The organism is Vibrio sp. 10N.247.310.17, from assembly GCF_041466605.1.
GTDB lineage: Bacteria > Pseudomonadota > Gammaproteobacteria > Enterobacterales > Vibrionaceae > Vibrio > Vibrio tasmaniensis_A.
In genome coordinates this window covers 1-50,719 of the sequence record NZ_JBFSTC010000032.1, presented here as the reverse complement: position 1 = coordinate 50,719, position 50,719 = coordinate 1, and the positions used below count along the sequence as shown (strand labels likewise).

General features: G+C 43.4%; 42 protein-coding genes and 2 pseudogenes. 20 read left to right on the top strand and 24 right to left on the bottom strand.

Annotated elements, in window-relative coordinates; all coding sequences use genetic code 11:
* Nucleotides 1-292, top strand: a pseudogene (locus AB6D80_RS11315) (hypothetical protein); the annotation flags it as partial.
* Between the two features lie 53 nt (nt 293-345).
* Here the strand turns inward: AB6D80_RS11315 and AB6D80_RS11310 are convergent.
* The 4 genes from AB6D80_RS11310 to AB6D80_RS11295 all read right to left on the bottom strand — a co-directional run bounded on the left by AB6D80_RS11310 (nt 346) and on the right by AB6D80_RS11295 (nt 2,716).
* Nucleotides 346-1,077, bottom strand: a complete 732-nt coding sequence (locus AB6D80_RS11310; protein WP_017102028.1) for a hypothetical protein — start codon at nt 1,075-1,077, stop codon at nt 346-348.
* A 62-nt stretch (nt 1,078-1,139) separates the two neighbouring features.
* Nucleotides 1,140-1,562: a phage protein gene (locus AB6D80_RS11305; protein WP_017102132.1), complete on the bottom strand. Its 423-nt coding sequence runs from the start codon at nt 1,560-1,562 to the stop codon at nt 1,140-1,142.
* Nucleotides 1,563-2,028: 466 nt separating this feature from the next.
* On the bottom strand, nt 2,029-2,340 hold the full coding sequence (yciH, locus tag AB6D80_RS11300; protein ID WP_009845368.1) for a stress response translation initiation inhibitor YciH: 312 nt from the start codon (nt 2,338-2,340) through the stop codon (nt 2,029-2,031).
* A 4-nt stretch (nt 2,341-2,344) separates the two neighbouring features.
* Nucleotides 2,345-2,716, bottom strand: a complete 372-nt coding sequence (locus AB6D80_RS11295; RefSeq protein WP_029222765.1) for a DUF3319 domain-containing protein — start codon at nt 2,714-2,716, stop codon at nt 2,345-2,347.
* Between the two features lie 100 nt (nt 2,717-2,816).
* Between AB6D80_RS11295 and AB6D80_RS11290 the strand changes: the two genes are divergently transcribed.
* Nucleotides 2,817-3,785, top strand: coding sequence for a tyrosine-type recombinase/integrase (locus AB6D80_RS11290; RefSeq protein ID WP_372188531.1), 969 nt, complete (start codon nt 2,817-2,819; stop codon nt 3,783-3,785).
* A gap of 199 nt (nt 3,786-3,984) precedes the next feature.
* Here AB6D80_RS11290 and AB6D80_RS11285 read toward each other — a convergent pair whose 3' ends face one another.
* Both AB6D80_RS11285 and AB6D80_RS11280 read right to left on the bottom strand, forming a co-directional pair.
* On the bottom strand, nt 3,985-4,980 hold the full coding sequence (locus tag AB6D80_RS11285; RefSeq protein ID WP_102250453.1) for a D-alanine--D-alanine ligase: 996 nt from the start codon (nt 4,978-4,980) through the stop codon (nt 3,985-3,987).
* A 179-nt stretch (nt 4,981-5,159) separates the two neighbouring features.
* Nucleotides 5,160-5,723, bottom strand: coding sequence for an SPOR domain-containing protein (locus AB6D80_RS11280; RefSeq protein ID WP_009845372.1), 564 nt, complete (start codon nt 5,721-5,723; stop codon nt 5,160-5,162).
* Between the two features lie 216 nt (nt 5,724-5,939).
* Between AB6D80_RS11280 and AB6D80_RS11275 the strand changes: the two genes are divergently transcribed.
* A complete protein-coding gene (locus AB6D80_RS11275) occupies nt 5,940-8,621 on the top strand; it encodes a GNAT family N-acetyltransferase (protein WP_371701827.1) in 2,682 nt (893 codons plus the stop codon).
* Here AB6D80_RS11275 and AB6D80_RS11270 read toward each other — a convergent pair.
* Nucleotides 8,613-9,500, bottom strand: coding sequence for a LysR family transcriptional regulator (locus AB6D80_RS11270; protein WP_065679020.1), 888 nt, complete (start codon nt 9,498-9,500; stop codon nt 8,613-8,615). The genes AB6D80_RS11275 and AB6D80_RS11270 overlap by 9 nt on opposite strands.
* Before the next feature lie 224 nt (nt 9,501-9,724).
* On the opposite strand from AB6D80_RS11270, the gene AB6D80_RS11265 reads away from it, so the two are divergent.
* Nucleotides 9,725-11,863, top strand: coding sequence for a TonB-dependent hemoglobin/transferrin/lactoferrin family receptor (locus AB6D80_RS11265; protein WP_017100553.1), 2,139 nt, complete (start codon nt 9,725-9,727; stop codon nt 11,861-11,863).
* A gap of 423 nt (nt 11,864-12,286) precedes the next feature.
* On the opposite strand, the gene galE is transcribed toward AB6D80_RS11265, so the two are convergent.
* Entirely contained in the window at nt 12,287-13,300 is a 1,014-nt protein-coding gene (gene galE / locus AB6D80_RS11260) for a UDP-glucose 4-epimerase GalE (RefSeq protein WP_017100552.1), read from the bottom strand.
* 460 nt (nt 13,301-13,760) lie between these two features.
* On the opposite strand from galE, the gene AB6D80_RS11255 reads away from it, so the two are divergent.
* From AB6D80_RS11255 to AB6D80_RS11245, 3 genes are all read left to right on the top strand, one after another.
* Nucleotides 13,761-14,504 carry a 5-oxoprolinase subunit PxpA gene (locus tag AB6D80_RS11255; RefSeq protein ID WP_029223943.1) on the top strand — a complete coding sequence of 248 codons (744 nt, stop codon included), beginning with the start codon at nt 13,761-13,763 and terminating at the stop codon, nt 14,502-14,504.
* A gap of 152 nt (nt 14,505-14,656) precedes the next feature.
* Nucleotides 14,657-15,433: an allophanate hydrolase subunit 1 gene (locus AB6D80_RS11250; protein WP_017100551.1), complete on the top strand. Its 777-nt coding sequence runs from the start codon at nt 14,657-14,659 to the stop codon at nt 15,431-15,433.
* A complete protein-coding gene (locus AB6D80_RS11245; RefSeq protein ID WP_029222767.1) occupies nt 15,426-16,376 on the top strand; it encodes a biotin-dependent carboxyltransferase family protein in 951 nt (316 codons plus the stop codon). Before AB6D80_RS11250 ends, AB6D80_RS11245 begins: the two co-directional genes overlap by 8 nt.
* A gap of 146 nt (nt 16,377-16,522) precedes the next feature.
* Here the strand turns inward: AB6D80_RS11245 and AB6D80_RS11240 are convergent, their stop codons facing one another.
* From AB6D80_RS11240 to AB6D80_RS11230, 3 genes are all read right to left on the bottom strand, one after another.
* Entirely contained in the window at nt 16,523-17,977 is a 1,455-nt protein-coding gene (locus tag AB6D80_RS11240; RefSeq protein WP_017100549.1) for an FAD-dependent oxidoreductase, read from the bottom strand.
* 531 nt (nt 17,978-18,508) lie between these two features.
* Nucleotides 18,509-20,947, bottom strand: coding sequence for an ABC transporter permease (locus tag AB6D80_RS11235; RefSeq protein ID WP_371707553.1), 2,439 nt, complete (start codon nt 20,945-20,947; stop codon nt 18,509-18,511).
* Between the two features lies 1 nt (nt 20,948).
* On the bottom strand, nt 20,949-21,623 hold the full coding sequence (locus AB6D80_RS11230) for an ABC transporter ATP-binding protein (protein ID WP_009845334.1): 675 nt from the start codon (nt 21,621-21,623) through the stop codon (nt 20,949-20,951).
* Between AB6D80_RS11230 and AB6D80_RS11225 the strand changes: the two genes are divergently transcribed.
* From AB6D80_RS11225 to mrdA, 5 genes are all read left to right on the top strand, one after another.
* Nucleotides 21,622-22,239 (top strand): arylesterase, encoded by a 618-nt coding sequence (locus tag AB6D80_RS11225; protein WP_009845333.1) that lies wholly within the window; start codon nt 21,622-21,624, stop codon nt 22,237-22,239. The two genes, AB6D80_RS11230 and AB6D80_RS11225, sit on opposite strands and share 2 nt — an antisense overlap.
* Before the next feature lie 81 nt (nt 22,240-22,320).
* Nucleotides 22,321-23,520: an enoyl-ACP reductase FabV gene (gene fabV, locus AB6D80_RS11220; protein WP_372188529.1), complete on the top strand. Its 1,200-nt coding sequence runs from the start codon at nt 22,321-22,323 to the stop codon at nt 23,518-23,520.
* 178 nt (nt 23,521-23,698) lie between these two features.
* Nucleotides 23,699-25,606, top strand: a complete 1,908-nt coding sequence (locus AB6D80_RS11215; protein ID WP_017100546.1) for a GGDEF and EAL domain-containing protein — start codon at nt 23,699-23,701, stop codon at nt 25,604-25,606.
* Between the two features lie 118 nt (nt 25,607-25,724).
* On the top strand, nt 25,725-27,398 hold the full coding sequence (locus AB6D80_RS11210; RefSeq protein ID WP_371707555.1) for a P-loop domain-containing protein: 1,674 nt from the start codon (nt 25,725-25,727) through the stop codon (nt 27,396-27,398).
* A 243-nt stretch (nt 27,399-27,641) separates the two neighbouring features.
* Nucleotides 27,642-29,540, top strand: coding sequence for a penicillin-binding protein 2 (gene mrdA, locus AB6D80_RS11205; protein ID WP_371701810.1), 1,899 nt, complete (start codon nt 27,642-27,644; stop codon nt 29,538-29,540).
* 183 nt (nt 29,541-29,723) lie between these two features.
* Here mrdA and AB6D80_RS11200 read toward each other — a convergent pair whose 3' ends face one another.
* Entirely contained in the window at nt 29,724-30,344 is a 621-nt protein-coding gene (locus AB6D80_RS11200; RefSeq protein ID WP_017100543.1) for a DNA-J related domain-containing protein, read from the bottom strand.
* Between the two features lie 305 nt (nt 30,345-30,649).
* A complete protein-coding gene (locus AB6D80_RS11195; RefSeq protein WP_009845327.1) occupies nt 30,650-31,489 on the bottom strand; it encodes an isopenicillin N synthase family oxygenase in 840 nt (279 codons plus the stop codon).
* 200 nt (nt 31,490-31,689) lie between these two features.
* On the opposite strand from AB6D80_RS11195, the gene AB6D80_RS11190 reads away from it, so the two are divergent.
* Nucleotides 31,690-32,298, top strand: coding sequence for a DUF2238 domain-containing protein (locus tag AB6D80_RS11190; protein WP_122047331.1), 609 nt, complete (start codon nt 31,690-31,692; stop codon nt 32,296-32,298).
* A 79-nt stretch (nt 32,299-32,377) separates the two neighbouring features.
* Here the strand turns inward: AB6D80_RS11190 and AB6D80_RS11185 are convergent, their stop codons facing one another.
* The 5 genes from AB6D80_RS11185 to AB6D80_RS11165 all read right to left on the bottom strand — a co-directional run bounded on the left by AB6D80_RS11185 (nt 32,378) and on the right by AB6D80_RS11165 (nt 36,168).
* Nucleotides 32,378-32,629, bottom strand: a complete 252-nt coding sequence (locus AB6D80_RS11185; protein WP_009845325.1) for a hypothetical protein — start codon at nt 32,627-32,629, stop codon at nt 32,378-32,380.
* A 21-nt stretch (nt 32,630-32,650) separates the two neighbouring features.
* Nucleotides 32,651-33,559 carry a DMT family transporter gene (locus AB6D80_RS11180; protein ID WP_372188526.1) on the bottom strand — a complete coding sequence of 303 codons (909 nt, stop codon included), beginning with the start codon at nt 33,557-33,559 and terminating at the stop codon, nt 32,651-32,653.
* Between the two features lie 30 nt (nt 33,560-33,589).
* Entirely contained in the window at nt 33,590-35,281 is a 1,692-nt protein-coding gene (locus tag AB6D80_RS11175; RefSeq protein WP_012600656.1) for an SgrR family transcriptional regulator, read from the bottom strand.
* A 154-nt stretch (nt 35,282-35,435) separates the two neighbouring features.
* Nucleotides 35,436-35,669 (bottom strand): DUF3389 domain-containing protein, encoded by a 234-nt coding sequence (locus AB6D80_RS11170; RefSeq protein ID WP_009845322.1) that lies wholly within the window; start codon nt 35,667-35,669, stop codon nt 35,436-35,438.
* Between the two features lie 73 nt (nt 35,670-35,742).
* Entirely contained in the window at nt 35,743-36,168 is a 426-nt protein-coding gene (locus tag AB6D80_RS11165; protein WP_009845321.1) for a hotdog fold thioesterase, read from the bottom strand.
* Between the two features lie 184 nt (nt 36,169-36,352).
* Between AB6D80_RS11165 and AB6D80_RS11160 the strand changes: the two genes are divergently transcribed.
* Nucleotides 36,353-37,141 carry a M48 family metallopeptidase gene (locus tag AB6D80_RS11160; protein ID WP_012600658.1) on the top strand — a complete coding sequence of 263 codons (789 nt, stop codon included), beginning with the start codon at nt 36,353-36,355 and terminating at the stop codon, nt 37,139-37,141.
* A gap of 83 nt (nt 37,142-37,224) precedes the next feature.
* On the opposite strand, the gene AB6D80_RS11155 is transcribed toward AB6D80_RS11160, so the two are convergent.
* Nucleotides 37,225-38,307 (bottom strand): site-2 protease family protein, encoded by a 1,083-nt coding sequence (locus AB6D80_RS11155; protein ID WP_372188524.1) that lies wholly within the window; start codon nt 38,305-38,307, stop codon nt 37,225-37,227.
* A 357-nt stretch (nt 38,308-38,664) separates the two neighbouring features.
* On the opposite strand from AB6D80_RS11155, the gene AB6D80_RS11150 reads away from it, so the two are divergent.
* The 3 genes from AB6D80_RS11150 to AB6D80_RS11140 all read left to right on the top strand — a co-directional run bounded on the left by AB6D80_RS11150 (nt 38,665) and on the right by AB6D80_RS11140 (nt 43,153).
* Complete coding sequence (locus AB6D80_RS11150) at nt 38,665-39,924, top strand: outer membrane protein transport protein (protein WP_012600660.1); 1,260 nt, start codon at nt 38,665-38,667, stop codon at nt 39,922-39,924.
* Nucleotides 39,925-39,937: 13 nt separating this feature from the next.
* The gene (locus tag AB6D80_RS11145) at nt 39,938-42,376 is read left to right on the top strand and encodes a VolA/Pla-1 family phospholipase (RefSeq protein WP_372188522.1); all 2,439 of its coding nucleotides are present in this window, start codon (nt 39,938-39,940) and stop codon (nt 42,374-42,376) included.
* 219 nt (nt 42,377-42,595) lie between these two features.
* Nucleotides 42,596-43,153 (top strand): PhnA domain-containing protein, encoded by a 558-nt coding sequence (locus tag AB6D80_RS11140; RefSeq protein ID WP_372188521.1) that lies wholly within the window; start codon nt 42,596-42,598, stop codon nt 43,151-43,153.
* Nucleotides 43,154-43,224: 71 nt separating this feature from the next.
* Here the strand turns inward: AB6D80_RS11140 and AB6D80_RS11135 are convergent, their stop codons facing one another.
* Complete coding sequence (locus AB6D80_RS11135; protein WP_032555132.1) at nt 43,225-44,139, bottom strand: LysR family transcriptional regulator; 915 nt, start codon at nt 44,137-44,139, stop codon at nt 43,225-43,227.
* Nucleotides 44,140-44,377: 238 nt separating this feature from the next.
* Between AB6D80_RS11135 and AB6D80_RS11130 the strand changes: the two genes are divergently transcribed.
* Genes AB6D80_RS11130 through AB6D80_RS11120 form a run of 3 tightly spaced genes read left to right on the top strand, consistent with a single transcriptional unit; the run spans nt 44,378 to nt 46,830 of the window.
* Nucleotides 44,378-44,590, top strand: a complete 213-nt coding sequence (locus tag AB6D80_RS11130) for a DUF1656 domain-containing protein (protein WP_004730923.1) — start codon at nt 44,378-44,380, stop codon at nt 44,588-44,590.
* 10 nt (nt 44,591-44,600) lie between these two features.
* Nucleotides 44,601-45,461, top strand: coding sequence for an HlyD family secretion protein (locus AB6D80_RS11125; RefSeq protein WP_372188519.1), 861 nt, complete (start codon nt 44,601-44,603; stop codon nt 45,459-45,461).
* A gap of 13 nt (nt 45,462-45,474) precedes the next feature.
* On the top strand, nt 45,475-46,830 hold the full coding sequence (locus AB6D80_RS11120) for an FUSC family protein (protein ID WP_017102150.1): 1,356 nt from the start codon (nt 45,475-45,477) through the stop codon (nt 46,828-46,830).
* Between the two features lie 90 nt (nt 46,831-46,920).
* Here AB6D80_RS11120 and AB6D80_RS11115 read toward each other — a convergent pair whose 3' ends face one another.
* The 4 genes and pseudogenes from AB6D80_RS11115 to AB6D80_RS11100 all read right to left on the bottom strand — a co-directional run.
* Nucleotides 46,921-48,207, bottom strand: a complete 1,287-nt coding sequence (locus tag AB6D80_RS11115; protein ID WP_372188518.1) for a DEAD/DEAH box helicase — start codon at nt 48,205-48,207, stop codon at nt 46,921-46,923.
* Between the two features lie 142 nt (nt 48,208-48,349).
* On the bottom strand, nt 48,350-49,090 hold the full coding sequence (locus tag AB6D80_RS11110; RefSeq protein WP_372188516.1) for a DUF1223 domain-containing protein: 741 nt from the start codon (nt 49,088-49,090) through the stop codon (nt 48,350-48,352).
* 229 nt (nt 49,091-49,319) lie between these two features.
* Nucleotides 49,320-49,508, bottom strand: a complete 189-nt coding sequence (locus tag AB6D80_RS11105) for a hypothetical protein (protein WP_017079198.1) — start codon at nt 49,506-49,508, stop codon at nt 49,320-49,322.
* A gap of 313 nt (nt 49,509-49,821) precedes the next feature.
* Nucleotides 49,822-50,664, bottom strand: a pseudogene (locus tag AB6D80_RS11100) (TerC/Alx family metal homeostasis membrane protein); the annotation flags it as partial.
* Nucleotides 50,665-50,719 lie beyond the last annotated feature (55 nt).

The following is a 50,719-nucleotide window of genomic DNA, read 5'->3' as shown; positions in this document are numbered from 1 at the left end:
GAGAAGCTGCTTAATAAGCAAGCAAATGATGACAACTACCTTGAAAAACACCGGTTCCGATGATTTTGAAGAAAGAAAACAAGATGGTCATAAATATTATCGTTTTGAGATAAAAAAGAGCGAACATAAAAAAGGTCAATCACCTTCTATTTCCGCTAGCCTTCTCAATAATGATGGAAGTGAATGTAGTATATTGATGACTCCGAGGACTGATTCTGATGGAAACATATCAGTGACTCATGCAGGGGTAACACTAATAGATAAAAAGCTTAAGATAGTTGTCAAAAATTAGGTCACATAACAAGCGCCTGAACATGACCTACGTACTGTTCAGGCGCCTCTGTTTTAGGCACTTTCTTCTTGTTTCTCAGTTTGTTTCTTCTGGTTTTTTCTTATCGCGTCGAGTATTGCTTTCATGCGCTCTGGGGTCGCTTTGGGCGCGTTTGGTGCCGGCGCTGTGCGATTTGTAGAGCGGGGAAGTTGTGCTGCCATGTTGTCGCCCTCCATTAAGGCCCATTCGGCGATGAACTCGTGATATTCTTCAATTTTAGCCCCGATGTATTCTCGGTAACTGGTGTCAGTATAACACAAGTTGTCGTAGCGCTGAGGCCACACCTTCTTGTGGATCCCGTTGCCGGATTGCTCGTCGACGTGGAACGCCATCGTCATCGCTGTATCTATTCTTGTTAACAGGCAAGATAATCTGTCGAGATCTTGATAAAACGTGGCCGCATGGAAGCCCCCAGAGCCAGTAAACACCAGCTCTCCGGTGGTCGCGTTGTTGCCGATGGGCATGTCTATCAGCGCACCGGTGTTTTCCGTTACCGCAATCAAGCCAATCTCATCGCGTTCGTCGAGCGCTTGGGCTAATTGAATGTATTCCTCGTCAGAAATGAGGGCCAGAAGCACGGCTTGCGCGAGGATAATAGGGTGCTCATCACCCGAAAAAAAGATCACTTGCTCGAGACACACGATATGTTTGCGCGTCTCACAGTCGACTTCCAAACCGCTGACTTGGCTAGTCCACATGGCGTCACCCGCGATGAAAATGTTCGGGCTGGCTATTATCGTTGTCATGACGTTTTACGTTCCTAGATTAAAGAAGCTTATCTCGAGGGTTGTTGCTCTGAATGGCACCATTATTTGAATTTGGCCGGGATCCAGGGCTTAGGCGGCATGCAACGACCGCCACGAAATGGCAAGGGATGCTCTTTAGCCGGATAGTATTTCGGGGACTCAATTTTGCCGTGGCGCTCAACCAGTTGCCGGTGCTCGTCACGCCAGTACGCAAAACTGAGCAATTCCTTGGGATTGAATTCCCGATCTTCGGGGGTAATGAGGATCGCACGGTCAACGTTGATTCGAAATCCGTTCCAGCGATGATCCAACGGTAAGTAGCCACGGGCGTGAATGTTCATCAATTTTTCGGCCAGTGGATTGACCGGGACCGCGCCAGACAGCCAACGCTTGATCGTGATCGGTTGAACGTAAAAATACGCGGCGGCTTCATGAATGTCGTCGAAGTAGCGATTCAATAGATCGGCAAAACGGGGAGTGAGCATGTGATCTCCTTCAAGTTATCAAACATCCGTCGAATTCTTTTTTCGATGACAAAACACGATGTCCATCGGTGAATTCGATGAAACTTGTCGTCAAACCGGAAAAAAGAACAGTGACGAAAACTAGGTATAACGCAAAATTGAAGGACGAAAACTAATTAATGATCGTATTTATGTGGAAACATTTTGAATTTCAAGCGTCTATAGCACGCGTGTACGCAAAATCTGCAATTGCTAAGGTACTGAATACTCTCAGATTTTACGCACAGCCTTAGTGCGTATTATATACGTTATGTTAAATTGGTTTCGGTGTTTATAAGGCAGGTATCTTTATGCGATGCCCTGCCTTTATGTTGTATCGGTACTCTCTGAATTCTACTGTGTATTTAACCAGAGTGGCTATTTACCATAAAATACCTAATAACCAGTGATAATAATCTTCGATTTTACCCCTGGCATTAGTCAGAGCTTAACCGCCAGCAAATTTAACTTTGTAGCCTTTCTTTTCAAGATGCGCTTTGAGTTTGTCACGAGCGTCGCCTTGAATCTCGATGTTGCCATCTTTTACTGAGCCGCCACAGCCACATACTTTTTTGAGTTCCGCAGCCATGAGTTTTAATGGTGCGTCATCTAGGTCTAAGCCTGTTACGATAGAAACGCCTTTGCCTTTACGGCCTTTGGTTTCTTTTTGGATTCGAACAATACCATCACCTTTAGGGCGCTGGACTTTCTCTTCTTCAGGTTTAATACGACCTGTTTCAGTTGAATATACTAGGCTCATAATTTTACTTCTTTTGCTGTGCTGCTTTTTGTTTTGCGAGTAAGAAAGCCTCTATATGACGCTGGATTGCAATCTTGCCACCTTTAATTAGGCGCCCGTTAAACATGCAATACCAAGCGTTAGGCTCACCGCTATCATTTTTAATTTGGTAACCATGGAAGTTTTCAGCTAAGCCACCACCAGACGCTCTCGACTTGTTTAACGCTGTGAATTCTTTCGGGTCAATAAGGGTCGCAGTATCAATCCACCAATCAATACTCTTTTTCACAGCAGGTAAATTGCCTTGAATAATGTTGTTTTTTAGCTTGGCACGCCAAACGGTGTTGTTTGCATCCGCTGATTGTAGAGGAACGCCTCGGTAAACTGAATTTGCCATATCCATTGATCATCGTTTTGTTTTCATTACGTTAATCATAAGTATACTTCTAATGATATCAAGCATAATATGGCAAAAACACCTGTTGAGGTACGGTAATTTGAGAAAAAAAGTCCCTATTTTATCGGACTCTGTGATAATTAATTCATTTGTTGAAAAATTAAACAGCCACGCGACAATTGAAATTATAGATGAGTTAACAGGATATCAGTACTCTCGAAACTCCTTGTTGGGTATCTACAGTGATTGGAATCGCTACCATGCGTTCTGTACTAAAAATCGTATCAACACACTCCCAGCATCCATCACTGCTGTTCGGCGTTTTCTTGAGACTGAATCCAGTGAAAGAAAATTCTCGTCTTTGAAACGTTACACTGCAACACTCAACTTATTGCATACTGTGTTGAGCTTTGCTAACCCAATCAAGCATAGGCAAGTTCGTTTTACCCTGCTCCACTTGCAATCTCGAATGGCTGGCGACTCTAAACAAACCAATGCCATGACATCCGCACACCTTACTGAGTTAAACACGTTACTTTCCCATGAGAAATCGAGCTTAAAAGAGATCAGAGATATCGCGATTTATAATGTGATGTTCGAGTGTGCTTTAAAGCGATCTGAACTAAGGGCGTTGTCGATGGATAATGTGGAGAGCGTTGAGAATGAGTACCAGATTACAATAAAAAATTCAGTTTATAGGCTATCGCGAGTAGCAAGCGCCGCACTTGAGCGTTGGTTTTCGTTTACTGGAACACAAGACGAGTTGCCTGTATTTCGTGCGATAGACAAACATGAAAATATCAGTCTGCAACCTTTAGATGATTCGTCGATCTACAGAATATTGAGAAGAGCAAGTGACTTACTTCAATTGGCTGACAACCACCATTTCTCCGCGAACTCTATTCGTGTAGGTGCCGCACAAGAACTGTCGAAACAAGGCCTTAAGGTGAGAGAAATCCAAGATTTTGGTCGTTGGCTCAGCCCTGCAATGCCTGCACAATATGTGGGTTATTCGGGTACCTCTGAGAGTGAGAAGATGAAGTTTAAAGCACTAATCCCTTGGCAATGAGCTGATGGCTTTGTTAAGAGGCGGCTTGTTTATCTACGGTTTTTTATAGGCAGATTGTTAATAAACTGCTTAGTCAATCAACTGACTTTGCAAACCAAAAACTTCCGACTTAAAAACAAATAGCGCCTTGGCTGGTAAGCTCAAGGCGCTATTTGTTATCTAATGAGTTATATAAAACGGCTAAGATATTTTGGGTGAACTAAGAAATGCTTGTTCTCACGCAGTTCTCTAAGAACTGGCTGAATTTGTGGCCGTCATGTTCAACCATTTTTGGGAACATGGAAATTGGCGTCATACCTGGGAAGGTATTCACTTCGTTCAGGTAGATCTCATTGTCTTGTGTTAAGAAGAAATCGATACGAGACAAGTGACGAAGCTTCATCTGCGTGAATACCTTGCGGGCGCTATCTGCAATCAATTCACGCTGTTCATCGGTTAAGTTAGTTGCTTCAACTTCAGTAATTGAGTGGCTGTCTGCACTGTACTTCTCTTCGTAAGAGTAAAATGCGCCATTAGGTGCAATCACCTCGCCTGGCTTGCTTATCTGTAGCTCGCCATCGATTTCATAAGCGGCAACTTCTAGTTCTCTTGGCACCACGGATTTCTCAATAAGCACTTGATCAGAGAAGGTAAATGCTTTGTTGATTGCTTCACTTAATTCTTCTACTTGATTGACTTGGTAACAGCCAACGGAAGATCCCTGACGAGCCGCTTTGACGAACACTTCCCCCCAACTTTCAAAGGCTTGTGTCGCCTGTGCATGAGCTTGTTCAGTGTTGTCGGATAAGAACAGATAAGGCGTATTTGGGATACCCAGAGCGTCGTACCAAAGTTTTGATGTGATTTTATTGAAGCTGTTGTTGCTTGCTTCAGAACCACAACCTAGGTACGGAATCTTAGCCATTTCAAACAGTGATTGAATATCACCTGTTTCGCCAGGGAAACCATGAATACATGGAACAATGAAATCGACTTTAGATTCTAAGTTGTCGCCACGTAAGGTTTGATCGTTAATATCAAGATAAACCAACTCACCCGAATCAAGACACCAGCCTTCGTTTTTAATTTCAACTCTCACAACGTTAAAATCTGCAACGCTATTAAGTTGTTCAAAAAGGTAATTGGCTGAAACGATTGACACTTCATGCTCTGAAGATCCACCGCCGCAAAGTAGAAGGATGTTTGTGGTGTTCATGGGTAAATTCGGTCCTTGAAACTAGGAATACTGACTTCAATGATAAACAAAAGTCGAAATAGGTACAGTGTTTTGAATGCTAAAATTGTCATCTAAGGAGTGAGCGATTAACTATTAAACAAAACTAACCGTCATAAAACAAAAGAAGGAGCATTTGCTCCTTCTTTATGATTTAAAACTTAGTTTAACTTGTTAAGCGTTGGGTATTCAGAGTTCTTGATATCATCAATGCTCTTAACGAATGGCTTTAAGTTTTGAAAACTGCTCGGCAAAGATGAAATCGCCTTTTTAGCGTCTAAGCGTGTCGCGTAGTCACCGTAAAGTACAGTGAACCACTTCGTGCCGTTAACCATTTTGTAGTTTTCCCAAATTGGCTGGGAAGTGGTTGGTAGCATTTTTACAAAAGAATCGACTTTGGCTTGGCTGCCGACAGCAACAACTTGAACTGTGTAACCAAAGCGTTGGTTCATGTCTTGTTGCTTCTTGGTTGGAGCTGTAATTGTTGCAACCGGCTTAGCTCTAGTCGTGTGAGTGATTTTTTGTTCTACAGGTGTGGTTCTGACAACGTTGACCACGTTCTCTTCAACAACGGCAGTCTGCTCAGATTGAGATACAACTGGAGCTTCAACTTTAGCCGTTTTGAACTCTTCTTGATAGCTATCTGACGTTACATTGGTAACGTAGTTGTCAGATACACATGCAGCCAAGAGCAGTGGCAAAGTCACAATTGCAAGTTTTTTCATGGAAAGCTCTATATCCTTAATAATAATTACTATAAATCATGCCGATACGTCGGTTTAGAATCAAGTTAACTTTGAGATTATACACCATTAGTGGGTGACCTATTTCACAAACTTTATGCAGTGTCTGCTTATTCATCTTAATTCGGTGAATTTGCCATCAACCCGTGAATGAAAAGTAAGTTACGATGAACTTACGTGCATTGCTAGGATATGTCTATGAATCATCTTGATCCCCTACTTAAACCCCGTTCAATCGCTGTTGTTGGTGCATCTCAACGAGAAACGCGTGCAGGATATATCGTCATGAACAATCTGTTGCACGGGGATTTTAAAGGTGCGGTGATGCCGGTAACACCAAAATACGATTCTGTCGCGGGCGTCCTCTCTTACAAAAACATCTTGTCGCTACCTATCGTTCCTGACCTTGCTATTTTGTGCACTAATGCGATACGCAATGTGGCTATTTTTGAAGAGTTGGCCGAGAAAGGCATCGCTTCCGTTATTGTGCTCTCCTCAGACATGCAACAGCAAAGTGATAACGGTGAAACGTTTGATGAGAGATGTATTGCAATCGCCAAAGCAAACAATATTCGGGTACTTGGTTCCAATAGCTTGGGAGTTATTGTTCCGTGGTTAAATTTGAATGCCTCTTTCTCTCCGGTGACGGCGCTGCCAGGTAAAATAGCCTTTGTTTCTCAATCCGCTGCAGTGTGTACAACGATTCTAGATTGGGCGAACGATAAAGAGATCGGCTTCTCGGCGTTTATCTCGATAGGTAATGGCAGTGACATAGAATTCTCAGAGCTGTTGGATTATCTGAGTACCGACTCTCACACCGAAGCAATATTGCTTTATGTTGATAGTATTAAAGATGCGAGGCGCTTTATCTCTGCTGCGCGTGCTGCGTCACGTAATAGACGAATTCTAGTGTTAAAAGGCGGACGAACAGCTAAAGGCCGGGCGGCGGCAATGCTACATACTGGCGGTGCCGATACGTTAGATATTATCTATGACTCAGCGATCCGACGCAGCGGCATGTTACGAGTTAAGAACTTACATGAACTGTTTGCAGCGGTAGAGACTCTGACTCATTCAGTGCCATTGCGTGGAGAGCGCTTGGCCATTGTGACCAACGGCGGCGGCCCTGCGATCATGGCGGTGGATACCCTTTTTGACCGTGGTGGTAAGCTTGCCGAGTTTTCTGAAGATACGCTAGAGAAACTCAATAAGGTTTTACCATTGAGTTGGTCTCAGAGTAATCCAATCGATATAGTTGGTGACGCCGGTGAGCAACGTTATATCGATACGATAAACATCTTGTTAGATGGTGATGAAGCGGACGCGATTCTTATCATGCACAGCCCTTCTGCGATCGCACATTCAGCTAAAACAGCTGAACGAATTATTGAAGCCATTAAAAAGCATCCTCGCCACAAGCGATTTAACATTCTAACGAATTGGTCTGGCGAGCTAACAGCAAAGCCAGCACGAAAGTTGTTTACCGAAGCGGGTTTTCCAACCTATCGAACACCTGAAAGTTCAGTGGTCGCATTCATGCACTTGGTCGAGTACAGGCGTAACCAGCGTCAGTTAATGGAAACGCCAACCACGGCAGAAAAAGTCCATATTGAAGATCTAGCAGATGCAAAAAATTGGATAGAACGACAACTACTGGATAAAAATACAGTTAGCCTTGATACGCATCAAAATAGCCAATTTTTCAAGCACTTCAACCTAGATGTATTACCAACTTGGATAGCTTCTGACCCAAGTGAAGCGGTACATATTGCGGAAACGATTGGTTACCCAGTCGCAGTTAAACTACGTTCGCCAGACATTGCACACAAGTCGGACGTGCAAGGTGTCATGCTTAATTTAAGAAACAGCAATGAAGTCGCCAATGCGGCTCAGGCGATTCTCGATCGATCTCAACTGTCGTTCCCTACTGCGCATATTCATGGCTTGTTAATTCAAGGAATGGCCAAACTTGCCGGCGGGCAGGAGCTACGTGTAAAAGTGACAACGGACGAAACCTTTGGTCCTATCATTTTACTTGGTCAAGGCGGTTCTGAATGGGATGAATCCATTGACGCCGCTGCAGCCTTTCCACCGCTCAATATGACACTGGCGCGTTACTTGATCATTCGGGCGATAAAAAGTGGCAAGATTCGTCTGCAAAAACTACCTAACCCGATTGATATTGAAGGTCTCTCTGAATTGTTGGTGCGTATATCTCAGATGGTAGTGGATTGCCCTGAAATACATGATTTGGATATCCATCCAGTACTGGCAAATGGTGACAAGTTCACGATATTAGATGCCGATATCATCTTGAAAGCATACCAAGGCGATCCTCAAGAACGTCTTGCGATTCGCCCTTATCCAGTCGAATTGGAAGAGAATATCGTACTTAAGGACGGCACTGAGGTGTTGTTACGCCCGATCCTTCCTGAAGACGAGCCGCTTCATGCTGATTTTATTCATCGTGTATCCAAAGAAGACCTTTACAAGCGTTTCTTTAGTGATGTGGGTGAATTCAATCATGAGGCGTTGGCTAACTTTACTCAGATTGACTTTGATAGAGAAATTGCATTTGTGGTCGTTCGAAAGGAACAAGGCGTACCCGCGATTATTGGCGTATCGAGAGCGTTGATTAACCCAGATAACACCGATGCAGAGTTCGCTATTCTGATACGTTCCGATCTGAAAGGCGTCGGATTAGGCCGTATTTTGATGACTAAGGTTATTGACTACTGTCGTACAAAGCAGACCAAGCAGATGTCGGGCATGACGATGCCGACCAACCGAGGGATGCTGACACTAGCCCAGAAGTTGGGCTTCGAGCTAGATATCAGTTTTGAAGACGGCACTGCAGATATGGTGTTGCCGTTACTTTAACGCCCATGTTTTTTTTAGGTGTTGAATACACCATGACTTGGCGTCGCCCATCTTGTTACGTCGCCAAGCCATTACGATGTCGATAGGCTGTGGTTCGGTACCCGAAATTTGTTGTAGAACGCCAGATTCAATCAAAGGTTTAGCTACACTATTCGGTAAGGTGCCGATCCCTAACCCTGCAGTTAGAGCCTCTACCTTGGCTGGGAAGCTTGTTACGGTTAAACGTGGCTGCTTTTCTAGAATATTGATGCTTAATGCAGGTTGGTCACGCGCTGTATCTGCAATTGCGATAACCCTGTAACTTTCCCTCGCCTTTTGGTCGAAATCACCAGATCGCTTATGAACATAGTGATTCGATGCTGCAACCCATACCATTTCCATCTTACCGATAATGTCACTTTTCATATCGTTTGGTATGGTGTCAACCTTTGGGCACACCAATAAATCAGCTCGGCCGTCTGAAAGAGATTCCCAACATCCAGCTAGAATCTCTTCTTGTAATCGAACCCTAGTTTTACTTATTTTTCCGAGTTCATCGACTAATGGGAAGAAATTAGCAATCGGAATAATGCCATCAAAGGCAATCGTTAAATCCAACTCCCAGCCATTAGCAAGAATACTCGCGTCATTAACGAGCTGTTCAGTGGCACCAAGAATGATCCTTCCTTGCTCTAATATTAACTGCCCCGCTTCCGTGAAATTTGCACGGTGGCCTGAGCGATCAAAAATCATAATATCTAAGTCTTGTTCTAGCTTCTGGATTTGATAACTCAATGAAGAAGGTGCTCGGTCCATTTCATTAGCCGCTGCCGCGAAGCTTCCACGACGATCAATGGCATCTAATATGTGTAAGGCTTCAAGTGTTATTGGACTATGCATAACTTTCCTACTTTGTAAGTGAGATCTTAATCACAAAAAGAGAAGCATTCACGGAGTGAATGGAACTGAAAAACTCTTTTTAATACATGTGTTTAATGACGCTAATTATGAATTAGTTGATAATATTGAAAATTATTTAAATGCAAATAATAGTAATTATCATTTAGATCCAATGTCATCTTTCGCAAATCAAGATGATATTATGGAACTAAGGTAACTATCAGATGTATAAGCAATCCCTACTCTCTGCTTCAATCGTTTTAGCGCTTTCATCAACATCAGCCTTTGCTGAAGATTATGCCCTATTTGACGAGGTTGTTGTATCAGCAACGCGTACCGAACAAAACAAAGAAGACGTTTCAAGCTCAATTGAGTCTGTCTCTGCAAAAGACATAGATAATCAAATGTCTAGCGACATAAAGCAAGCTCTTCAATACACGCCAGGAGTAGAAGCTCAAGGCGGTGGCCGTTTTGGTATTTCAGGCTTTAACATCCGCGGTGTTGAAGGTGATCGCGTTAAACTTATGGTAGATGGAGTTCAACAACCTACACCATATAACCCTGGCGCTTCTGAGCAACGTAAATATTCGAATGCGATCGAAGTCGATACATTAAGTGTCATAGAGGTGAATAAAGGCCCTGCTTCTACGCTTTACGGTTCAGATGCCATTGGTGGTGCAGTACTGCTAAGAACAAAAAATCCAGAGGATATGCTTAGAACTGACGGGGATGAAAACCGTTTTGGTATTAAATCTACCTATACATCTGCAGATGAACAGTTCAAGAACACAGTTTCTTGGGCGATGCGTAAAGATAAGTTAGAAACGATCGTTATGGCGACATACGCTCAAGGCCACGAGACAGAAACTCATTCATCAGGAAGCGAAGTTCAAGGTCCAGATCGTGGTGCAGAGAACCCAGCAGATACGGAATTAAGTAATATCCTAGCCAAAGCATTCTACAATGTATCAGATTCAAATAAGGTTGGTATTACGGTTGAGCATTACCAACGTCAATATGATGAAGATGAGCTAAACTACAATGGCTATCAGCTTATGCCGGGCTTTGTATATACTGATAATTACAACAAAGACACCAACAAACGTTTTCGTGCAACATTGGAACAACAGCTTAAGCTAAGCTCTTCAATTGCTGACTCTTTAGACTGGTCTCTAAGTTACCAAGACTCAAGTACTCTGAATAAAAACTACGATACAACTCGCTTCAACGGACGTCGACTTCGTGAGCGTGATGCTTCTGATGTAAACATGCAAGTTGATACACAGCTTTCTAAGCTAGTGAATATTGATGGTGCGGATCACGAATTCACATATGGTTTCACATACCTGAAGAATGACTTTGAGCTCGAAAACTACGACCATAAGTTTGACCGAGGCACTGTTACACCGGGTAGCACTGGTATCCCTGATGCAGAAATAACGCAATGGGGTGTGTTTGTTCAAGACCAAGCATTTTTCATGGAAGACAAGTTGATTGTAACTGGCGGTCTTCGTTATGACTCATTTGTTGCTGCCCCATCAACGGATGAAGGCTACAAGACTCAATATGAGAAGAATAAAGATGACGCCGTCACAGCTAAGCTAGGTTCAGTTTACCACATCAATGATAACCTATCGGTATTTGGTCAAGTTGGGCAAGGGTTTAAAGCACCTTCAGTTTACGACCTCTACTACTTCTATACTCGAGGTGCCATCATTGAAGCTAACCCTAACTTGAAAGCCGAAAGAAGTATCTCTTACGAGCTTGGTCTTCGTGGCAATAATGAACATGCTCGCTTTGAACTAAGCACTTTCTACACTGATTACTCTGATTTCATTAACCAGACGAAAACGGGCAAACAAGGCGGTAAAGACGTATACACCAAAGAGAACTTAGATAAAGTAACTATCTATGGTGCAGAGCTTTCTTCAACGATTAATCTAGACACTTTGTTAGACGCACCATTTGGTACCTACACTCGTTTAGCGGTCGCTTATGCTGATGGTGAAGATAAATCTACAGGTAAATCCATTGATTCAGTAGCACCACTAACGGGTACGCTAGGTCTTGGTATCGAACGCGAGACTTTCGGTTCAGCTTTAAATATTAAAATGGTTGCTGCGAAAGATGAGTGGAACTCTGATGACAACGTAAACGTGGCTGGATACACAGTTGTTGATTTGACTGCTTATTACCGCCCTGTCACGGATTTAACCTTGCGAGCGGGTCTATTCAACGCATTAGACAAAAAATATTGGCTGTACAATGACATGTCAGGCCGTGGGCACGATTCTAAGTTCAACACCGATATTAAGTCTCAGCCGGGTCGTAACTGGGGTATATCTGCAAACTACGAGTTCTAACTGGTTAGAAATCTAGTTCGTTGTAGAGCTAAGTTTATTGAGGACCTAGGTGATTAAAGATCTAGGTCGTTCCAAAATAAAGCCATACAAAAAAGACTGTAGAAATTAAAAAGCCAGCTTACGATAAGCTGGCTTTTGTTATTTCACTAAAAGTTGTATCAAAAAGGGGTAAAGTGAAATTATTTCTCTGCCATTTCTTTCTTAACCATTACTGCAGCAGCAATGATGAAAGTGATGATTAGGCCTAGTTCCATGATTAACTCCAAAGAAAATTAACATTAAACATATAATTCGCGAGCATGATAACAACAACCGATACAGAATGATACTTTTTAACCACCAAATCACTTTTTATTCGATTTAGATCAAAAAAGATGCCCTAGAGCATCTTTTTGTACGTTAACTATTCATGAAATCACTTAATTAACCAGGGAAACCATCAGGATTTGTTGATTGCCAGCGCCATGTATCTTCACTCATTTCAGCCAGTGTGCGTGTCGCATTCCACCCCAGTTCTTTCTGAGCTTTCGCTGGGTCGGCCCAACACTCTGCGATATCACCAGGACGACGCTCAACGAGTTTATAAGGTATCGCTTGGCCGCTCGCTTTCTCGAAGGCTTTAACCATATCTAATACACTTGAACCGTTGCCAGTACCTAGGTTATAGATGTGAAGACCGTTTTTACGCCCTACTTTCTCAAGTGCTGCAATGTGTCCATCAGACAGATCCATAACGTGGATGTAATCACGAACACCAGTGCCATCCTTTGTTGGGTAATCACTACCAAATACAGATAGGAATTCACGTCGGCCAACTGCAACTTGAGATACAAATGGCATTAGGTTGTTTGGAATACCACTTGGGTCTTCACCGAGTTCACCACTTGGGTGTGAACCTACGGGGTTAAAGTAACGTAATAACGTAATGCTCCAATCGGGGTTAGCCTTTTGGAAGTCAGTTAAGCACTCTTCAACCATGAGCTTGCTACGACCGTAAGGATTGGTTGCGCTTGTGGGAAAATCTTCTGTGATAGGAACACTAGCAGGATCGCCATAAACTGTTGCTGAAGAGCTGAATACTAATGTCTTTACGTCAGCGTCACGCATTGCATCGACAAGGACTAACGTGCCATTTACATTGTTGTCGTAGTATTCGAGAGGTTTGGCAACAGACTCGCCAACCGCTTTCAGGCCCGCAAAATGAATAACAGCTTCAATATTGTGTTTCTTCATAGTTTCAGTTAAAAGCGCTTTATCACGAATGTCACCTTCAATGAAATCAGGACGAACGCCAGATACTTTTTCGATACGTTCTAAAACGCTTGGTTTACTGTTGTATAAGTTATCGAAAAGCACAGGTGTCATACCTGCGTTAATCATCTGGATACTTGTGTGGCTACCAATGTAGCCCATGCCACCTGTAACTAAAACATTCATGTTTAGCGGACCTTTTAATTAAAAACACTCAACCTACCTCTTATGATACAACAGCTTAGGGTTGAGTCACAAACGCCTATGGCAGATACACCGCACGAGAGAACGAAAACTGACCTTTACCTTGAATTTCACTTAGACGTACACCTCAGCGCCAACCTTCAGAATTACATCAATGTCGCCATATGATTCATCACCTTACGTTTGCTCCCTAAACCGGAAACAAAATAGATGAAGCGCTGTTTGTCGAACACTTGTTTTTCAATTATCTTTAACCATAGTTTCTATACGTCATTGATGAAAGGAAGCATTTTTCACAATCCATTCTTTAGCGGGTTTGATACATACCGTGACCTCATAGTAAATGCAGTTCTTGGTGTCGAAAATTTGAGTTAGGTCACTGTTTATTTATGGTATTTATAAGACCGTCATTACTCACCTCAACGTAAAGGGTTAGCACCACGTGACAACGAAGATTTTGCTTAATTGCGACATGGGAGAAAGTTTCGGCAATTGGAAGATGGGCGATGACGAGTCGGTCATGGAATGGGTCGATATGGCAAACATCGCTTGTGGCTTTCACGCGTCTGATCCGCACGTTATGTCTAAGACCATAAAACTGGCGCAGTACTATCACACCCAAATTGGTGCCCACCCTGGTTATCAAGATTTAGTTGGGTTTGGTCGCCGTTCTATTCCTCATACCATGGACGAGATCAGTGAGCTGGTTTGCTATCAAGTTGGCGCACTACAGGCTCTTTGCCGCTATCACCACACCTCTGTTGGTTATGTGAAACCTCATGGTGCCCTTTACAACGATATGATGGCGAACATTGATGTGTTTAATGCCGTTGCCCAAGCCGTTGCTGAATTTAACATCCCCCTAATGATCCTCTCTTCGTCAGACAATCAGCAGTATTTAGATATTGCTGACGATCATGACTTACCCCTCTTGTTTGAAGCGTTTGCTGACCGTGCATACTTGAATAATGGGCAGTTATCGCCGCGAACTCAAAAAGGCTCGGTTTACGTCAACCAAGACGACATCTACAACCAAGTCATGCAAATCATTAACTACGGTTCGGTTACGACCATTGAAGGTGAAAGACTGCCTATTGAAGCCGATACCATCTGTGTTCATGGTGATAACCCCCAATCCATCGCATTAATTAGAAAAATCAGACAAGACCTTAACGCTTTTAATTAGTATTGCGAAAGCTAGAAAGCGGTTAGCTAAAAGAAAGCGATAAGATAAGACCACAAAACAAGAAACCATGGCCAATTACCAAAGCTCATTACGCTGTGATTGGCACGAATGGTACTTTAAAGCGTATTTCTTCGTATCAGTATGGAAGCGAAATGAAGATGAACAAGATTGAATTCAATATCGACCCTGTCGCAGAGTGCAGTGTTCTCGTTACATTAACTTCAAGCGTGACGCAAAGTGTAGAGCACAGTTCAAGTGCAGATGATTCTCGATACATGGCCCACTTTTCTGAGGCCATTCGACAACATTTCGCGTCAGTATTAATGAACGTGACACCGGCTTATCACACAATATTGGTCGATTACCTACCTTATCGAATTTCAGAACATCAGCTCATTGAACAACTCAACTCTTTGTTGAGTCATGCTATTTCGTCCTTCTCTAGTGTTAGTAACACGCGTAACACTATCGAGCTTCCCGCTTATTACTCACCAGAAACAGCACTCGATTTAGACCGATATCAAGCCAAAGGCATGTCGCTCGACGATATTATTCAATATCACACCTCACAGACATACAGCGTCAGTGCGATTGGATTTACCCCTGGCTTTGCGTTTATGTCTGATGTGGTCAACGAGCTTGCTTTGCCTCGTCATTCAACCCCTCGCTTAAGAGTACCGAAAGGCAGCATCGCCATCGCGGATACGAAAACGGCGGTGTATCCTTCGGACTCACCGGGCGGTTGGAATATTATTGGCAATTGCCCGCTAGCACTGTTTGATCACAGCCAATTGAAGAACGCTGATACCACGCAAACGCCGCTGTCTCGACTTAATGTCGGTGACACAGTCCGTTTCATCGCGATTTCAAAACAAGAATTTGTTGAGCTTAGTTTTATGGAGATTAGTGGAGATGTCGCTAATGGTTAATACAATAGCTAAACCAACACTAACAGTGATTAAACCCGGCCCGTTGAGTTTGATTCAAGACTTCGGACGATTTGGTGTCGCTCATCTCGGGTTGACACAAGGTGGCCCTGTTGATGATTACTCGTATAGCTGGGCCAATCACCTGCTCGGAAACCCAGTCAACCAAGCAGTGTTGGAAATCACGCTTGGGCAATGCGCGTTACGAATCGATTTTGATTGTGAGATGGCATTATGTGGTGGCGATTTACAAGCGCAGCTCGATGGTAAACCACTGTCGAACTGGCGTACTTTTCAAGCTTTCTCAGGGCAAGTCCTCTCATTTGGTTTACCTAAAAATGGTCTAAGGGCGTATTTAGCCGTTAAGGGTGGCTTCGATGTTCCATCAACTCTTCATAGCTGTTCTACGGTGACTCGTGAAAAGATTGGTGGATTAACGCAAGATGGACAGCCATGCCAGCAAGGGCAACACATTGCTTTTACCCAACACCAACTCTCTCGCCCGTTTAAAGCGTTGAGTGTCACCTTCCGATACACGCCTAATTACAACCTACCAGTGAACCTGCGAGTGATTGAAGGCTATCAAAGCGAGCTGTTCTCAGAGTCAGCAAAAGCGACTTTGTATAACGTACAGTATCACGTTGACCAAAATTCTAATCGCATGGGTTATCGACTGAGTGGCGAATCGGTTGATTCACCTGATATTTCGCTATTGTCAGAAGGCATTGCCTTAGGTGCGATTCAAATCCCCCAAGATGGGCAACCTATCGTGTTGCTTAATGACAGACAGACCATTGGTGGCTATCCGAAGATTGGATGTGTTGCCAGAATCGATTTACCGCGCTTAGCACAAGCCAAACCTGGACATAAAGTCTCGTTTAGTAAAGGCGATCGCTTAGGATTACAAGATGTTTGGTGCCAATGGGCTCAGTTTTTCGGCTATTAGTTCTTGCTCTGTAGCTAAAAGTAATTGCCTAAAGATGTAGTTCGGTTGGTTTTCGGTATATTAGCTGGCGTTTGAATGAAGGTTCGGCTTACCTGTCAAAGTAAGCCGAATTGAAGATGTTTAGCGTAGTAGATTATGACTGAGTATTAAGCGTGATCTTGGCCTGATACCTTTGCAAGGGCTTCTGGGTATCCGCGTTCTTGTGTCAAATCTATCGCTTTATTCTCAATATTCTTTAGATTAAGTGACATTGTCACTGAGTGTGTATTTTCAATCGATACTGACTCTGCGACATCAAACCAATGCTCAGCGACCTTTTGCGCTGCCTCTAAGGTTGAAGATGCTTTGACTACTTCAAGTCGAGCATAGCGATCACCACAGAATGACACGTCTGAAGCTCTTAAGCTCGGATCGGTTCCCGGAATCTGCTGTGCACCGAACAAAGGCTTACCACCTACCAGTGCAGAGCTAAAACTTGGGATGAACTGAGACATATGCGTTATCGCAGCGCGAGTTCTTAATTCGAGCTGCTCTTCACTCCAACCTGATACGATTTTCTTAAGAAGCTTAGAAGGCAACTGAGGCTGTGATGAATCTGTTGATGATGAAACAAGCCCACCCTCAAATAGAGTAATCCCTTCTGTCATACCGTGAAGTTGGAATACACCATCAGCGTACGGTGTTAACTGAGCCATGCCTTGCGGTGTGCCTCTCGGGCCATGGAAGATAACCTCTGGCCACTCTTCCTTACATTCTTGCGAATACGGCCACTGCGTAACGTATGCGGCTTTGAACTCAACAAGCCTTTGTTGCTTAGAACCGACAAAGTCATCCACGATGCCCGTTTCAAAGCCACTTGCATTAATCAAGTAGTCGGTCGTTAGGTGACAGCTTTGGTTCTCAGCGTCTGTATAAGTCAAAGACCAACCTTGCTCTAACGATTCAACAGATTGTAATCGGCTGTTGGTTAACACGGTACAATTAGATTGTTGCCCCAAAGAGAGTTGAGCGGTTGCTGATAAGCGGAATACGCTCCAGCCATACTCTTGAACCATAGCAACAGGATACTTAAGGGTTTCTAGATCCGTATGTTTAGCGAAAGGAATACACCATTCATCAAGCGATGTTGGTTTCAGAGGCTGTGTTTGAGCAGCAAGTGCTAGTAACTCTTCTTTACTATACAGCTTGTAATACTCTTCCGGTTTACCAAGCACTTGGTTGCTTTTATCTTGATTAACAAGCTCAGCATAAGCGTTCTTGATTATCTTTAGGCGCGGAAGAAGATCCAACGGCTCTCCACCATCACTGTGTGGAACAGCGATAATTGTCGGACGAATATTGATCGTATGGGGAAACAAGCGGACGGTATCAATTGACTGAGTGAGCAACTGAAGACACTGCTCTACAGAAATATCTCGATACAAATTGCCACCAGCATGCAGATGGCAAATTGGTGGACCATTAACCAAACTCGGTCCTTTTTCCAAAATAGTGACCTTATAACCCAACTCACTAAAATGAATTGCGCTCGTCGTTCCGGCAATACCACCACCAACAATGGCAATAGAAGGCTGATTTGTATCCGTTTTGTTGTGGTTCATCGTGTTCTGTAGAATATGATTAACTGCCGCTATTCTACTTTTGTTCTGCTACGAATTAAAACACATTTTTATCAAGGTCTTAGATAGGCAGTATTTAATATCTATGTAAAAAACCTAAATAATCTCTTGACTCAATAACTCCAGATTGAGTTTTAAAGGTTATTATAACCGTCACATTTGTCCTAAGTGACGCCACATAAAGGCTGCCTCAGTACTCTTAAAACATAGATGTTAACTTATCCCTAAAGTTATCCACCGTTTTTGTGGATAACTGTTGATAACGTTCTTGCTAAGTTGCGCAAACCCTTTGTTTACAGGGACTAACCGCTGTTCATTAAATCGGCATTATTGCGCAATTAATTTTAAAAAATACTAAAAAAACGGGAAATTAAGGTGCGATGTTCGTAACTTGTGCTACGCATTGGTCAAATAAAAAGCGGTCTAAAGAGACGTCTTATAAATAGTGAACGACTAAGTATAAGTAATGTCACTTTTAGACCGTTTTAAGCATTTGTGAGATCTCGCTAGCGACTAGCCAAAATCCTTGTTTACTGGTGCCAACAAACGTTTGATTAAGCTATTCACTACCGCGGCCAATGTGATAAACGTCAGCACGGGTAGCGCTATCCACAGTATTGGGTGGAGTGAAGGTTCTAACTCAAAGCCAAAGTTCATTACCCCTGCAACACTGAGTTCAGAACCTAGCGCAGCAATTGAGCCAGCTACTAACGCCATCACCCCGTATTCACACCAAATAGTGTTGAGAATACGCTTCTTACTCGCGCCTAAGGTTCGGTACAAGCGTATCTCTTGTTGTCTTTGAGATAAGCTCAGTCGCAACAGAGTGAAGATAAGCAATAGCCCCGCCACTACACCTAACGCGGCAAGTACGGTTATCGACCAAACAATCTGTTTGAGCAACTCTTGGATCTTGCTACCCATTTTACGAATGTCCATCAAACTCACGGTCGGGTGATTTCGAGATAATTCGTTGAGCATTTGGTTGTGTTGCTCTTCTAATCTGAAGCTCACCAACCAAGTAGAAGGAATAGCGCTCAAAACATCGGGAGTAAAAATGAAATAGAAGTTTGGCTTCATTTCACGCCATTCTACTTTTCGGATGCTGTTCACCTTGGCAGAGACGTTCTGGCTGTTGATTGTGAATGAAAGATCATCGCCAATTTTCAAACCAAGTTGCTCTGCGACATCGGATTCCACAGATACGCCCTGCTCTTGTGTCCAGCTGCCTTCTAATACTTCATTGTACTCAGGCAGGCTATCTCCCCAAGTGAAGTTGATCTCACGACTTAGTGCATCTGTTTCTTCTGAGGTCTCGCTGTATTTCGCCGCCTCAACGCCGTTAATGGTTGTGAGCCTTCCTCGTATAATTGGAAACGCTTGAGTACGCTCTACTTCGTTTGCATCAATCGTCTCGAGATAACTGTCTTTCTCATAGCTCGCAATATTCAGCGCAAACGCATTTGGCGCGTTTTCAGGCAAAGTTTGCTGCCAATCTGACAACAAGTCACTTCTCACTAGCCATATGATCGATAACAGCATCAAAGACAGCGCTAAAGAACCAAATTGAATCCCTGTTGCTAATGGTGTGCGATTAATTCGGCTCAATGCCAAGCGCATAGATGTCGACGTCGGCAGTTGACCCACCAAACGCAGAACAAACGTACTGACAATCGCGAGTACTAAGAACAGGCAAGCGATACCCGCTAGAACTATCCATACCAACAGATTGTCACCGTACATCAGCATCATTGGAATAATAGGTACTAGCAACAACAGGTATTTCTTGTAGCTTTCATTAGACTGGTGACTTGATTGAATCACGCTGATTGCCGAAGTGCTTACCAAGCCAATTAACGGAATACCAAGAGCAGGCACACCAATGAGAATGCTTGATAAAATCGCCAAAATGACAGGTTCAATACCATAGCTAGGAAGTGGTGTTGGTAATAAGTCGCCCAGAGGTATACGAAGCAAAAATTCTAAGCCGATACCGATGGTAATTCCCAGTACTGCACCAATAACCACCAACAGAGACACCTGTATAGACAACCATTTAATGACCCATTGTTTGCTTGCCCCTAAACTCTTAAGCATCGCAATGGTTTTACGACGACTCGCAACATAATGTTGGCAAGTGAGTACCAAAGTGGTCGCAGCCATGATCACAACGATAGCAACCGTTAGCGATAAGTATTGAGTCGTACTTTCGAACATCTCGTTGGTACGACTGGCTGAGTCTTGTGTACGCCAGCGATCACTTGGTGTCAGTTCGATACTGTCTTGTGCTGCTTTGAGTTTCGATTCATCACCATTTAAAAACAATCTAAAGCTAACGCGGCTACCTGGTTGGATTGCGCCTGTCGCTTCAACATCATTATTGTGAATCAGAACAGCAGGCATTTGTTGGAAAGGGTTAAAACTCAGGCCCGGTTCTTGCGCGATACGCCCTGTAATTCTTAAATCGGCATCGCCAATAGTGACATTGTCACCAATTTCAACCTCTAGCTGCGCAAATATACGCTCATCAAGCCACAATTCACCCGGTTCAACATGATTGCTTACCGCGCTATCTGCTCCTTGCAGTATCATTTCGCCGCGTAAAGGATAATTGCTCTCTACGGCTTTAACGGTAACCAACTGCATCGAGTTATCACTGAATGCCATGGTTGAGAAGCGAGTTAACTGAGAGCTTTCTAACTGTTCAACCTGAGTCAGATCTAACAAAGGTTGTGGGATTGGGTTTGCCGATACAAATACACTGTCGGCGGTTAACGCATCTTTGCCCTGCTTTACGATCACTTGTTCCATACGCTCAGCTAAAGCTGAAAGCGCGAACACACAAGCTATAATGAGCGTTAGAGCGATGGATACCGGCCATAACTGACCATGTCGAATCTCTTCGATACTCCATGAAAACAGTCGTTTGTTCAGTCCGTGTGATGAATTCAATTTACACTTCCTCTATGTGACCGACATGCATTTTCAAGGTTCGTTGGCAACGCTGTGCGAGCTTAGGGTCATGCGTGACGAGAACAAGCGTTGTACCGTGCGATGAATTAAGTTCGAACAACAGCTCGACGATTTTCGCTGCCGTTTGTTGGTCTAAGTTGCCTGTAGGTTCATCAGCAAAAAGGATTTTTGGCTTGATCATAAACGCGCGAGCTAAAGCGACTCTTTGTTGTTCACCGCCTGATAGCTGAGATGGCAGGTGATCAAGCCTGTCTTTCAAGCCCACTGATTCAAGCAAAGCCGTCGCGCGTTCGATGTCTTCGTCTTCACCTTTCAACAAACAAGGCAGCGTGACGTTTTGCAGGGCAGAAAGGCTTGGGATCAATAAGAAGCTTTGGAAAACAAACCCAACGGATTCACTGCGGATTTTGGCTCTCGCTTCGTCATCAAGCTGTGATAGAGGTTGGCCTAACAAACTGATTTCGCCAGAAGTTGGCACATCGAGTCCTGCAAGCAGTGTCATTAACGTGGATTTACCAGCACCTGAAGTACCGACGATCGCAACCGTTTCACCCTCACGAATATCGATATCAACATGCTCTAAGATTGTTAAATGTTCTTGATTAGTAGACACTGTCTTCGAAACAGCTTCTGCTTTAATGATGGATGTATGCATGACTCGACTAATTTCCTTTTTATTCTTAATTATATTTTCAACCGCTTCTTTGGCTCAAGATACCGAGTTAGATTCTAAGTTACTGGTGCTTGGTGATAGCTTGAGTGCTGGTTATAACATGGACATCAAACAGAGTTGGCCAAGCCTGTTACCAGACGCGTTAGCAAAGCATGACAAAACGGTAACCGTGGTCAACGGAAGTATTTCTGGTGACACAACTGGCAATGGCTTAGCTCGTTTACCACAATTGCTTGAAGAACACGCCCCAGACACTGTTCTTATCGAACTCGGTGCGAATGATGGTCTTCGTGGATTCCCACCTAAGCTGATGTCTGCGAATCTTGATCAAATCATTAAGCAGATAAAAGCTGCGGGCGCGAAACCTATTATGATGAAGATTAAAATCCCACCGAATTACGGTAAGCGTTACAACCAACAGTTTGAGTACGTTTTTGCAGCGCTTGCTGATCAACAAAACGTGCCACTTTTGCCGTTTTTCCTAGAGCATATCATCCTCAAACCGGAGTGGATGATGAACGATGGACTGCATCCAAAACCAGAAGCTCAGCCTTGGATTGCTGAATTTGTCGCCAAAGAATTATATCAGTATCTTTAGGTTTTAATGGTCTAGCTCAATAAATTTTACACAGCTTTACGTTAGCCTGAGTGCATATCACCGTTAACTGTAAGGTTATTTATGCTGATCGAACCTATTATCAAGGGTGTGGTAGCCAAAAGCGCTCACCCTCTAGGCTGTCAAGAAGCCGTAAAGCAACAAATCAAGTTTGTTAAGAGTGCGCCGCAGATCAAAGATGGCCCTAAGCGAGTACTGGTTATCGGTGCTTCCTCTGGCTTTGGACTTGCCGCTCGCATTGCCCTCACCTTTGGCGGTGCAAAAGCTGACACCATCGGCGTCTCATTCGAGCGCGGTCCTAACGAAAAATCCCTAGGCAGCGCTGGTTGGTACAACAACATTTATTTCAAGAAAGAAGCCGAACGAGAGCAACGCACTGCTATCAACATTGTTGGCGACGCATTTTCACAAGAAACACGTTCACAAGTTGTCGAAGCCATTGAAACCTACTTCGAAGGTGAAGTGGATCTAATTATCTATAGCTTAGCCGCTGGCGTAAGACCCAAACCAAATACCGAAGAATTCTGGCGCTCTGCCATTAAGCCAATCGGTGAAAGCGTGACTGGTGCGACTATCTCACTAGAGCACGACAACTGGGTGACCAACACACTTGATGCTGCAACGGAAGAAGAAGCCGAAAGCACACTCAAAGTCATGGGCGGCGAAGATTGGGAACAGTGGATAGATGAGCTGATCAATGCTGAATCTATTGCCCCAGGTTGCAAAACCATTGCTTTTTCTTACGTTGGTCCAGAAGTCACGCACCCTATCTACTTAGACGGTACTTTGGGCCGCGCTAAAATAGACCTTCATCAAACAAGTCACGCACTTAACCTTGAACTAGCTAACTTTGGCGGTAATGCTTACGCGACCGTGTGTAAAGCATTAGTGACCAAAGCGAGTGTGTTCATTCCGGGGCTAAGCCCTTACCTACTCGCTTTATATAGAGTGATGAAAGAAAAAGAGACCCACGAAGGTTGTATCCAACAAATGCAACGCTTATTCAGCAGTAAGCTGTATGGACAAACCAAAGTACCACTTGATGGCGAGCGCCTAATTCGGATGGATGAATGGGAACTCGACCCAGAAACCCAAGCTCATGTGACTGAACTACTTGAAGCTATGGATGAAAACAACTTCCAATCAATCGGTGACTATCAAGGTTTTAAAGAAGAGTTTTTACAGTTGAACGGTTTTGCTCAACCATCGGTAGACTATAAAGAGAAACTTAACACTGATGATTTTATAAAGTTAAAGCCTTAATCGAAACTTATCTCATTACTGAGACCCAGATTCACATTTGAAAACCTCCGCAAAATTGCGGAGGTTTTTTTGTGCAACATTTCTTATACTTAGTTAATGTAATATTCACAGTTTATTTGGTTCATCTTAATTAACACAGGATGTGTTGATGCATTTAGCATAATTGACTCGGAGTCATATGAAGAAGATAAAAACGATAGACTTAGATATCCCTGACGATATGGCCTCCAGCTGGCAAAATATTGTCGACCTCTTAGCTCAAATCACTCAAGTGCCTGCTGCACTTATCATGCGTGTTCATACCAACTACATTGAAGTTTTCTCTACCAGCCACAGTCAGGATAACCCTTATAACAAAGGCGATTCTGAAACATTAGGAAATGGCCTTTACTGCGAAACAGTGATGGAGTCTCAGCAGCAGCTTTTAGTACCCAATGCGCTTGCCGATGCTGATTGGAAAAACAACCCCGACACAAAGCTTGGCTTAATCTCTTATTGTGGCATTCCGCTATTTTGGCCTAACGGCGAATTGTTCGGCACCATTTGTATCTTGGACTCGAAAGAAAATCACTACACGCCTACCTATATTAAGCTATTAGAAAGCTTTCGCACCTCTATAGAATCTCAATTAAAAACCTTGTTTCAACACGCTAAGCTCACTCAAATGAATCGTGACTTAAAAAGCCGAGTTGCGACTCGCACTAAAGATCTCGCGAGTCTTAATTATTCATTAAACCAAGAGATTGATAAGCGCAGAGCGGCAGAACAAGAGATCAATTTCCAAAAAAATCACGATCTCGGCACGGGTTTTTTGAACCGAAGTGCTTTTGAGTCGCGCTTAGATCAGAAGTTGTTGTCACAACAAAGGTTTACTGGTGGCTCACTCGCAGTAATCCATATTGGATTTACTAATGGCAGGCGCATTCAAGCTCGATATGGCTACAACGCGTTAGACCAAGTGCTTGTTGAATACCGACAACGCATCGACAGTATCTCTGATGTCGAGGTATTAACTGCGCGCCCTACTTCGGTTGACCTTGTGTTGGCGTTCAGCGTTAAAGATTTGCACCAACGTATCGAAGAACTATGCCAGACACTGGTAAAAGTCGGTCATTCAGAATTTGACATTGGTAGTGACAAAATTCATCTGCATGCCTTTATAGGGATTGCGATTACTGAGCACGACGATGGTGCTGACAGTATTATCCAAAAATCTTCAGAAGCGATGTTGGCATGTAAAGATTCCGGACAGAAGTTCGCTTACTATTCTCAGTCTCATGCTGAAGAACAAAGTCATATTAATAAGATTGAAGGTTATTTACTCCAAGCGGTTCGTAATGATGACCTTATGCTCTATTTTCAGCCTAAAGTATGCCCGTTGACTCATCGCTGGGTTGGTGCAGAGGCTCTACTGCGTTGGCGACACCCCGTTCTGGGAGACATATCTAACGAAACTTTAATACACATGGCCGAGCAAAACGGATTGATTTTCGAAGTGGGAAATTTTGCTCTGCGCAACGCTATAGAGCAAGCGAAAGAGTGGTCCGAATACGTTGAAGATTTCAAAATAGCCGTAAACGTATCTGCTATTCAATTGAAGAATGTTGATTTCGCAGACCAAATTATTCACCTGTTGGAAACCTATCACCTAGAACCTCATTTCTTAGAACTTGAAGTCACGGAAAGTTGCCTCATTGCAGATGAAGTCGTCGCGAAAAATACATTGGAATCGTTACACAATATTGGCGTTACATTGTCACTGGATGACTTTGGGACGGGCTATGCCTCATTTAGTTACCTTAAGAAATTCCCATTCGATACGATTAAAATTGATAAGAGCTTCATCGACCAAATGCTCAACTCACAGGAAGACTCGGAGATCGTTCGGTCCATAGTCCAAATCGCGAAAAAGCTCGACTTAAAAGTCACAATTGAAGGCATAGAATCGGAAGTTCAAGAGCAATTTATCATCAATGAAGGCTGTGATGTGGGACAAGGTTACCTTTATGGCAAGCCAATGCCGAGCCAAGAATTCGAACACAGCTTAATCAATCAAAACTATTTGGGGACAACTCGTTACGCTTAAGGCGAAAAAGAGCACTTTGTTTTGGATTTAGGCCTACTTTCTCTTTACTCTATAGGTGGTGATTTTTATAATCGCCGCCTTTCTGTTTTATCTTCCCTTTATATAGGCATTCCTCGTTATGGATCAGTTGACTGCAAAGCTTAAAAAGCTCGAAAAACAAAACTTCCGCGCATATCAACAAATTAAAGGTCAATACGACTTTGCTGATTTCGAATTACACATCGACCACGTTCAAGGTGACCCGTATGCATCATCTTCACGTTTTCGCGCAACACGCGCTTGGTCGTTAACAGGGTTAGATTGGCTTAAAGAAAAATCTTACGAATACCAAGTAGCAGCACGTGACTTCATTGCACGTAGCTTCTCTGAATTTGCTAAGCAAGAAGTGACCGTGTCTATCGCACTAACCGGCCAAACTGTTTTGGATAACACATCTGTGGTTTTCACCGAGCACGGTATCGAAATTCGTTTTCGTATCAACCTACCCGCTGATGGTCGTAGTATTCTTGCAAAGAAAGCAATCAACATCATTACATTCTATTTGCCTAAGTTTATTCGTCGCGCAACGCTTGAACGCGAACTCAATATTGAAGCGATGATTAAGCATTGTGAAGCTGTTGAAGACCAAGACGCATTGCGTGCTCAATTGGAAGAAAACAACCTAGCGGCATTCGTAGCAAATGGCAGCGTATTACCTCGTATTGCAGGTAACTGCGACCTGCCAATGAAAGGCGCGGTTCCTTTCCTAGCACCAGAGTCTTTAAGTGTGACGCTAAACGCGCCAAACCAAGGTGATGTGACTGGCCTAGGCATTCCTAAAGGCATCACGCTGATCGTTGGTGGTGGTTTCCATGGTAAATCTACACTATTGAACGCCGTTGAACGTTCTATCTACAACCATATTCCTGGTGATGGTCGTGAAGGTATCGTGACGGCGACTGATACGATGAAGATCCGCGCTGAAGATGGCCGCTGTGTTCACAACTTGAACCTATCAAATTACATCAACCATTTGCCGATGCAAAAAGACACATCTGATTTCAGTACACAAGATGCGTCTGGCTCTACATCGCAAGCGGCTTGGTTACAAGAATCAATTGAAGCAGGCGTTCAAACGCTACTTATTGATGAAGATACGTCAGCGACTAACTTCATGATTCGTGACGAACGTATGCAAGCGCTAGTATCAAAAGGTGCTGAGCCAATCACTCCACTTGTTGACCGTATTGGCCAACTACGTGAAGAGATGGATATCTCTACCATTGTTGTAATGGGTGGTTCTGGCGATTACCTAGACGTGGCTGACACTGTGATTCAAATGCACGACTACCAAGCAGTAGACGTAACTGATAAAGCACAAGAAGTCATCGCTCAACACCCTACTCAGAGAACTAACGAATGTGAGACCGCATTAGAAACGTTTGTTCCTCGTTCGTTAAACCGTGCAGCATTGATGAATATTCTTACTGACGGCAAATTCCGAGTTAACGCGAAAGGCAAAGAGTCACTGCGTTTTGGCAAGGAATTCGCGGACCTTTCTGCATTAGAGCAGTTAGAATCAACGTCAGAAGTGAACGCGATTGGTTGGGCATGGTTCCAGTTTGCACAAACTCCAGGTTGGTCAAACAACCCTGCTAAAGAGTTTAGCGCTATCTTAAGCGATGAGTGGCACGTGAACATGCCAAACTACGGTGACTTAGCGAAACCAAGAGTATTGGATGTAATGGCCGCACTAAACCGTATGCGTAAATCTCAGTTCAAACCTTCGAACTCGAACTCCAACTCGAACTAATATGTCGCGTTAAGTTAACCTTATCTCGTATTACGGCTCTCATTTATGAGAGCCGTTTTTTTGCGTTCAATTCCTATATTTCTATCTGATTCGGCCACTCTTTACGTGACTACATTGTTGGTCAGCGCTTTAATCATAGAAATCCCAAAAATCATGACACAGCTTTGACAAAACTATGGCGATATTCAGATAAAGTTCCGACTCGATAGGTGTAACTAAATGTAACAGACTCTTGAGGCTTCAATGAATCATAAACGCGTTAAGATGCGTGACCATAAAATCGAAGTAAACCTATTCAAAAACCGTGTAATCGTGGCGTTTTGTGGGATCTTACTGCTCACTCTCGTCTTAGTCGCCAACCTGTACCGACTTCAAGTCGACAATTTTGAAAGCTATCAAACTCGTGCGGATGGCAACAGAATCAAAGTATTGCCTATCGCGCCTACTCGCGGGCTAATTTACGATCGTAATGGTGTGTTGCTTGCCGAGAACAAGCTTGTGTTTAATCTAACGATGATTCCCGAGCAAACAGATGATGTCGATACCATGCTCGCCAAGCTCGACAAATACATCCCGCGTGATGTTGAGCAGATCGCTCGATTCAAAAAACGTTATCACAACACGCGCCGTTTCAAATCTGTCACTATATTAGAGAACCTAAGTGAAGAAGAGATTGCTAAGTTCTCGGTGCACCAGTACCAATTTCCCGGCTTATCGATTGATACGAACTTAAAGCGCTTTTACCCAAATGGAGAGGTGCTGACGCATGTATTAGGGTATGTAGCACATATCAATGATAGTGACCTAAAGAAGCTAGAAGAAAAAGGCATCGAAGCGAATTATCAAGCGACTACTATTATTGGTAAGCTCGGTGTCGAACGCTATTACGAAGATATCCTACACGGAACCAAAGGCTATCAAGAAGTTGAAGTAAACAGCCGTGGCCGTGTTGTTCGGACTATTGAGTACGTGCCGCCAGTTGCAGGCAAAGACATAGTATTAAATATTGACCTTGAACTGCAAAAATATGTATTTGAGCAACTTGATCACCGAACCGGAAGTGCGGTTATCCTCGATCCAAAAGACAACAGTGTACTGGCGATGGCATCTAGCCCAAGTTATGACCCTAATCTATTTGTCGACGGCATTTCGAGTAAGAACTACCAACGTCTATTGAATGACCCTGCTCACCCGTTGGTGAATCGCACCACACTGGGCGTTTACCCTCCAGCATCCACCATAAAACCATTTATGGCCGTTGCTGGATTACAAGAGCATGTTATATCAGAAAACACCATTCGTGATGATCACGGTTCATGGCAAATTCCCGGTTCCAAACGCAACTCTAAATCATGGCGAGACTGGAAACGCTGGGGTCACGGTCCTGTTGACGTAACTCAAGCGATTGAAGAGTCGGTGGATTCATTCTTCTATCAAACCGCCTTTGATTTAGGTATTGACCGCATCTCAAGTTGGATGAATCGCTTTGGTTTTGGTGAACCTACGGGCATCGATATCTATGAAGAAAGCACCGCCAACATGCCAACTCGAGAATGGAAGATGATGCGTTATCGTACACCTTGGTATCAAGGTGACACCGTCCCTATTGGTATTGGCCAAGGGTATTGGACATCCACGCCAATGCAACTTGCCAAAGCAACCTCGGTACTGGTTAACCATGGGAAGGTAATGTCACCTCATATCTTGAGAGCTACCTTAGATCACGGTGAAGATTTTGATACGCAAAAACTTGTTGAACCTGAGCCGATGCTGTCGATCACTGAAGTACCAGACGAGATATGGGATGTACCTATTAATGCGATGCGACTCGTAAACCACGGCAGTCGAGGTAGCGGCAGACGTGCATTTAAAGGAACTGACTACACTAGTGGCGGTAAATCGGGAACAGCCCAAGTATTTGATCTTGCAAAAGATCAGGTCTATAACTCCAAGAAACTGGCTCGGCATTTACTCGATCACGCGCTTTACACGGCATTCGCACCTTACGAACACCCTGAATATGTCGCGACTGTGGTCATCGAGCACGGTAATGGTGGTTCCAAGGTCGGTGCTCCTTATATCCGTAAAGTACTCGACTATGCATTCGAACATAAGAGTGGCGAAAGCAAAGATCACTCATAGCATAATAAATGAAGTAAGAACGACGCTTAACCTAGTTACAACGCCTAGCCTAGTAACAATACAAGCGTAATGACGACAAAGCCCCACTTGTGTCACTCACAACATGGGGCTTTTCAATTTTATATATAGGGCTTAAATTTCACTCTAAATAGTCAAAAAACAGCGCAGTAAAAGTTACGTCGATTATGAACTTCGTAATACATGCCACGCTTCACAAAGCGTCTGGAATTTTGCCGTATTGCCCTCGTCTCTATCGGGATGCCACCGCAACGCCAGCTGTCGCCAACGCTTTCTAATTTCCTTATGCGTTGCGTCTACAGGGAGATCAAATAACTTCAATGCACGGTTTTTATCTAAATTGAGCGTATCAGCGCCAACAAACTTTCTGTACCGAGTCCAAAACTCGTTCAGCAGCCTTTTGACTTCACCTTCATCCGCTTCATAGTAAGTCCAATTAGTGTAGTAGTCTCGAAGTGGGTCTTGGTGATCAATGCTGTGGTTATTTCCATGATAGCTTCCATTCATCAATTCAATATCCATAGCTTGAACTTGAAGCCAACCATCAGGGTGCAACGTTTCTTGGAGCTGATACAGCGCATTCATAATGAGAAAGTTCTTTTTAAATAACTCCTTCTCGGGGGCAGCATCTAATACAGGCATAAACCCAAGGTCGTTTAGATGAGCCGCCAGTGTGTGTACTTTCCATCCGCTTGGTTTTCGCTTAAGCACTTCCATAATGGGCCAAAGCAAAGGGTTCTCCATATGGCTATGAAAGCTTGCTCTCACACCTTGATTATTCGACATAGTTGGCTCATTTGCGTTATTAAGTTGTTAGCTTGTTAGCTTGTTAGCTTGTTAGGCATGATGAATTGCCCTAGGTCAGTGGGCTTACTTCTCTTAATTGAAAGCGATTTTCTACGATTTGTCGAGCTTAATGGAACACCCGATTCAATTGCTTGGCTCAAAAGCCCGTTATCCATCAAAATTACGCAGCTAAGGTGACCAGTAATTGACTATGATTGGTTTAGCTCTTTGGAATAACAAAAAAAGGCCAGCAATTTTGCTGACCTCTGATATCTATACCAATTTTAGGACAAGGAACTAGTTAATTAGATAACACCAAGCTCTCTTAGACGTTCCATTAGGTATTCATTTGCGGTGTACTTCTCAGACAGTACAACTTCCGGTTTTGGGTGAAGGAATAGTGGCAAAGAGATACGAGATTTCTCTTGGCGTTCACCTGATGGATTAATTACACGGTGAGTTGTCGATGGGAAGTAACCACCTGATGCTTCTTGAAGCATGTCACCAATGTTTATGATCATATTACCGAAGTCACATGGAACATCTAACCACTCGTCATTCTGAGCTTTAACTTGAAGGCCCGGCTCATTTGCTGCAGGAAGAACAGTCAGTAAGTTGATGTCTTCGTGAGCGGCTGCGCGGATAGCACCTGGCTCTTCATCGCCTTGCATTGGTGGGTAATGAAGGACGCGAAGCAGTGTTTGTTCGCTGCCATTAATCATTTCAGAAAGCGCGATTGAGAACTTCTCTTGTACTTCTTGAGGCGCATGTGCTTCAACCCAACCTAATAGTTCTTGAGCAAAAGCATTAGCACGTTGGTAGTAATCTAGAATCTGTTCTTTTAACTGTTCAGGAATCTGACCCCAAGGGTATACGTGAAAGTATTCTTTGATGTCTTTTACAGTGTGGCCCTTAGCAACTTCAGAAACTGAAGGTGGAAAATATCCATCTTGTGTTTCAACATTGAAGTGGAAGTTCTCTTTCTCTTCAGAAATGAAGAATTGGTACCAGTTCTCGTAAATTGACTCAACAAGCTCTTTTGGGATGGGGTGATTCTTAAGAACACCAAAACCCGTTTCACGTAGAGATCGAACAAATTGTTCTGCTGCGTCGTCAGCAAGGTAATCGACAGTTTCCAGTTTCATGACTTTTCTTTCTTGTTATGTAGTAATGCAACGATTTTAAGGCTCGCTTTGTTGTAAATCAAACTTTTGTGAAACTCTAACAACCGTTTGTCTAGATACTGGGCGATAACACTACTTTTCAACAAATCTGGTGATTAGATCTCAATTGAACACCGTTCATTATTATGTAACTATACATAAAACTTATAAAGGATCTGATGATGACAATTACGCCACTTGCTCAAAATAGACCTCTACTCTCACTAACTGCTGTCTATCTTGTTATCTTTCTCTTTTCAGCCTTTGCGCCATCTTCAAGAGCCGTTTGGATCGCTGAGATCGTCCCTGCTCTCGGTATTCTTATCGGAATATGGTGGTTATCCACCAAGCTCACCTTTTCTAAGACTGCTTATGCTCTGATGTTTATCTGGCTTATTTTGCACACGATAGGCGCAAAATATACCTTCGCAGAAGTGCCATTTGACTGGTTCAATAACCTTATTGGCTCTGAGCGCAATAACTTTGACCGAGTAGCCCATTTCTCCATTGGTCTTTATGCCTATCCACTCGCAGAGTATTTGATTCGTAAGAAATTGGCTCAGCCGATACTAGCCTGCTTCTTTGCCCTATTTGCAATCATGAGTGTAGCAGCTGGCTACGAGATTATAGAATGGTGGTATGCAGAGATTGCAGGTGGTGATGAAGGTATCGCGTTCCTTGGCTCACAAGGTGATATTTGGGATGCACAGAAAGACATGCTGTGTGATACAACGGGTGCCATTGTCTCGCTATTACTGTTGCAACTTCAAGGACGAGTTAGAGCTCATTAAGCGCTAACCTTTCTTCTGAATATAAAAAACAATGTGAAATGCCACACGCATGATGTGCTGCGGCATTTATTCTTCTCAACTACTTCATAGTTACCTTGCCACCCACAAACTTGTAGGCAGGCGTACCTCGAACCAAAGTATCTCGCGCAAATTCAATTCCGCATTCAGGGCACACACAAGGGTCTTTTGTGAAATCTTCAACGATCCGTTCCTTAAAACACTTTACGAGCGCCCCTTTGCCGCCTTTTCGATACTTGAAAAGTTGTGTCTTACATTTAGCGCAGAATATCTGGACCGTTTTAGTCGGTTGTTTTTTGTTTGGTTTAGCCATAGAAGTTAATGATTGAACCCTTTATTTCTTAAGTTTAGGTGCGACAAGAACCAAGCTTATTCCAAGTAAGATAACAGTCGATGAGATAATAAATTGCATAGTAACAGGTTCAGATAACAACAAAACGCCACCAAGTGTCGCGATAACGGGAACAGAAAGCTGTGCAATGGATGCGACCACTGTATCCAGTTTTTTCACCACGTAATACCACAAACTATAACCCACACCAGAAGCCACTGAGCCCGACAATATTGCGTAAATCAAGCCTTGTTCTGTGATGGATATTTGCGATGCCACATTAGGGATGACAAGTAACAGGCTTACTAACACAAGGATCACTAACGAGCTAAATGCAAAGTTGGCAGTAGTGGATTGCAACGCGTTCGTGGATTTCTTACCCGCAAGTGTATAAATCCCCCAACCTACTCCAGCCAGAGCCATCAATATGACGGAGGTTATATCGGGCGAACTTGTCGAATCCGTCGGCATGAGTAAGTAAACGAGCCCAGAAACTGACAACAAACAACCACACCACTCTAACAATGACATTCTATTGCCAGCTAACAGGTGTGCGGCAATCATCGTAAATTGAACCGCGACAAACAGAACCAAAGCACCGAGACCTGCACCAAGCTCTAAGTAAGCAAACGAGAAACCAAACATATAAACGAGGAGTGACAATATTGATGCGAATTGAAACGGTAATTTGAGCTTTGTCTCTACCGACTTGTCGTTGTTTACTAGCTCCTCTCTAGACTTAGAGTGGGAAGACAAAGTTAATAAAATCAGAAGTGTAAGGGCACCCGATATGATACGAACGATCGAGAAACTCAAAGGATCAATGGTTTGATCCATCAAAGCCCAACGACACAACACTGAATTGGCAGCAAACGCCACCAGCGTTATAAATGTGATCATCACCGTTTGCATCGTGTTGTCCTAATCAAGTTATCTCTGGTCTTAGTCAACGTCCGGTTTTACCCAAACTTGGCTAAAGTCGAACCAACCGAGTGCATTACACTTTGCGTTCTGCAGCGTACCGCATTGATCTTTGTTAACGCCTAACCAACAGTGGAACATTGGAATCAATTGATTGCTTTGCACCAATTGTTTACCTAACTGTCTTGCTGGGAATTGCTCGAATTCGCCCGAGCGCCAACGATCGATCATGTGACACCATTGATCGAAGTCTTCTGCCGGGCTAGATTCATCGAGAAAGCTGTAATCCATCAACCAGCCCGCTAACGCGTCATCTCTATTGTTAGCGATACCCATTGGATTAATCCAAATATCGACATTATCGGCGTGTGGAGGATCGGTTTCGTAACCATAAAGTTCAACGTCGACGTCATATTGCTTCAACACTGTAACAATAGCCTTCGCAAGTGTTGGAAACATTGGGTGTTGGCATTGGTAAGCCAATCTAATGGTTGGTTTCGCATTCGCTGGTGGACAAACCGGCGTGTTCAACTTGATGTCATACCAACCGGGCTTTATCCCATAAGCGTGTAACACTCCCAAATCGATAACAGTTTCTTTCGGAATGTGTACAAACAGATCGGCCGCATTCAAAGTATTAGATAAAAATTGCGCCCATGCAGGATCTTGTGCGATGCCCTTTTTCCGATTCAACAGTAGATAGGTACAGCCGGGATCAAGTTCGACTTCGTCGCTATCGCCGCGATCCGCCATTACAGGCTTAGAAAGACTTGGGTAAACCATTGAAGAGTAAGCCTCATCAACAACCCAAACCTCAACACGATCAATCAATGGCCTAAAACCAAAATATCCGTTAAAAGCCGTTAGCACGAGTTGCTTCTCATCGTTCTTTTCAATGCGATAAGGGCCAGTACCAATCGGTCGAATATCGTAGTCTTCACCACGTAAAATCATCGGTAAGGTGACTTTGGCAACAGATTCAGTCAGAGCGAGTGGGAAGTGTTTATCTGGTCGCGTTAAAAAGACATCAACCACACAGTTTGCCGGAGAAGAGACGTCTTTTATATGTGAGAACATATTGAGAGGTTCGAGTGCTAGCAGCGTATCCACAACATGATTAGTTAACAAAGGCTCTCCGTTATGAAAACGGACTCCGGGTCTCAAGAAGAATCGCCATTGATAATCGCTGATTTTTTGCCATGAATGAGCAAGATCGGGCTGTAATTGATCGTTCTCATCCAAACGTGTTAACCCACTGAATACCTGACAGGTAATATGCTGCTCAGATCGTCGCATCGACTTTGTCGGGTTAAGCATAGAAAGCGGTCGGTAATAAGGCAAACGAATAACCTGCTCACCTTCCTGGTATTGCACACCCAAGTAATTTTGAATAACTTGAGTCAGCTTGGCTGCATTGTGATCAAGCACTGACAGCGCTTGTCCAATTTTACCTTCTTGTAAGTAGCGTCTTGCTAAGTTTTCACTGACATCGCAACGATTCTGCTTAAAAATAAGTTGAGATAACTTGCCTCGCCCAGCCGCAGGTAACCACTCAACCCATCCTTCTTCTTCAAGCTTATTGAGTACCATCCGGGCATTACGACGGGTACAACAAAGCACATCCGTGATGTCGTCGAGCTGAACATCAGAATCTTTACCATCGAAGTATTCAAACAGGGTTTCAAATTGCACGCGAAGTCTTGGGCTGCTCATAAAGAGGAAAACTTATTCAAAGGACATTGAATTCAGTTTCCCTATTTTAAGACTTAAAATCAATCTTACTGATGTGATTTTCTTGCGATTTATTAGGTATGGTGTCCTAAGATTTGATTCAAATAGAAGGTCTAAGTACTTTTGCAGTATACGATTACATCACATCGCAGCCGATTTCATTGGCAATATCTCGAAGCTGCTGTTCGTTGTCTAATTTAATCGACCACTTGCATTCAGAACCATTGGCTGAAATGACATTTGCCCCTTTTCCTATCAGTTGGATTGCATCAACTTGAGCTTGTAGCGTTACTCTGTGCTCACCATCCAAACGAACGACAAGCTCATGTGCGGTTGCGATGATTTTCCCACTTTTAAACGTTATGACCATGGATTTCTCAGGCTATTTTTAAATACAGCTTACTTCTTATAAATACAAACACAGCTAACTAATGCTTAGCCTATTATCGCTTATGTTTCTTCACGGCAATAGTTAAACGACTTGTACAGACTAAGCGTTGACGCTCATCAGTGATGTTTATCTGCCATACTTGGGTAGACACACCTAAGTGAATAGGCTCAGCAGTACCGACAACATGGCCATCGCGCATTGATCTAACGTGGTTTGCGTTGATATCTAGCCCAACGCAATAGTAGCCTTCTGGAACGCAAAAATTAGCAGCCAATGAGCCAAGCGTTTCTGCTAACACAACCGATGCGCCGCCATGGAGCATACCTAAAGGTTGGTGGGTAAAATGACAAACCGGCATGGTTGCCACCAAAGAGTTGTCGTTGACCTCGGTGTATACAATATTGAGGTGTTCAATTAAGGTATTTTTTGAGGTCGCGTTGAAGATCTCTAGGTCAACGGGCTTTTTCCAAATACTCATGTAGGTTCCTTAATTATTGGCTTTGTTATCGCGTGTGCAGTTTTATCATCGTTAATTGGTTGATAAAACCGATAACGTTAGCATTACTGCTGGGATTATTACCGAAATAGTTATCTTACTGCTACTAGCTATTACACAAGTTGATGTTAACATGCATAAAAACCGAATACACAGAGGATATTGTATGACGTCATGGATGAAGTTTGCCTCGCTTCTTACACTCGCTGGGCTAAGTGCATGCAGCGCTTCCCCAACAGGCAGAAACCAATTACTGCTTTTTTCAGATAAAGATATGTCTCAGCTTGGAGCACAGTCTTTTGAACAAATGAAGAAAGAACAACCCATCAGCAAAGATGCAAAAACGAACGCTTATGTACAGTGCGTTGCAAACAGCATCACGCAATACATTCCTAAACAAGGTTTTAGTGAATGGGAAGTTGTTGTCTTTGACAGTGACCAAGTAAACGCATTCGCCCTACCAGGCGGAAAAATTGGCGTATATACCGGGTTGCTTAAGGTAGCGGTTAATCAAGACCAACTCGCGACAGTTATCGGGCACGAAGTGGCGCACGTTTTAGCAGACCACAGTAACGAGCGCCTATCTCAGTCTCAAATCGCTAACACTGGTTTATCGGTTACTAGCATCGCATTAGGCGCATCAGAATACAGCCAATATCAAGGTATGACGATGGCTGCTTTAGGTTTAGGCGTTCAGTACGGCGTTATTCTACCGTATGGACGAACTCAAGAGTCTGAAGCCGATGTTGTTGGCCTAGAGTATATGGCTAGAGCTGGATTTGATCCTAACCAAAGTGTCGACCTGTGGCAAAACATGGCGAAGGCATCGGGTGGTAATCAGCCCCCAGAACTGCTTTCTACACACCCTTCGCACAGTACGCGTATCAAAGATCTGCAAGCGACGATCAAAACGCTTCCCCAATCGGGTTCTCCAAGACCAAATTGCAAAGCGTAATTTTACATTTGTCTAGACGCTAAACTTCGAATACAAAAATGCCCTATCCATATTGGCTAGGGCATTTTTTGTTTTGATTCTTGTTAAGTACCAAGAATTTGCAATGGTAGGCTTAATAGCTGATCACCAGTAGATGCAAAATACCAGATAACACCAATCAAACTACTCACTAAACCCACATACCAAACAAACGACACGACTTGACCGTATTTGTCTAATGGCAACAAGTGACTATGGTGACGCCCTTTCCATTCGAAAAGTATTTCCACACTACCCATAATCAATAAGAAACCAAACAAGGTCAGATTCAACTGATAACTCAGTACCACACCAGCAACAGCGGCTGAGATACACAATACAATACCAAGCACGCTGTTCATTGAGAAACTGATACTTTTCAGTACATGTCCGCCATCGAGAGGCAAAATTGGCAATAGATTAAACAAGTTCAATAGCGCGTTGAATACTGCAAGCCCAGCAAAGAACATCTCGCCAGTGATCCAGTACAACACGGTAAACACCAAAGACAATATCAATCCGAACAATGGCCCCATGATTGAGATAACTACATCTTGCCAGCGCGTATTGATCTTCTCATCGGATAACGCTAAACCACCAAGGAACGGTATCAAATAGATGCCTTTGGTCTTCATGCCAAAGTATTTCATCGCTCTAATATGGCCGTATTCATGGAACATAAGGCAAGCGATTAGAGCTAAAGCAAATTGAATTGAAAACAGCCATGAATACGCAGCCAAGCTCGCTGAGGCAAGTACGACTTTGATTAGCTTGGCACTTTTTAATGCTTTCATACCAAGCGACACTAATCCAATTAAGCTAAAACGCTTCTCAGGTTTAGGTGCTACAACGGGAGTTTGTTGCTCGATGTCTTTAGTGTCTCGGTTACCTTCGGCAATCGTTTGACCATTGACGGAGGCTTTGTAGCACATCTCAAATGGCTGCCATTGAACTGACGCTTCGACGTGACACTGCAACGTATCCTCGCCAGATTGCAACTTGAATGAGTGAGTTCGAGCATTATCTTGCTCTGAGGTCGCATCCAGTTGAGACACAAGTGTATTATCCCAGAACAGCTGTTGCCAACCAGCCATTGAACCTTCTAAACGAAGCGGTTTTCCAAGAAACTCTATCGCGAGTAATTCCAAACTTAAATTCCAATTTAATGCCATCGTAAATGAAACCGTATTATGCCGATTTAGCGATTAACGGTAAACACAAACGAAGTTGTTACATATTTAAGCAATTGAACACTATTTATTCCGATAATGCGCATAAACATTCTGGTCACACCTCCAACCACGAATAAACCATTGATTGTATGCATATTATAAATGTTAAAGTCCCGCCCCGTAAAATTATAACTTCACAAAATGATAACTCATTCTTTGACTTTACATGAAACATAAATTTAACATGTCATTTACATTGGAGCATCACAAATAAGAATGCTCAGTGTGTTTTCAACAATAAGAATGAGATTTGATGCCCTAGGAGGGTCAAGGATGAAAACAATACAACGCTCTCTCGTTTCGCTTTCTGTGCTATTTGCATGTAATTCACTTGCGGCTGGTTTCCAAGTTGCTGAGCATTCAGCCTCAGGCCTTGGACGCGCATTTTCAGGTGAAGGTGCAGTTGCCGACAACGCGAGTGTACTTGCGAGAAACCCCGCTGCAATGACCCTATTTGATACAGCCCAATTTTCAGGCGCGGTTTCTGTCGTTGATCCAGAAGTAGACATTACTCAAAACAATGTTCCAGGTTCTGGCGGGCAAAGTCAGACATCTAAAGACGTCGCTCCCCTTCAGATTGTACCTGGTGCTTACTACATTAGCCCAATCAATGAGCAATGGGCTTGGGGCATTGGTATGTTTTCCAACTACGGTGTTGCTACCGATTACCCAGATGATATCTACGCGGGTGATCTAGCTGGTGATACATCACTAATGTCTGTCAATTTAAACCCAAACGTAGCGTATAGAATCGACGACCAATTCAGCATTGGTGCTGGCGTAAACCTTGTTTATGCAGAAGCTGAACTCAACCGACACCAAGGTGCTATTTCAAATGTTACTGGTGATCCTTCGTCGACGAAGTTAATCAGTATGACTGGCGAAACATTCGCATTTGGTTGGAATGTGGGTGGCTTATATGAATTGAATGAAAACAATCGATTTTCTATCGCTTATCGTTCGGAAGTTGACCTTGATTTTGACGATGGTGATTTCAAAGATTACACCGGTGGAATCGTACAAGGTAGCGCAACTGCAACGACTGGCCGCTTAAAAATTACCTTACCTTCAATTATTGAAATATCGGCTTTCCACCAACTGACCGATCAGTGGGCTATCCACTACGGTTGGCAACAAACGGGTTGGAGCAGTTTTAAAGAACTTAAAGCCACCAGTCCAGATTGTAAAGATGGTGTGTGTTTTAAAAAGACAGAACACTACGAGGATAACAACCGCTACTCGTTGGGTGCGACTTATCAGTTGAATCAAGAGTGGACACTAAGGGCGGGTCTTGCCTATGACGAGCAAGCTGGTCAAGCAACGTTAAGTATCCCAGATAGCGATCGTTACTGGTACAGCACTGGCTTGACTTACCAATACAGCCCAGATCTTTCTATTGATGCTGGTTTTGCACTTGTACAAAGTAAAGATGGTGATTTCACGGAAACTAACGAACTGGGTCAAAAGCTTGAGTTTTCAGGTGATGCAGTAGCTTACCTATCTGCAATTCAATTGAACTACACCTTTAACTAAACGGAATTCAAACATGAAAAAGTTATTTAGTGTTTCGCTGCTTGCTTCGGCGATGTTTCTTGCTGGTTGTGGTGATGACTCTTCGAGTTCAGGTGCCTCAACTGCCGTTAAATATGAGCAGTACATTCAAGATTCACTGGCTCGCACAACGAGTATTAAGTTTCATCTAAGTGGTGCGAACAAAGCGGTTCCACTGCCAAGCTTTGCTCTGATGGACACGACGGATGGCACTCTCGGGTTACCAACGGGTGGTAAAGATTCGTTAACGAATCCAATTGCGGCAATGAACACAATGGATGGCTGGTCTACTTCGATGCCAATCGTTATGAATTTCGAAGGTACCGGTCTTGCCGACGGTGTCGCGACCGGCGGCGTTTACATTCTAAAACTTAGCAGTTCACTCACATCCACAACACCACCAACGGTTACAGGCGTGTTGACTCTAGGTACGCACTTTAATGTGTTATCTAGCGCTGCAACGGATGCCTTTACTATTGTATTTAAAGATTCACTCGATGCTTCAAGCGAATACGTGTTGGCACTGTCGAATGAACTGAACGATGTTAATGGCGACCCGGTAGGTATGTCGTCAAGCTATGCGGCTCTGAAATCAAGTTCAGTAACGTATACTGACGGCAGCTTAGCTCAGGCACAAAAAGTAACTCAGGGTGTAGAGCAAATCTTTGCAGGGGCAAATGCCGCTGGCAAAGTTAGCCTTGATAGCAAAGACATCATCTACTCGACGTGGTTTACCACCGAATCGGTTGGCGGTTCCCTTTTCGCAACAAAAGCAGCAACAGCGACTGGGTTGGCTTCTGCGAACCTAAACGGTGTATGGAAAGGCAGTGCAAACCCTAATTCGGTTGACCTAAAAGCCGCGTACACTATGTCGTTTCTTCCTGCAGTCACATTCAAAACAGCATTAGCAAATGACACTGATTTTGATAAATACATTGGTGGCGGCGACTCGACTAAGATTGCTAAAGCCAAATTTGCTATTGGGGCGATGTACGATGCATCAAGTGCAGATGTCAATGTAAGTCAAGGGTCGGTTAAGTTACCTCACTACTTAGAAACAAGCAGCAGCAAATGGAATACTCAGCCGTTTGAATCCGCTATGCCTAGCCTAGCTAAGGTTTCAAATGCTCTAAGTAATAGTGCAGAAAAGGCGAACATGGCCGCTCAGCTTATTGCTGCTGGTATTGATGCAAGTATATTAGCGACAAGTCAAACAGAGCAGCTTAAACTCATTGGTTTAAATTTGACTCTTAAAGATGGTTCAGCACTTGATAGCGAGCGAGTCATCACCAAATACTCACCTGTTCCTCAAGTTAAATCATTAGAAGACGTCGAACTCTTACTGTTTACGCCAAATGGTTCTGATCCTACTAATGTTGTGATCTACCAACACGGTATCACCTCAGCGAAAGAAAACGCTTATGCTTTCGCTTACAACCTTGCAAAAGCAGGTGTAGCTGTATTGGCGATTGACTTACCGCTCCACGGTACACGTAGTTTAGATGATACTCGTTCGGCAAACGCTGACGTGTTAGCTTATCTGAACTTGGCGAACTTACCCGTCGCTCGCGATAACGTGCGTCAAAGTGCGCTTGATGTTATGGGCTTACGCGCATCTTTAGCCGTTTCATTAAAAGCTGGGGCACTCACAACGTCTCCATTGAAGGCATTTAATCTAACTACTGGCTCACAAGTGAAGTTCTTAGGCCACTCGCTAGGTGGTATTGTTGGAACAACAGCAGTTGCAGCCTCAAACCGTACTCTCGGTAGTGTCGCAGCTAATTCGCTTTACTCATTCAGTTCAGCAGCGATAGAAAACTCAGGCGGTCAGATATCTAACCTTCTACTGGGTTCTACAGAGTTTGGCCCTCAAGTTAAGCACAGCGTTGCGTTGAGCGCTTCAACTGAATACGCAGGTTTCGCAACCGCGAACTGTGGAAGCCTCTCTAGCAAACAGTGTTACACAACGTTTGAAGCAAACGCGACCGCTGCACAGAAAGCAACTATGACAGCCGCTTTCCAACAGTTCGCTTACGCTGCACAAACTGTGTTAGATACTGTGGATCCATTTACCAATGCTGCTTATCTAGTTGCTTCTGGCTCACCTGTTCTGCCTATTTATATGGGGCAAGTACAAGGTGATGATACAGTACCAAACACTGTGGCAAACGCTCCGTTCGCAGGAACGACACCGTTAGCAACTAAGCTTGGCCTAAAGTTCGTTGATTCGAGCAATACGAGCCCTGACGGTGCGAAGGACTTTGTTAAGTTCAGTGATGTTGCTGCACACAGTACGTTTGTAATACCGCAAGATACCACTACACCAACACCTTTGGACGCAGGTCATCATGTAAGCATGCAGACACAAGCTGTAGACTTCTTGATCGACAACGCGTTAACTTCAGCATCTATTACTGCTTCTTTCTTGGAATAAGAATAGTTGCAACTAAACAAATGCCAGCCTAACCGCTGGCATTTTTGTTTCTACCACCAACCAAACATCCCTAGTTAACCGTTTGCATAAAACGTTAAAACACAAATGGTTGATCTCGGCTAAAATTAATCAAGACAGAATACCGTACGACCTCTTTCTTTATTGTAAATAAAGTGGATAATAGCCCCGTAATTAATACCTAATAAATGTGAGTCCATTATGTCTTCTGAAGCTACTATGCTAGAACGCTGCCAATCTAAATGTGAACTATGTGGTTCTGATACTTCTCTTACTGCGTACGCAGTACCGCCACACAGCCACGTAACAGTGGATCACGGCATCATGGTATGTGACAAGTGCCTTGGTGAGATTGACGAGCCTAAAGATATCAACCACTGGCGCTGCCTAAGCGACAGCATGTGGAGTCAAGAGGCACCAGTTCAAGTAACAGCATGGCGTCAACTTACTCGTCTTAACACTGAAAGCTGGGCTCAAGACGCACTAGACATGATGTACCTTGAAGAAGAAACATCAGTTTGGGCACAAATCGGCATGTCTGCTGATGATAAGCCTCTTGATGTGAACGGCGTTGAACTTAAGAAAGGTGACGACGTAACAGTAATCAAAGACCTGCCAATCAAAGGGACTAACCAAGTGATTAAGCAAGGTACTGTTATCCGTGGCATCAGCGTTGGTGACGACCCTAAGCTTGTTTCTGGTAAAACAAACGGCGGTCAATCAATGTACGTAATCGCTGAGTTCTGCCGTAAGAAGTAATTCTTCTCTTAGCTGAACAAAATCTCAAAGGCGCTAATGAATAATTAGCGCCTTTTTAATATCTCAAATTTTCACGACTTAAAACTATCAATAAGTTGCTCGCGGTACTCTTTAATAACAGACACCAAAGAGCCTTTGATACCACTGACTTGCTTCGAGTGCGGGCACCACAAAGCGAATCCAAATTTGAATCCTTCCACCATTTGCGCAGAATGAATGGGCTCAATTGAATGTTTTGAAAACTCAGAGTCGGTAAAAAAAGCCTTAGGAAGAAGTGCCCATCCAAAACCCTCTTCAAGCATTTTGATCATTAACGAAAGCTGATCGATCTCTTCATAGTCAGAGCTCACGATAATCTTTTCAGACATACCTTCGTCAATCAGAGACTTCAATACGAACTGTTTAGAGTTCCTAAGTGCGACTAATACTTCGTCTTTATCGATATGTGAGAGTTCTCCCCCTTTTTGTCCGAATGGATAGAACTCAAAATGCCCAAGGAAAGTAGAATCAAAACTATGCATCGCTCGGCTATTGTGAGCATTCACAAGTCCAAAGTGATATTCCCCACTTTGTATTCCTTGTTTAATTTCGTTCTTATTCCTAACCAGAAAGTTCACTCGCATCATTGGGAAATCGTGCTTAAGTCGTTTTCGTATATCTACCAAAACACGTTGTGGAACGAAACTAGAATACGCGATTGTTATTTTCTCTAACCCACCATAAGAGAGGCTCAACGCCACTTTGTCAAAAGTACGAGCTTGCTCAATCGTCTGTTTTGCATAGTGATAAAGGAGGTGCCCGTCCTCCGTTGGTTCAACAGAGCGCCCGACCCTTTCAAAAAGATTCACTGCAAGGTGATCTTCCAAGTTTGTAATCACCTGACCCACGGTCGTTCTGTGCTTGTTAAGCTTTACCGCCGCCTTGCTAAATGACCGCTGTTCATAGACAGTCACAAACGCGAGAAGTTGTTCAATACTAAAGTTCATTTTAATGTACTTACTTTCTTGGTCATGCATACGAGATAGAAAAATGTCTACTGCATCAGAATTAATAATGATAAAAAGACTGAACAAACGTGAATACTGATTTGTACCTTTGCTGCCTATCCTTCCTAGTATATACCTAAACCTGTCTGTATTTGATGGATCTGATCCTCTATATACGATTATTAACATCACCGCATTTCCTTTATCGTTACCTTCTTAAAACGATAGAGACAGACCCATGAACACAATGCCACATGAACTCGTGTGGGGTGAGATCTACTTCCCTCCTTTGCTATTGGTTATCGCGTTAGCTTATGTATTGACGATATTGACTGGCTCAATCGCGACAAAACTTGGGCTACATAAATATGTCGCTTTTCCTGCAATTGCCGAATTAAGCCTAATCGTGATTTTCGTCGGCGTTATCGGTCAATTCATTACCATCTTCTGAGGAATTCACCTTGATTAAACGTTATCTCATCACGCTACTACTGGTCGTTGCCGCAAGCTCTGTGGTTTATAGCTATTACCAATCTTATTCGAGTAATCCCTGGACTCGAGATGGTCAGGTCAGCGCTTACATAGTTTCTATTACCCCTCGAGTCACCGGGCAAGTAACTAAAGTCCATATTGAAGACAACTCACAGGTAGTTAAAGGGGATCTACTGTTTGAGATCGACCCAAGTATTTATCAAGCGGCCTACAATAAAGCACTCGCGACACAGAAACAGGCTCGCGCGCTCTTAGCAAAAGCTAAAAACGAAGAGCAACGCGCGTTGAACTTAGAAAAAAGAACGCCTGGCGCGCTGCCAGTGCTGACCTTGAATAACCTGAACAACGCGGTTGAGACAAATGCAGCTAACGTTGCACTAGCAAAGGCCAATGTTGAAGAGGCACATTTAAATCTCAAATACACCAAGGTTTACGCTCCAACGAATGGCTTCATCACGAACTTAAACCTACGAGAAGGCTCTCAAGTCGTCGCTAATACACCGGTAGTTGCGCTGATCGATGAAGACAGTTTCTGGATCGAAGGCTATTTCAAAGAAACTGATCTTGTGAACGTTGCACCAAACGACAAAGCTATCGTCACGCTCATGACGCACAATGATGTTCAATTAAAAGGCCATATTAAAAGCATTGGCTTTGGCATTGCGACACAAGATGGCAGTACTGGTAAAGACCTTCTTCCCAACGTGAACCCAAATTTTCAATGGATTCGCCTCGCTCAGCGTATACCAATTAAAGTAGTACTCGATAACGTGCCTGAAGACTTGCAACTTCGTGTCGGCATGACAGCTTCAATCAAAATAATCAAATAGTTGGATGGCATTTATGTTCAGTGCATCGACCAAAGAAGCAATTAAGGCTTCTCTCGCGATTGTTATCTCTATCTGCCTTGCGTTGTGGTTTCAGTGGGAAAAACCCTATTGGGCGGCAATTGCGGTTGCTGTCATGGCATTGAACGAGAGTTTTGCCCATTCAATAAACAAAGGCCATAACCGATTAATGGGAACCTTGTTAGGGACGGGTTATGCCTTTTTCTTGATTGCGATGTTTTCGCAAGACCGCTTTCTGTTTTTGATGTTTTTCACTTTATTTCTCGGTACATGCATCTTCATGTCGAGTGATGAAAAGTACGGTTATGTCTTTTCTATAGGCTTTGCTGTCTGTTCCATCATCTCTTGTATGGGGGGATTCGATAACCAAATTACATTCTATTTTGCGGTGCTACGAATACAAGAAACTTTGCTAGGCGTTATCACCTTCTCGATTGTTTATCGTCTAATCTGGCCGGTAAACACTGAACAAAACTTCGAACAACGATTTGAAACAAGCAGAGAAACGCTGATAACAGCAATGAGCGATACCAATAACCTTGATATAGAAGCCTTAGAGTCCAATACCGCTAATATTAAAAAGCTTTATCAACTGTTGGATTTACCGCTCACTGGCAGTTATCACCTAAAGCAAAATATCCAAGCGTGGCGTTTACGTGTCCGTGAAATTGCTCATATTCAAGATCGTCTGCTTGAACTCGCCTCGGATGAACTTACTCAACCTATTGATTGGCCAATTCTCACAGAAAAACTGGAAAAACTAGAGTTAATGGCGCCACACTTGTCATTGATTGATGATGTGCCGTTTGTGAAGAGTGAGAAGAAAAACGTTTCTTGGCACCATGAGCACCGTACCTTTGTTCAACACCTGGATGAAGATGGGAGAAAAGTCTTACAAGGAGTCTCGATGTTCGTCACGTCGCTACTGGTTTGGATATATCTACCTGTGCCGGGCGGTTTTATTTTTCCGATGATTGCAGGCGTATTTTCTTCCATGTTACCGACGATGCCACCAAGTGTTATCAAAGATGCGTTTTTCGGGGTGATAGGCACTGGTACCGTTATTTTACTTCAATACATCTTTATCATGCCGATGATGACTGAGTTGTGGCAATTAGCACTGTTCTATTTCATTAATAGCATGGTGATATGGAAAGTGTTCGCAACGCCTAAACTGATGGTGCACCGAATACTTGGCATTAACCTGCTGGTCGTACTGACGTCTGGCGCGCTTAATCTAACACCGGTTTATCAGATTCAAACACCATTACTGATGCTAACCACACTGCTCGTCATTTTGATGATCGGCAAATTATTTACTGACCTCTTTAGAGTCAAGAGTGTCGTTTAATCTCGTTACGCGGATTTGCTAAACTTAGGGCTAAAAATAAAAAAGGCGCAATTAAGCGCCTTTAGAAATTCTATTTTTACTGACTCAATATCAGTTATTTCTCAACCAAACATCTTGGTTTTTAGGTGCTTTCTTCTTTTTCTTCTTGCCTGTACCAGCCGGTGGCGCAACTGGTTTTAATGCAGCAACAAGTGCAGCGGTTGCTTCTTCATCCACTTCAAAGCCTTCGATTTGCTCACGCTCAAGACGAATTTTGTTCTTCTTCTCGATGATTGTGAAGTGATGGTAGTCTTCGTGATCGATCAAAGATAATGCTAAGCCAACCTCACCTGCACGACCGCTTCGGCCAATACGGTGCATGTAGTCTGATGGACTACGTGGTAAGTCAAAGTTGATCACTACAGGAAGCTTTTCAATATCCAGACCACGAGCTGCGATGTCTGTCGCGATCAGAACGTCAATCTCGCCAGATTTAAAATCTTCTAGGATACGAGTACGTGAACCCTGACCTTTATCACCGTGGAATACTTCAGCAATGATACCGCGCTTGTAAAGCTTATCAGCCAAATGTTCACAGCTGTTCTTCGCATTCACGAAGATAAGAGCTTGGCGCCATTCGTGTTGTTGAATCAGGTGCGCTAACAAAGCTGTCTTACGGCCTTTTTCGACTTCGAATACTCGCTGAACTAGCGTGCTCGCATTGGCACTTTGAAGTTGGACTTCAATTGGGTCGTTCAGTAATTCGTGAGTCAGCGTTTTAACTTGCTCAGGGAAAGTCGCAGAGAACAACAAGGTTTGCTTCTTGCTCGGCAATAGCTTCAAGAGTGCATCAAGTTCTTCTGTAAAGCCAAGGCTCAACATTCGGTCAGCTTCATCAAGCACTAACGTTTTTACTTTATCGAGTTTGATAGCGTTGCTTGAGATCAGATCAAGCAAACGACCCGGTGTTGCCACCAAGATGTCTGTGCCGCCACGTAACGCTTGCATCTGAATGTTCACCGATACACCACCGAATACACAAACCGTTTTGATTGCACCGTTGAAATGTACTGCGTAAGACTTAACGCTATCGGCAACTTGCTTAGCAAGCTCACGTGTAGGAACCAAGATAAGGCCAGAAACATAGTTACCTTTGCCCGAACGGCGGTCTAAAGGTGCATCTTCATGGATCTTTTGTAACAGTGGAAGTGCAAATGCTGCAGTTTTACCTGAACCTGTATTTGCGCCTGCAATTAGGTCGCGTCCTGCTAACACACTTGGAATAACTTGCGCTTGGATAGGCGTTGGCTGTTGGTATTCAAGCTCGGTAAGACGAGCCATCAAAGGAGAGATTAAGCCAAGATCAGAGAAGTTGGTTGGTGTTGTGGTGTTAGTCATTAATTGCAGGAACTCAAAGCTAAAATAATAGCGCGCTATATTAACGTATTTCAGCAGTATTACGTAACTAAATCGCCCCTTTCTCTCGTGTTTTAGCAATGAGCCCCCACTACAACACATCCAGTATCAAGTTATCGCAAGTTTAATTCAGCCATCCTGCTACCGTTTGTTCCGGTGTATACGAGTTAGGTTCGGTTAACCAAACGGCTACTGCATCTGGCGTGGCGACTAAAGGAGAGAAATCGATATTGAATTGCCAATCAGACTCACCAAGTTGATAGCCGTCGTAAACCACGACAAAATCGTGATCAAGTTTCTTACCTCTGTTCTCGCCCCCTTTAACGCTGGTGACTTCGTTCATCGCCAACAAGGCAATATGAGCGACATAATCCCCTTTGCCTTCGTAACTCACGCTGAACGTATCGCCTTTATGGTTCACTGTTAATTTGGGATTAGTTTGTTGTTGGAGCGAAGGCAACGCTCTGTCTAGCCAATTAAAGTAACCACGCCACTCTTTTCCATCGACAACGAAGCCCGGTGTATAGACGCCACTTGTTACCCCATAAGCTTTGTATAAACGCTGCTTCTGACTGAATGCCTTGCTGGCGAACTTGTCTCCCCAGCCTAAGTAGTCCCAGTAGTCTACGTGATAAGCAAGCGGTATGACCTCGGTCCAAAGTTTTGGATGATCTGCAAAAGTACTAAGGTACGTGTCAGCAGGCGGACAACTAGAACAACCTTCAGAGGTAAACAGCTCAATAACCTGAGCAGGCTGGCCTTCGTTACTCCACGTTTGTGCAAACGACGCAGAGGAATAGGCGCCGATTGGCAAGGCAAGTAAACAAAGTTTAATCAATGATGAATTGCGTGTGGCGTGTGACATACCGAGATCCTTGTACAAAGCGAATTTACTGGCGCTCAAATACAGACCGTTATGCCTAGATTTTTCTTTCAGGTGCTGAGTTTATTTCAGATGCTGGGGTTATTCAGATGTGTAGTTTATTTCAGGTAGACAGCTTGTTTTAGATACACAGCTTCTTTCAGATACAAAAACGCCAGCTTCAGAAGCTGGCGTTTTTTAAATTCTATATTTTTACATGTTAACGCAGAGATTAACGGTTGATACCGATATCGCGTTGCATGTGACCAGATAGGTCGCTTGCGTAGTAGCTACGTGGAGAGTTGTCTACGAAAAGAATATCGAAAATGTGTGCAATCAATCCTTTGATGTTAACCGAGTAGGTCTTCTTATCCATAGAGTTAGGAACAGCGATAGTATTCATTTGCATTGCTTGAGCCATGATTGCCTCTCTATAAATTTGTTTATGTGGTTCGTTCTGATGACAAGAATAATAGGTGATCTTTTGCAGGTTAAAAAATGACTAAAATTATAAATTCAGATTAGTTTTTCTAATAAAACAAACCATTAACAACACCTTGAAATACATATTCACGCTTGATGAGTAAAAATTCACAACAGTGCCTAAATCATGCATTTAGTACAAATAACCCTCAAACAACAGTGGCCAATGTCACAGAAATTTTACATAAATAAATTTTCCACTTCATCGACCACGTACCGATTATAAACTTTTCGATAAGTTATATTTGTTTCTAATTCACTTGTTCAATGTCTGGCTTCTTCGCATAAATCGACGCTATAACCGCAATCGTCATGGTAGAAATCAGCACCGCCAACGACCAATACGTCGGGATGGCCCATTCGCTATCAACCAGTAGCATTTTTACACCAATGAAGACCATGATGAATGCCAGTGCAGGCTTCAAATAAATGAACTTATCCATCATGCCTTGCAGTACAAAGTACAAAGAACGGAGACCAAGTAACGCAAATACGTTTGCAGCAAGTACTAAGAAAGGTTCTTGTGTTACCGCAAAGATCGCAGGAATAGAATCCAATGCAAACATCACATCCATAACTGCAATCGCACCGATCACCAACATCATTGGAGTGAATGCCCATTTAGCACCCTGTTTAACCATTAATGCAGGGCCATGGAAATCTTCGGTTACCGGCATCACTTTACGAAGTAGCTTTTCAGGCAGTGTATTCACGCTTTCCTCTTCGCCCTTGTCTAACGCCAGTTTAATACCAGTACCAATCAAGAACGCAGCAAACACGTAAAGCACCCAGTGGTATTCAGCCAACAGCTGTGCGCCTAGTGCGATCATAATTGCACGAAGTACCAATGCACCAATTACGCCCCAAAGAAGCGCACGTGGTCTTAGATGCTCAGGAACTTGGTATTGAGCAAAGATCATCGCGAAAACAAATAGGTTGTCTACACTGAGTGATTTTTCTAGCAAGTAACCCGTAATGAATGACACGGTTGCTTTTTGCGCTGTGTAGTCACTATTTGGTGCATAAATGTCCCAGAATAAGTAAATAGAACCAGCAAACAAAAATGCAAGTACAAACCAAAAAACGCTCCAGATTGCCTAATGCCGATCAGTTAAAGCCAAAGTGATCGGTTGAAGGATCCTTCCGAGC

Excerpts from the sequence above, each read along its gene's own strand:
- AB6D80_RS11135 (WP_032555132.1), bottom strand. The coding sequence starts at position 44,139 with ATGAACTTTAGTATTGAACAACTTCTCGCGTTTGTGACTGTCTATGAA.
- AB6D80_RS11275 (WP_371701827.1), top strand. The coding sequence starts at position 5,940 with ATGAATCATCTTGATCCCCTACTTAAACCCCGTTCAATCGCTGTTGTT.
- mrdA (WP_371701810.1), top strand. The coding sequence starts at position 27,642 with ATGAATCATAAACGCGTTAAGATGCGTGACCATAAAATCGAAGTAAAC.
- AB6D80_RS11285 (WP_102250453.1), bottom strand. The coding sequence starts at position 4,980 with ATGAACACCACAAACATCCTTCTACTTTGCGGCGGTGGATCTTCAGAG.
- AB6D80_RS11110 (WP_372188516.1), bottom strand. The coding sequence starts at position 49,090 with ATGTCACACGCCACACGCAATTCATCATTGATTAAACTTTGTTTACTT.
- AB6D80_RS11265 (WP_017100553.1), top strand. The coding sequence starts at position 9,725 with ATGTATAAGCAATCCCTACTCTCTGCTTCAATCGTTTTAGCGCTTTCA.
- AB6D80_RS11105 (WP_017079198.1), bottom strand. The coding sequence starts at position 49,508 with ATGGCTCAAGCAATGCAAATGAATACTATCGCTGTTCCTAACTCTATG.
- AB6D80_RS11305 (WP_017102132.1), bottom strand. The coding sequence starts at position 1,562 with ATGCTCACTCCCCGTTTTGCCGATCTATTGAATCGCTACTTCGACGAC.
- fabV (WP_372188529.1), top strand. The coding sequence starts at position 22,321 with ATGCTGATCGAACCTATTATCAAGGGTGTGGTAGCCAAAAGCGCTCAC.
- AB6D80_RS11130 (WP_004730923.1), top strand. The coding sequence starts at position 44,378 with ATGAACACAATGCCACATGAACTCGTGTGGGGTGAGATCTACTTCCCT.
- AB6D80_RS11215 (WP_017100546.1), top strand. The coding sequence starts at position 23,699 with ATGAAGAAGATAAAAACGATAGACTTAGATATCCCTGACGATATGGCC.
- AB6D80_RS11295 (WP_029222765.1), bottom strand. The coding sequence starts at position 2,716 with ATGGCAAATTCAGTTTACCGAGGCGTTCCTCTACAATCAGCGGATGCA.
- AB6D80_RS11145 (WP_372188522.1), top strand. The coding sequence starts at position 39,938 with ATGAAAAAGTTATTTAGTGTTTCGCTGCTTGCTTCGGCGATGTTTCTT.
- AB6D80_RS11195 (WP_009845327.1), bottom strand. The coding sequence starts at position 31,489 with ATGAAACTGGAAACTGTCGATTACCTTGCTGACGACGCAGCAGAACAA.
- galE (WP_017100552.1), bottom strand. The coding sequence starts at position 13,300 with ATGAATGTTTTAGTTACAGGTGGCATGGGCTACATTGGTAGCCACACA.
- AB6D80_RS11270 (WP_065679020.1), bottom strand. The coding sequence starts at position 9,500 with ATGCATAGTCCAATAACACTTGAAGCCTTACACATATTAGATGCCATT.
- AB6D80_RS11280 (WP_009845372.1), bottom strand. The coding sequence starts at position 5,723 with ATGAAAAAACTTGCAATTGTGACTTTGCCACTGCTCTTGGCTGCATGT.
- AB6D80_RS11120 (WP_017102150.1), top strand. The coding sequence starts at position 45,475 with ATGTTCAGTGCATCGACCAAAGAAGCAATTAAGGCTTCTCTCGCGATT.
- AB6D80_RS11245 (WP_029222767.1), top strand. The coding sequence starts at position 15,426 with ATGGTTAATACAATAGCTAAACCAACACTAACAGTGATTAAACCCGGC.
- AB6D80_RS11185 (WP_009845325.1), bottom strand. The coding sequence starts at position 32,629 with ATGGCTAAACCAAACAAAAAACAACCGACTAAAACGGTCCAGATATTC.
- AB6D80_RS11160 (WP_012600658.1), top strand. The coding sequence starts at position 36,353 with ATGACGTCATGGATGAAGTTTGCCTCGCTTCTTACACTCGCTGGGCTA.
- AB6D80_RS11240 (WP_017100549.1), bottom strand. The coding sequence starts at position 17,977 with ATGAACCACAACAAAACGGATACAAATCAGCCTTCTATTGCCATTGTT.
- AB6D80_RS11310 (WP_017102028.1), bottom strand. The coding sequence starts at position 1,077 with ATGACAACGATAATAGCCAGCCCGAACATTTTCATCGCGGGTGACGCC.
- AB6D80_RS11250 (WP_017100551.1), top strand. The coding sequence starts at position 14,657 with ATGAAGATGAACAAGATTGAATTCAATATCGACCCTGTCGCAGAGTGC.
- AB6D80_RS11115 (WP_372188518.1), bottom strand. The coding sequence starts at position 48,207 with ATGACTAACACCACAACACCAACCAACTTCTCTGATCTTGGCTTAATC.
- AB6D80_RS11175 (WP_012600656.1), bottom strand. The coding sequence starts at position 35,281 with ATGAGCAGCCCAAGACTTCGCGTGCAATTTGAAACCCTGTTTGAATAC.
- yciH (WP_009845368.1), bottom strand. The coding sequence starts at position 2,340 with ATGAGCCTAGTATATTCAACTGAAACAGGTCGTATTAAACCTGAAGAA.
- AB6D80_RS11200 (WP_017100543.1), bottom strand. The coding sequence starts at position 30,344 with ATGTCGAATAATCAAGGTGTGAGAGCAAGCTTTCATAGCCATATGGAG.
- AB6D80_RS11150 (WP_012600660.1), top strand. The coding sequence starts at position 38,665 with ATGAAAACAATACAACGCTCTCTCGTTTCGCTTTCTGTGCTATTTGCA.
- AB6D80_RS11230 (WP_009845334.1), bottom strand. The coding sequence starts at position 21,623 with ATGCATACATCCATCATTAAAGCAGAAGCTGTTTCGAAGACAGTGTCT.
- AB6D80_RS11180 (WP_372188526.1), bottom strand. The coding sequence starts at position 33,559 with ATGCAAACGGTGATGATCACATTTATAACGCTGGTGGCGTTTGCTGCC.
- AB6D80_RS11140 (WP_372188521.1), top strand. The coding sequence starts at position 42,596 with ATGTCTTCTGAAGCTACTATGCTAGAACGCTGCCAATCTAAATGTGAA.
- AB6D80_RS11190 (WP_122047331.1), top strand. The coding sequence starts at position 31,690 with ATGACAATTACGCCACTTGCTCAAAATAGACCTCTACTCTCACTAACT.
- AB6D80_RS11170 (WP_009845322.1), bottom strand. The coding sequence starts at position 35,669 with ATGGTCATAACGTTTAAAAGTGGGAAAATCATCGCAACCGCACATGAG.
- AB6D80_RS11210 (WP_371707555.1), top strand. The coding sequence starts at position 25,725 with ATGGATCAGTTGACTGCAAAGCTTAAAAAGCTCGAAAAACAAAACTTC.
- AB6D80_RS11225 (WP_009845333.1), top strand. The coding sequence starts at position 21,622 with ATGACTCGACTAATTTCCTTTTTATTCTTAATTATATTTTCAACCGCT.
- AB6D80_RS11165 (WP_009845321.1), bottom strand. The coding sequence starts at position 36,168 with ATGAGTATTTGGAAAAAGCCCGTTGACCTAGAGATCTTCAACGCGACC.